The 52,088-nt window shown below is 70.2% G+C and carries 41 protein-coding genes and 1 pseudogene; 35 read left to right on the plus strand and 7 right to left on the minus strand.

The window, feature by feature from the left end; translation table 11 throughout:
• Nucleotides 1-123 precede the first annotated feature (123 nt).
• Nucleotides 124-828: a hypothetical protein gene (locus IH26_RS0148240; RefSeq protein ID WP_030443056.1), complete on the minus strand. Its 705-nt coding sequence runs from the start codon at nt 826-828 to the stop codon at nt 124-126.
• Nucleotides 829-909: 81 nt separating this feature from the next.
• Here IH26_RS0148240 and IH26_RS0148245 point away from each other — a divergent pair, with 81 nt between their 5' ends.
• From IH26_RS0148245 to IH26_RS0148275, 8 genes are all read left to right on the plus strand, one after another.
• Nucleotides 910-3,534 (plus strand): valine--tRNA ligase, encoded by a 2,625-nt coding sequence (locus IH26_RS0148245; RefSeq protein ID WP_030443057.1) that lies wholly within the window; start codon nt 910-912, stop codon nt 3,532-3,534.
• Entirely contained in the window at nt 3,531-3,614 is an 84-nt protein-coding gene (locus tag IH26_RS64840; protein WP_157437785.1) for a hypothetical protein, read from the plus strand. Before IH26_RS0148245 ends, IH26_RS64840 begins: the two co-directional genes overlap by 4 nt.
• Nucleotides 3,611-4,969 carry a bifunctional folylpolyglutamate synthase/dihydrofolate synthase gene (locus IH26_RS0148250; protein ID WP_030443058.1) on the plus strand — a complete coding sequence of 453 codons (1,359 nt, stop codon included), beginning with the start codon at nt 3,611-3,613 and terminating at the stop codon, nt 4,967-4,969. The genes IH26_RS64840 and IH26_RS0148250 overlap by 4 nt, the downstream gene beginning before the upstream one ends.
• Entirely contained in the window at nt 4,966-5,322 is a 357-nt protein-coding gene (locus IH26_RS0148255) for a DUF4233 domain-containing protein (protein WP_030443059.1), read from the plus strand. The genes IH26_RS0148250 and IH26_RS0148255 overlap by 4 nt, the downstream gene beginning before the upstream one ends.
• Before the next feature lie 125 nt (nt 5,323-5,447).
• The gene (locus tag IH26_RS0148260; RefSeq protein WP_030443060.1) at nt 5,448-6,461 is read left to right on the plus strand and encodes an ArsR/SmtB family transcription factor; all 1,014 of its coding nucleotides are present in this window, start codon (nt 5,448-5,450) and stop codon (nt 6,459-6,461) included.
• 29 nt (nt 6,462-6,490) lie between these two features.
• Nucleotides 6,491-7,510: an ABC transporter ATP-binding protein gene (locus IH26_RS0148265; RefSeq protein WP_034217776.1), complete on the plus strand. Its 1,020-nt coding sequence runs from the start codon at nt 6,491-6,493 to the stop codon at nt 7,508-7,510.
• Between the two features lie 11 nt (nt 7,511-7,521).
• Complete coding sequence (locus IH26_RS0148270) at nt 7,522-8,292, plus strand: ABC transporter permease (protein WP_034217779.1); 771 nt, start codon at nt 7,522-7,524, stop codon at nt 8,290-8,292.
• Nucleotides 8,289-9,074 carry an ABC transporter permease gene (locus tag IH26_RS0148275; RefSeq protein ID WP_030443063.1) on the plus strand — a complete coding sequence of 262 codons (786 nt, stop codon included), beginning with the start codon at nt 8,289-8,291 and terminating at the stop codon, nt 9,072-9,074. Before IH26_RS0148270 ends, IH26_RS0148275 begins: the two co-directional genes overlap by 4 nt.
• On the opposite strand, the gene ndk is transcribed toward IH26_RS0148275, so the two are convergent.
• The gene (gene ndk / locus IH26_RS0148280) at nt 9,071-9,487 is read right to left on the minus strand and encodes a nucleoside-diphosphate kinase (RefSeq protein ID WP_030443064.1); all 417 of its coding nucleotides are present in this window, start codon (nt 9,485-9,487) and stop codon (nt 9,071-9,073) included. The genes IH26_RS0148275 and ndk overlap by 4 nt on opposite strands.
• Before the next feature lie 147 nt (nt 9,488-9,634).
• Between ndk and IH26_RS63630 the strand changes: the two genes are divergently transcribed.
• From IH26_RS63630 to IH26_RS0148315, 3 genes are all read left to right on the plus strand, one after another.
• Nucleotides 9,635-12,544, plus strand: a complete 2,910-nt coding sequence (locus IH26_RS63630) for a glyoxalase/bleomycin resistance/dioxygenase family protein (RefSeq protein WP_245666027.1) — start codon at nt 9,635-9,637, stop codon at nt 12,542-12,544.
• Between the two features lie 373 nt (nt 12,545-12,917).
• Nucleotides 12,918-16,043 (plus strand): isoleucine--tRNA ligase, encoded by a 3,126-nt coding sequence (gene ileS, locus IH26_RS0148310; protein ID WP_030443068.1) that lies wholly within the window; start codon nt 12,918-12,920, stop codon nt 16,041-16,043.
• 149 nt (nt 16,044-16,192) lie between these two features.
• Entirely contained in the window at nt 16,193-16,876 is a 684-nt protein-coding gene (locus tag IH26_RS0148315; protein WP_030443069.1) for a lysophospholipid acyltransferase family protein, read from the plus strand.
• Here the strand turns inward: IH26_RS0148315 and IH26_RS59060 are convergent.
• Nucleotides 16,863-17,909 carry a hypothetical protein gene (locus tag IH26_RS59060; RefSeq protein ID WP_051809884.1) on the minus strand — a complete coding sequence of 349 codons (1,047 nt, stop codon included), beginning with the start codon at nt 17,907-17,909 and terminating at the stop codon, nt 16,863-16,865. The two genes, IH26_RS0148315 and IH26_RS59060, sit on opposite strands and share 14 nt — an antisense overlap.
• Before the next feature lie 177 nt (nt 17,910-18,086).
• On the opposite strand from IH26_RS59060, the gene IH26_RS0148325 reads away from it, so the two are divergent.
• The 10 genes from IH26_RS0148325 to IH26_RS0148375 all read left to right on the plus strand — a co-directional run bounded on the left by IH26_RS0148325 (nt 18,087) and on the right by IH26_RS0148375 (nt 30,365).
• Nucleotides 18,087-20,588, plus strand: coding sequence for a SpoIIE family protein phosphatase (locus IH26_RS0148325; RefSeq protein ID WP_030443071.1), 2,502 nt, complete (start codon nt 18,087-18,089; stop codon nt 20,586-20,588).
• A gap of 82 nt (nt 20,589-20,670) precedes the next feature.
• Nucleotides 20,671-21,015 (plus strand): STAS domain-containing protein, encoded by a 345-nt coding sequence (locus tag IH26_RS0148335; RefSeq protein ID WP_030443072.1) that lies wholly within the window; start codon nt 20,671-20,673, stop codon nt 21,013-21,015.
• Nucleotides 21,016-21,035: 20 nt separating this feature from the next.
• Entirely contained in the window at nt 21,036-22,979 is a 1,944-nt protein-coding gene (locus IH26_RS0148340; protein ID WP_030443073.1) for a TIGR03960 family B12-binding radical SAM protein, read from the plus strand.
• Nucleotides 22,980-23,009: 30 nt separating this feature from the next.
• Nucleotides 23,010-23,759, plus strand: coding sequence for a TIGR03936 family radical SAM-associated protein (locus IH26_RS0148345; RefSeq protein ID WP_211268902.1), 750 nt, complete (start codon nt 23,010-23,012; stop codon nt 23,757-23,759).
• A gap of 134 nt (nt 23,760-23,893) precedes the next feature.
• A complete protein-coding gene (locus IH26_RS0148350; RefSeq protein ID WP_030443075.1) occupies nt 23,894-26,935 on the plus strand; it encodes an Rne/Rng family ribonuclease in 3,042 nt (1,013 codons plus the stop codon).
• 111 nt (nt 26,936-27,046) lie between these two features.
• On the plus strand, nt 27,047-27,538 hold the full coding sequence (locus IH26_RS0148355; RefSeq protein WP_030443076.1) for a hypothetical protein: 492 nt from the start codon (nt 27,047-27,049) through the stop codon (nt 27,536-27,538).
• A gap of 154 nt (nt 27,539-27,692) precedes the next feature.
• On the plus strand, nt 27,693-28,007 hold the full coding sequence (rplU, locus tag IH26_RS0148360; protein WP_030443077.1) for a 50S ribosomal protein L21: 315 nt from the start codon (nt 27,693-27,695) through the stop codon (nt 28,005-28,007).
• A gap of 14 nt (nt 28,008-28,021) precedes the next feature.
• Nucleotides 28,022-28,279 carry a 50S ribosomal protein L27 gene (gene rpmA / locus IH26_RS0148365; protein ID WP_030443078.1) on the plus strand — a complete coding sequence of 86 codons (258 nt, stop codon included), beginning with the start codon at nt 28,022-28,024 and terminating at the stop codon, nt 28,277-28,279.
• Between the two features lie 70 nt (nt 28,280-28,349).
• The gene (gene obgE, locus IH26_RS0148370) at nt 28,350-29,855 is read left to right on the plus strand and encodes a GTPase ObgE (protein WP_030443079.1); all 1,506 of its coding nucleotides are present in this window, start codon (nt 28,350-28,352) and stop codon (nt 29,853-29,855) included.
• Nucleotides 29,856-29,912: 57 nt separating this feature from the next.
• A complete protein-coding gene (locus IH26_RS0148375) occupies nt 29,913-30,365 on the plus strand; it encodes a GNAT family N-acetyltransferase (protein ID WP_030443080.1) in 453 nt (150 codons plus the stop codon).
• A 4-nt stretch (nt 30,366-30,369) separates the two neighbouring features.
• Here the strand turns inward: IH26_RS0148375 and trpS are convergent, their stop codons facing one another.
• Complete coding sequence (trpS, locus tag IH26_RS0148380; protein WP_030443081.1) at nt 30,370-31,338, minus strand: tryptophan--tRNA ligase; 969 nt, start codon at nt 31,336-31,338, stop codon at nt 30,370-30,372.
• A gap of 204 nt (nt 31,339-31,542) precedes the next feature.
• On the opposite strand from trpS, the gene pepN reads away from it, so the two are divergent.
• The 7 genes from pepN (at nt 31,543) to IH26_RS0148415 (ending at nt 38,919) form a co-directional block, all read left to right on the plus strand.
• A complete protein-coding gene (gene pepN, locus IH26_RS0148385; protein WP_030443082.1) occupies nt 31,543-34,029 on the plus strand; it encodes an aminopeptidase N in 2,487 nt (828 codons plus the stop codon).
• A gap of 66 nt (nt 34,030-34,095) precedes the next feature.
• Nucleotides 34,096-35,598, plus strand: coding sequence for a hybrid sensor histidine kinase/response regulator (locus IH26_RS0148390; RefSeq protein ID WP_030443083.1), 1,503 nt, complete (start codon nt 34,096-34,098; stop codon nt 35,596-35,598).
• 58 nt (nt 35,599-35,656) lie between these two features.
• Entirely contained in the window at nt 35,657-36,256 is a 600-nt protein-coding gene (gene nadD, locus IH26_RS0148395; RefSeq protein ID WP_030443084.1) for a nicotinate-nucleotide adenylyltransferase, read from the plus strand.
• Nucleotides 36,257-36,295: 39 nt separating this feature from the next.
• Complete coding sequence (rsfS, locus tag IH26_RS0148400) at nt 36,296-36,685, plus strand: ribosome silencing factor (RefSeq protein WP_030443085.1); 390 nt, start codon at nt 36,296-36,298, stop codon at nt 36,683-36,685.
• Nucleotides 36,686-36,872: 187 nt separating this feature from the next.
• On the plus strand, nt 36,873-37,502 hold the full coding sequence (locus tag IH26_RS0148405) for a histidine phosphatase family protein (RefSeq protein WP_030443086.1): 630 nt from the start codon (nt 36,873-36,875) through the stop codon (nt 37,500-37,502).
• A gap of 54 nt (nt 37,503-37,556) precedes the next feature.
• Nucleotides 37,557-37,994 carry a hypothetical protein gene (locus IH26_RS0148410; RefSeq protein WP_051809886.1) on the plus strand — a complete coding sequence of 146 codons (438 nt, stop codon included), beginning with the start codon at nt 37,557-37,559 and terminating at the stop codon, nt 37,992-37,994.
• A 76-nt stretch (nt 37,995-38,070) separates the two neighbouring features.
• A complete protein-coding gene (locus IH26_RS0148415; RefSeq protein ID WP_030443088.1) occupies nt 38,071-38,919 on the plus strand; it encodes a DegV family protein in 849 nt (282 codons plus the stop codon).
• A 204-nt stretch (nt 38,920-39,123) separates the two neighbouring features.
• On the opposite strand, the gene IH26_RS62435 is transcribed toward IH26_RS0148415, so the two are convergent.
• Together IH26_RS62435 and IH26_RS0148425 are read right to left on the minus strand one after the other, a co-directional pair.
• A complete protein-coding gene (locus IH26_RS62435) occupies nt 39,124-40,260 on the minus strand; it encodes a DUF1444 domain-containing protein (protein ID WP_211268903.1) in 1,137 nt (378 codons plus the stop codon).
• Nucleotides 40,261-40,489: 229 nt separating this feature from the next.
• Complete coding sequence (locus IH26_RS0148425) at nt 40,490-41,284, minus strand: putative protein N(5)-glutamine methyltransferase (protein ID WP_245666028.1); 795 nt, start codon at nt 41,282-41,284, stop codon at nt 40,490-40,492.
• Nucleotides 41,285-41,854: 570 nt separating this feature from the next.
• Here IH26_RS0148425 and IH26_RS0148430 point away from each other — a divergent pair.
• The 3 genes and pseudogenes from IH26_RS0148430 to IH26_RS0148440 all read left to right on the plus strand — a co-directional run bounded on the left by IH26_RS0148430 (nt 41,855) and on the right by IH26_RS0148440 (nt 45,865).
• A complete protein-coding gene (locus tag IH26_RS0148430) occupies nt 41,855-42,670 on the plus strand; it encodes a ComEA family DNA-binding protein (protein WP_425394470.1) in 816 nt (271 codons plus the stop codon).
• Nucleotides 42,667-44,376, plus strand: a pseudogene (locus IH26_RS0148435) (ComEC/Rec2 family competence protein); the annotation flags it as partial. The gene IH26_RS0148430 and the pseudogene IH26_RS0148435, both read left to right, overlap by 4 nt.
• Before the next feature lie 502 nt (nt 44,377-44,878).
• On the plus strand, nt 44,879-45,865 hold the full coding sequence (locus IH26_RS0148440; RefSeq protein ID WP_084599798.1) for a DUF4365 domain-containing protein: 987 nt from the start codon (nt 44,879-44,881) through the stop codon (nt 45,863-45,865).
• 111 nt (nt 45,866-45,976) lie between these two features.
• Here the strand turns inward: IH26_RS0148440 and IH26_RS0148445 are convergent, their stop codons facing one another.
• Nucleotides 45,977-49,042, minus strand: a complete 3,066-nt coding sequence (locus tag IH26_RS0148445; RefSeq protein ID WP_211268904.1) for an ATP-dependent DNA helicase — start codon at nt 49,040-49,042, stop codon at nt 45,977-45,979.
• 54 nt (nt 49,043-49,096) lie between these two features.
• Here IH26_RS0148445 and IH26_RS0148450 point away from each other — a divergent pair, with 54 nt between their 5' ends.
• The 4 genes from IH26_RS0148450 to IH26_RS0148465 all read left to right on the plus strand — a co-directional run bounded on the left by IH26_RS0148450 (nt 49,097) and on the right by IH26_RS0148465 (nt 51,578).
• Nucleotides 49,097-49,312 (plus strand): SAV_915 family protein, encoded by a 216-nt coding sequence (locus tag IH26_RS0148450; protein ID WP_245666029.1) that lies wholly within the window; start codon nt 49,097-49,099, stop codon nt 49,310-49,312.
• On the plus strand, nt 49,312-49,590 hold the full coding sequence (locus tag IH26_RS0148455; protein ID WP_030443096.1) for a hypothetical protein: 279 nt from the start codon (nt 49,312-49,314) through the stop codon (nt 49,588-49,590). Before IH26_RS0148450 ends, IH26_RS0148455 begins: the two co-directional genes overlap by 1 nt.
• Nucleotides 49,590-50,753, plus strand: a complete 1,164-nt coding sequence (locus tag IH26_RS0148460) for a WXG100-like domain-containing protein (protein ID WP_030443097.1) — start codon at nt 49,590-49,592, stop codon at nt 50,751-50,753. Before IH26_RS0148455 ends, IH26_RS0148460 begins: the two co-directional genes overlap by 1 nt.
• A gap of 75 nt (nt 50,754-50,828) precedes the next feature.
• Nucleotides 50,829-51,578 (plus strand): hypothetical protein, encoded by a 750-nt coding sequence (locus IH26_RS0148465; protein WP_157437784.1) that lies wholly within the window; start codon nt 50,829-50,831, stop codon nt 51,576-51,578.
• The last annotated feature ends 510 nt before the right edge of the window (nt 51,579-52,088 follow it).

The raw sequence follows: 52,088 nt of genomic DNA on the forward strand, positions 1-52,088 counted from the left end.
CGATGGTACTGCACTCGGGAGGGTGTGGGAGAGTAGGACGCCGCCGGACTCAACGTACGGAAAGCCCATCCTGGGAAACCAGGGTGGGCTTTCTGCATTTCCGGGGCGACGCGAAAAACCCGCTCAGCGGGTTTCCATGGCTTTACGCAGGACGACCATCACCTTGGCGGCCTCGTCCTCGGTGCGGTTGTTGAACATGGCCACGGCCAGGGAGCCGTGGTCGGCCCACCCGCAGACCGTCAGCGGCCCCGAGTCGCTCTTCGTGGTGCCGCACTTCATGGTGCCGCCCAGGGAGCCGGCCGGGACGTCGTGGAGATCTGTCACCGCGCCCTGGCTGTCGTCGATCATGTCGAAGGCGGACTCCAGGTCGTTCTCGGGAGTCCAGAACAGGGTGGTACCGCCGAACACGAGGACGTCCTTGCCCGGGTTCGCGGTGTCGGTGTAGACCGCGCCGATCGTCTTGTCCATGGTGATCTCGGCGGCGATCGCGGTCTGCAGGTAGTCGGCGGTCGACTTGGCGTCGTCCGTGGTGCTCAGGGTCAGGGTGCCCACCTGGGGTGGAGCGGCCAGCTTCGCGTCCTTTTGGGTGAGGATCTGGTACGACTCGTAGGCCAGGACGCCGGCGCCCACCACCGCGACCGACAGCAGCCCGATCAGCAGTATCCGGCGGAGCGGAGGGCGGCCGGCCGACGAAACCTCCGCCTCGTCGGTGGCTTCGTCGGCGGCGAGGCCGATCTCGCCGATCTCGATGGGGCCGATCTCGCCGATCTCGATGGGGCCGATCTCGGTGGAATTGTCGTCGGCGGGCGCGCCGGGGGCGTCAGGCATTGCGCGAGAGTAGCAACTGCCCCCAGAAAGATGAGGAGGTGCGAATTCGGGGTTTGCTGGGCGGCTCCGTAGACTTGTCCGGTGACCGAGACGACCCAGACCCGCACCCCCGACAGCCGGCCCACCGGTGGCCTCTCCGCTCAGTACCAGCCGGGTGAGGTAGAGCAGCGGCGGTACGAGACGTGGGTATCGGCCGGCTACTTCACGGCCGACCCGGCCAGCGACAAACCGGCCTTCTCGATCGTCATCCCGCCGCCGAACGTGACCGGTTCGCTGCACGTCGGCCACGCCCTCGACCACACCATCCAGGACACGCTCGCCCGCCTCAAGCGGATGCAGGGCTTCGAGGTGCTCTGGCTGCCCGGCATGGACCACGCCGGCATCGCCACACAGAACGTGGTGGAGCGCCAGCTGGCCAGCCAGCAGCAGTCCCGGCACGACCTGGGCCGCGAGGCCTTCGTGGCGAAGGTCTGGGAGTGGAAGGCGCAGTCCGGCGGCGCGATCCTCGGCCAGATGCGCCGGCTCGGCGACTCGGTCGACTGGAGCCGCGAGCGGTTCACCATGGACGAGGGCCTGTCCCGGGCCGTGCAGACCATCTTCAAGCGGCTGTACGACGACAAGCTGATCTACCGGGCCAACCGGATCATCAACTGGTGCCCGCGCTGCCTCACCGCGCTCAGCGACATCGAGGTCGAGCACACCGACGACGAGGGCGAGCTGGTCTCGATCCGGTACGGCGACGGCGACAACCCGATCGTGGTCGCCACCACCCGGGCCGAGACGATGCTGGGCGACACCGCGGTGGCCGTGCACCCCGACGACGAGCGGTACCAGCACCTGATCGGCACCGAGGTGGAGCTGCCGCTGACCGGGCGGCGCATCCCGATCGTGGCCGACGAGCACGTCGACCCGTCGTTCGGCACCGGCGCGGTCAAGGTCACCCCGGCGCACGACCCCAACGACTTCGAGATCGGCCAGCGGCACAACCTGCCGAGCATCACCATGATGGACGAGCGCGCGGTGGTCACCGTCCCCGGCCCGTTCGAGGGTCTCGACCGGTACGAAGCGCGGCCCGCCGTCGTCGCCGCGCTGCGCGAGGACGGCCGGATCGTCGCCGAGAAGCGCCCCTATCTGCACTCGGTCGGGCACTGCTCGCGCTGCAAGACGACCGTCGAGCCGCGGCTGTCGCTGCAGTGGTTCGTGAATACGGCCCCGCTCGCGAAGAAGGCCGGCGACGCGGTGCGCGACGGCCGGGTGCGGATCGAGCCGGAGGAGCTGTCGAAACGCTACTTCGCCTGGGTCGACAACATGCACGACTGGTGCATCTCCCGGCAGCTCTGGTGGGGTCACCGCATCCCGGTCTGGTATGGCCCCGATGGCGAGGTCGTCTGCGTCGGGCCGGATGAGCAGCCGCCGAGCGGGGAGGGCTGGCGCCAGGACGAAGACGTACTCGACACCTGGTTTTCTTCCGCTCTTTGGCCTTTCTCGACGATGGGCTGGCCCGAGCAGACCGCCGAGCTCGCGAAGTTCTACCCGACCAGCGTGCTGGTCACCGGCTACGACATCCTGTTCTTCTGGGTCGCCCGGATGATGATGTTCGGCCTGTACGCGATGGGCGACGTGCAGCCGTTCGACGTGGTCAACCTGCACGGCATGGTCCGCGACGGGCACGGTAAGAAGATGTCGAAGTCGTTCGGCAACGTGGTCGACCCGCTCGACTGGATCGATCGGTACGGCGCCGACGCCACCCGCTTCACGCTGGCCCGCGGCGCGAACCCGGGCTCGGACGTGCCGATCAGCGAGGAGTGGTGCCAGGGCTCGCGGAACTTCTGCAACAAGCTGTGGAACGCCACCCGGTTCGCGCTGATGAACGGGGCTGTCTCCGAAAAGCCGGAAAAGTCGGACTTGTCAGCTATCGACAAGTGGATCCTCTCCCGGCTCCAGCACGTGATCGCCGAGGTCGACGAGCAGTTCGCGGCGTACGAATACGCCAAGGTCTGCGACATCCTGTACCACTTCGCCTGGGACGACGTCTGCGACTGGTACCTGGAGCTGAGCAAGCCCGTCCTGGCCCAGGGAAGCACGACGACTCAAAAAGTCCTCGGCCATGTCCTCGACCAGCTGCTGCGCCTGCTGCACCCGGTCATTCCGTTCGTCACCGAGGAGCTGTGGATCGCGCTCACCGGCGGCGAGTCGGTGCTCAAGGCGGCCTGGCCCGCGGCCGACCAGAGCCTGATCGACGACGCCGCCGAGGAGGAGCTCGCCGCCCTGCAGAAGGTGGTGACCGAGGTCCGCCGGTTCCGCTCCGACCAGGGACTCAAGCCCACCCAGCGGGTCACCGCGGCGCTTACCGGGCTCGGCAACGTCGGCATCGACACGCACGAGCCGCTGATCCGCTCGCTGGCCCGGCTCGACCCGCCGGCGGCCGGCTTCACCACCACCGCGACGCTCGCGGTGACCGGCGGCATCACGGTCGACCTGGACACTCGCGGCACGATCGACGTCGCAGCCGAGCGGGCCCGGCTGGAGAAGGACCGCGCCGCCGCCGAGAAGGAGGCGGCTCAGGCCAACGCCAAGCTCGGCAACGAGGCGTTCCTGGCCAAGGCGCCCGAGCCGGTGGTGGCGAAGATCAAGGACCGGCTGGCCACGGCCGAGGCGGACCTCACGCGAATTGCCGCGGCCCTCGCAGCGTTGCCATCGGCATGAACAGCGTTGCCATCGGCATGAACAGCGTTGCCATCGGCATGAACAGCGTTGCCATCGGCATGAACAAGGACCACGCATGAGCGAGTACGACGACGTGACGACCGCGCTCGAGGAGCGCGGTTTCACCCGCATGGTCTTCGATCTCGGCAAGATCCGGGATCTCATGGACGTGCTGGGCAGCCCGCAGCGGGCCTACCCGGCGATCCACCTGACCGGCACCAACGGCAAGACCAGCACGGCCCGGATGATCGACGCGCTGCTGCGGGCGCACGGGCTGCACACGGGCCGGTACACGAGCCCGCACCTGGAGACGGTCCGCGAGCGGATCAGCCTCGACGGCGAGCCGATCTCCGAGGAGCGACTGGTCGCCACGTACCAGGAGGTCGCGCCGCTCGCCGAGCTGATCGACGCGCGCAACAGCGAGCCGCTGACCTACTTCGACATGACCACGGCGATGGCTTATGCGGCCTTTGCCGACGCGCCGGTCGACGTCGCCGTGGTCGAGGTCGGCCTCGGCGGCGAGGACGACGCGACCAACGTGATCGACGCCGGGATCGCCGTGCTGACCCCGATCGGGCTCGACCACACCGAGTGGCTCGGCGACACCATCGAGGACATCGCCTGGGCCAAGGCCGGCATCATCCACAAGGGCGCCACCGTGATCACCGCGCTGCAGACCGAGGAGGCGATGCGGCCGATCCTCGAGCGCACCGCCGAGATGGGGGCGACGCTCGCCCGCGAGGTCAACGAGTCTTCAGTCAGGTCAAGGGCGGCGGCGGGGTGGTTGGATGGGGAGTTCGGCGTCATCGAGCGGGCTCAGGCGGTCGGCGGCCAGGTGCTGCGGCTGCAAGGGCTGCACGCCGTCTACGACGAGATCTTCCTGCCGCTCTTCGGCGCGCACCAGGCGCAGAACGCGGCGCTCGCGCTGGCCGCGGTGGAGGCGTTCCTCGGCGACCAGGTCCGGCCCGAGCTGGTGGTCGAGGGCTTCGCCCAGGTCGATTCGCCTGGCCGGCTCGAACGGGTCCGCAGCGCCCCGACGATCCTGCTCGACGGCGCGCACAACCCGCACGGCATGGCCGCCACGGTCGGCGCGCTGGAGGAGGAGTTCAGCTTCCGGCACCTGGTCGCGGTGGTCGCGGTGCTGGGCGACAAGGACGTCTCCGGCCTGCTCGACCTGCTCGAAGCGGTCGCCGCGCGGATCGTGGTCACCCAGAACAGCTCGCCGCGCACGATGCCGGTGACCGAGCTGGCCCAGCTGGCGACCGACATCTTCGGCGAGGACCGGGTGACGATCACCGAGAACATGCCCGACGCGATCGAGGCCGCCGTGGCCCTGGCCGAGGAGGACACGTCCGGCGAGCTGAGCGGCGTCGGCATCCTGATCACCGGCTCGGTGGTGACGGTCGCCGACGCCCGGAAACTCCTGAAGCGATGACCGGCGAGCAGGGGCCGCGTTCCGGTTTGCGTAATCCGCAGGCGGCGGTGCGCGGTCTCGGCGCCGGCACGCTGGTCCTGGAAGCGATCGTCCTGCTCCTGGCCATCCAGCCGATCCGCATCTTCGCCGGCCACCTCAGCGGTTGGGGCGTGGCCGCGGTGATCGCCCTGGCCGTGCTGGCGATCCTCCTGGCCGGCCTGATGTCGCGCCCGTGGGCCTGGATCGCCGGCGCCGTCCTGCAAGCGTTACTGATCGTGTCCGGCCTCCTGCACTGGTCACTCGCGGTGATCGGCATCATCTTCGCGGCGGTGTGGGCCTATGCCGCCTACGTCCGCAAAACCATCCTCGGGTAGATCAAAACCATCTGGCCGTACGCGAGAGTCCAGTACCCGGTGAGCCGGCGACCTGGGTGGTGGGTTGCGCCTTTGCCGCCCGCTGCGGGCTGAGCTGCCCACTCGCGCTCCGTAGACTCCATCGTGTGATCCGGATCGAGATCGATGAACCGACGTTGGCGCGTACGCGGATCGCGATCAGCCCGCTTGCCGAGGTCGTGTGCAGCCTTCTCCTGCTGCAACGTAACCCGGACGGTGTGCCCTGGCCGTACGACGGATGGGCCGTGCGAGCGCGGGAGATCCTGCGGACCGACCCGGCGACCGCCCCGGCCCGGGCGCACTTCGAGTTCCCGTCGAGCTCGCCGGACTTCTTCTGCCCGGTGCCGCTGACCGCGGCGCCGACCATCGAGGAACAACTGGATCAGTTGCGGGCGACGCCGGCCGAGCTCATCGAGGAGCAGTTCGCCAAGTACTACCCGTCCGGCGACCTGCCCGCGTTCTACCGTCCGTATCGGGACGACCGGGAGCGGGCGCTCGACCGGCTGGCCGGCGGGCTGGCCGCGTACTGGGACGCGGCGATCGCGCCGCACTGGCCGGCCATGCGGGCGGCGCTCGACGAGGAGGTGCTGCTGCGGGCCCGGGCGCTGGCCGCCGACGGGCCGGACGCGCTGCTCAGCCAGTTGCACGAGCGGATCCGCTGGGAGCGGCCGGTGCTGACCCTGGTCAAGCCGCTCAACCAGTCCTTCGAGGCGGTCAACCAGCGGCTGCTGCTGGTGCCGCTGATCTTCTCGCGCGGCGCGCTGATGTGCTCGAGCGACCACCCGGACATCCAGATGGTCACCTACCAGGCGCGCGGCGCGGCGCTGCTCGCCTCAACGGCCGCACCGGCGGTGGCCGACGACCGGCTGGCGATCCTGGTCGGCCGGGGGCGGGCCGCGGTGCTGCGGGCGCTGGCCGTGCCGGCCACCACGACCGGGCTGGCGTCGGCGCTCGGGCTCGCGCCGAGCACCGTCTCCGAGCACCTGGCCGGCCTGCAGGCGGCCGGCGTGGTGCACCGGCGGCGGGCCGGCAGGCGGGTTCTCTACGGCCTGGAACCGGCCGGCGTCGCGCTGGTCAACCTGCTCGGCGACGATTCGGCCCGGACCGAATTCGTTTCCTAGGAGCGGCCGCGGCCCCTAGCGTTCCGGCCATGGGGAGCGACTACGCCATCGAGGCAGAGGGATTGCGTCGGACGTATCGGGGGCGCACCGGGTGGCTGCGGCCGAGACGGACCGAGGTCGAGGCGGTGCGCGGCGTGTCGTTCACGGTCGGGCGCGGGGAGCTGTTCGGCCTGCTCGGGCCGAACGGCGCCGGCAAGACCACGACGATCAAGATGCTGAACACCCTGCTGCTGCCGACCTCCGGCTCGGCGCGGGTGTGCGGCCACGACGTGGTCAGGCAGACCAGGGAGGTACGCCGGCGGATCGGTTACGTGTTCGGCGGCGATCGCGGGCTGTACGACCGGCTGTCGGCGCTCGACAATCTGCGGTACTTCGCCGAGCTGTACGGGGTGGCGCCCCGCGAGCAGAAGCGCCGCATCGCCGAACTGCTCGAGCTGGTCGGGCTGGCCGGCCGGGAACGGGAGCGGGTCGAGGGCTACTCGCGCGGCATGCGGCAGCGGCTGCACATCGCCCGTGGGCTGCTGCACTCGCCGGAGGTTCTGTTCCTCGACGAGCCGTCGATCGGGGTCGACCCGGTGGCCGCCCGCGAGCTGCGCCGGACCGTCGGCGACCTGGCCGCGGCCGGCACGACCGTGCTGCTGACCACGCACTACATGGCCGAGGCCGACGAGTTGTGCGACCGGATCGCGGTGATCGCCGACGGGCGGATCCAGTCCCTGGGCACGCCGGCCGAGCTGCGGCACCACGCGGACGGGCGGCGGGTGGTCGAGGTCGAGGCGTACGGCGTGCCGGAGGCCGCGGTCGGCGCGCTGCGCGGGCTGCCCGGGGTGCGCGAGACGGCGATCGAGGAGCGCGGCGCCCTGCAACTGCTGACCGTGCAGTCCGACGCGCACGTCGACGTGCAGGGGGACATCCTGCGGGAGCTCGCCGGGATCCGGCTCGGCCGGGTCACCAGCCGGGAGCCGACGCTGGAGGACGCGTACGTGGCGATCGTCAACGCCGCTCGCCCGCCGGAGGAGTCGCGCGAGGCGATCGTGAACGCCGCATGAGGACGCTGGGCATGAGAACGTTGCGGATGCTGGCGCTGGGCACGCTCGCCCACGTCAAGCAGATGAGCCGGTCGTCGTTCGAGGTGACGATCGCGCTGGTCGTGCCGATCGTGCAGGCGACGCTGGCGGTGTACCTGTTCCGGGCCGGCCACGAGCGGCACGCGCTGCTGCAGGCGGCGGTCGGCGCCGGGCTGATGGGGGTCTGGTCGTCGGTGCTGTTCGGCTCCGGCGGTGCGATCCAGAACCAGCGCTGGCAGGGCACCCTGGAAATGATCATGCTGGTCCCGCGGCGGCCGGTGCTGGTGATCCTGCCGATCACCGTGGCCACCGGGCTGACCGGCACCTACGCGCTGCTCGCCACGCTGGCCTGGGGTCGCCTCCTGTACGGGATCCGGCTCGACTTCGTGCATCCGGTCGGCTTCGTGGTGGCGGCGGTGGTCTGCATCGTCGCGCTCGGCATGTTCGGGCTGCTGCTGGCCTCGACCTTCGTGCTGATGCGCAACGCGAACGCGCTGACCAACACGCTGGAGTACCCGATCTGGCTGGTCTCCGGGATGCTCGTGCCGATCACCGTGCTGCCGGCCTGGACCGGGCCGATCGCGGCGGTGCTGCCGACCACGTGGGGCGCCCGGGCGCTGCGCGAGGCGACGACCGGCGGGCCGGTCTGGCCGTCGGTCACGGTCTGCCTCGGGATCAGCCTGCTCTGCCTGGCCGTCGGGTCGATCTCGCTCACCTATGTCGAACGCCGCGCCCGCGCGGCCGCAACCTTGGCGCTGGCATGAGGACCTTGCGACTCATGGCGATCGGCGGCGTGCTCGCGTATCGCGCCCTGTTCAACTGGACCCGGCCGGCGATCTTCGTGGGGACGCTGCTGGTCGGGCCGTTGTTCCAGTTGCTGTTCTTCGCGTACCTCGGGCGGCAGTTGCAGGTCGCCGACGACCGGTTCTACGTCGTCGGGAACGCGGTGCTGGCCGCCACGCTGGCCGGCGTCTTCGGCGGGACGCTCGCGGTCGGCAACGAGCGGCGGTATGGGACGCTCGGGCACGTGCTGTTGTCGCCGCGCAGCCGGACCGCGGTGTTTCTGGGGCGGGCGCTGCCGTACGCCGGGAACGGGGTGCTCATCGCGGTCGTCACGATGACCGTGGGCGCGACGCTGCTGGGGCTGCGGTTCCCGGTGGGGGCGATTCCGGGGCTGCTGCTGGCGATGGCGGTCGGGTCGCTGGCCTGCGCGTTCTTCGGGCTGACCCTCGGCGCGCTGGGCTTGCGCTTCCGGGACGTGTGGGTCGTGTCGAATGTGGCGGTGGCGTTGTTGCTGCTGCTCACCGGCGTGAACGTGCCCAGCACGGCGCTGCCCGGGTGGATGGTGAAGATCGGCGAGTTTCTGCCGATCACGCATGCGGCTTCCGCGGCTCGCGATCTGGCCGCCGGGCACGGCCTGGCGGCGGCCGCGCCCGCCCTGGGCCGGGAGGCATTGGTCGGCCTGGGTTACGCGATCCTCGCCGCCGTGCTGCTCAAGGTGTTCGAGACCGAGTCACGCCGGACGGCGAGCCTCGAGACGCTTTAAATCTTGGGGAACCAGAGGGCGAGCTCGCGGGCCGCGCTCTCGGCGGAGTCGGAGGCGTGCACCAGGTTTTCCCTGTTCGACAACGAGTAGTCGCCGCGGATCGTGCCGGCGGCCGCCTTGCGGCCGTCGGTCACCCCGATCATGGCGCGGACCACCTCGATCACGTTGTCGCCGGCCAGCACCAGGGCGGCGAGCGGCCCGCTGGTCATGAACTCCTTCAGCGGCGGGTAGAACGCCTTTTCCACGTGGTCGGCGTAGTGCTGGTCGGCGAGCGAGGCATCCATCGTGCGCAACTCCAGCGCCTCGATGACCAGGCCTTTACGCTCGAACCTGGCGAGGATCTCGCCGAGCAGGCCGCGGCGGACCGCATCGGGCTTGACGAGCACGAGAGAACGCTCGACGGGGCTGGTCACGAAGATCCTCCAACGAACTGGGGCAGACACGCGGGATTCAGCCTATCGGTACCGAGTTTCCGGCGAGCGGCAACGCCGGGACCGCCGCACTTTCCCTCGGGTTGCGCCGGGCAATAACCTGACGTGAGAAAGAGCGGGAGGTCCACATTGGCGAACCAGACCGGCCGTCCGGTCGCAACGCCGCGCAAGCTGGTGGCGGCGGTCATGGGCACGATCGCGGTCTTCGTGATGGCGCTGGGGCTGGGCATGTCCAGCTGGGGGGTCGCCCTGTTCGGGCTGGCCGTCCTGGTGCTGTCGATCGGCCTGGGCGTGGTCAATGTGGTGCGGCGCGGCGCCCGCGCCTGGGTGAGCGGCTCGGCCGAGGTCAAGGCGATCTCGCCGGCGCCCACGTCGTCGGCCGTCTACGGCCGGGCCGAGATCCAGGCGGTGGTCGTGGCGCCCGGGCTGCCCACCTCCGAGGTGACCTTGCGCGAGCCGCGGGTGCCGGTGGTGAAGTGGCCGCGCATCGGCGACACGCTGCCGATCACCGTGGACGTCGACGACATGCGCCGGGTGCGGATCAACTGGGACGAGGCGTCGCCGCGAGACCGGGGGCAGGACCCGCCGCCCCCGCCGATGCCGGACTACGGCGACCTGCCGGACGACCTGCTCGACGAGGAACAGGACGACGACATCCTCGGCGACGTGGAAGACCCGCCGTGGGTCGCCCGGAACCGGAATTGGACGGAGCCCGACGACGAGCCGCCGCCGGGGCCGGGGGAGTCGCCGGTGGTCGTCCGGGACACGCCGGCGGGCCCGGTGGTCGAGGGCGAGTTCGTCGACCACAACGAGGTCACCCAGCCGTTGCCACGTCGAGCGGCGGCCGCGGCGGGAGCAGCAGCAGCGGCGGCCGCCGCCGGTGCGGCTGCGAGCGGAGCGCCTGTGGGTAGCGCCGGCGGAGCGGCTGCGGGCGATGCTGGCGGAGCGGCCCCGGGCGATGCTGGCGGAGCGGCTGCGGGCGGCGCGACTGTAAGCGGCACTGCCCCCGGTGGAGCTGCTGCCAGCGGCGCGACTGCTGGCGGAGCGGCTGCGGGCGGCGCGACTGTGGGCGGCATGGGTGGAGCTGCTGCCGACGGCGCGACTGCTGGCGGAGCGGCTGCCGGCGGCACGACTGTGGGCGGTATGGGCGGAGCGGCTGCTGGCGGCGCGACTGTGGGCGGAGCGGGAGGGGTGGCTGCGGGTGGTGCGGCGCGGGAGCCGAGGAGAAGGCCGAGCCCGCATCCGCGGAACGGTGGTTCGGCGACGGCTACCGCTGAGCCGCTTGTCGAGGAGGCCGTGACCGAGCCGTTCGTGACGGAGTCGGCGGCTACCGCGCCGCCGCAGCGGGCGCCGCATCCGGATGACGAACTGCCGATCGATCTGCCGCTGGACGAGCCGGGATCGGGCGAGCCGGGACCGGCCGGGGCGGGATCGAGCGGGGCGGGATCGGGCGGGGCGAGTCCGTATCGGCGGGCGGAGCCTACGGTGGCCGCGACCACGGCCGTGCCGCCGCCCGCGACGACATTTCCGACGGCGCCGGAGCCGGTCACGCCGCCTCCGCATGCGCCGGAACCGACTCAGGCGCGGCCGACCGCGCCGTCGCCGGTCGGCTTTGACGACATCGACCTGCCGCTGGATGGTGAGCCCGCCGCGCCGCCGGAGGAGACCGAGCCCGAGGCGGCCGCGGCGATTGACGAAGGGCTGATCGCACCGCCGGTCGCCGAGGACGTGTCGAGCGGGCCGGTCGAGGTGCCGCCGGTGGGCGACGTGTCGAGCGGGCCGGCCGGGGTGCCGCCGGTGGGCGACGTGTCGAGCGGGCCGGCCGGGGTGCCGCCGGCGGTCACCGAGCCGCTGCCGACCACGCCGCCGGTTGAGGAAAGGCACGGCTCGGCCGGGGTCATCGCGGGGGCTGCGGCCGCCGCCGGGGCGGTTGCCGCGGCAGCGGCGGCGGCCTTCAAGCGGTTCGGGCATTCCGACAAGGGTGACTCTGGGGACGAATCGGCCACGCTGGAAGCGTCGGCCGCTGCCACGCCTGCGGGTGGTGCCGGGCGTGCGGGTGGTGCCACGCCTGCGGGTGGTGCCGGGCGTGCGGGTGGTGCTGCGCCTGCGGGTGGCGCCGGGCGTGCGGGTGGTGCTGCGCCTGCCGGTGGCGCTGCGCCTGTGGGTGGTGCTGCGCCTGCGGACGGCGCCGGGCCTGTGGGTGGTGCTGCGCCTGTCGGTGGTGCCGCGTCTGCCGGTGGGGCGGGTGGCGGTGCTGGTGTCGCAGGTGCCGCGGTTGCTGGGGCCGCTGTTGGGGCGGCTGCGGCTTCCCGGGCGGCCGCCGCCGGGCGCGAGCCGGCTGCGAGTGGGTCGGCTGAGGGCGCGGTGGCCGAGAGCGGGCCGAATGATGGCGCGGCGGCCGAGAGTGGGCTGTCTGGGGCCGCGGGTGGGAGTGGCCCGGCTGGGAGTGGCCCGGCTGGGAGTGGCCCGGGTGGGAGTGGCCCGGCTGGGAGTGGCCCGGCTGGGAGCGCGACGGCCGGGAGTGGGGCGGCTGGGAGTGGGGTGGCCGGGGGAGACGAGAACCCCTGGGCCGCGCCGCCGGGGAGGGGTGTTGGGCCGGTGGTGGTGGAGCCGGATGCTCGGGTGGATGACGTTATTACCGCTTATCCGAGTGCTCGGCCGGGGCCGGCGGGGGCGATCTACGGGGTTGGGATCACCGTGTTGGTGACTGATCTCGGGCGGTCTGTTGCGTTTTATCGGGACACGTTGGGGTTTTACGAGATCGACAGTGGGGACGGGAGTGCGGTTCTCGCCTCGGGCGACACCCGGGTGGTGCTGCGGACCGTGTCGGGGTTGGGTGGGGCCGGACGGCTGATCTTCCTGAACCTCGAGGTGGGGGACGTCGAGGCGGTTTATCACGAGCTGCTGGCGAAGGGGGTCACGTTCGAGCACCCGCCGCAGCCGGTCAATCGCGGGGACCGGCTGGAGTTGTGGTCGGCCACCTTCCACGATCCGGATGAGCACAACATCGCGATCACCCAGTGGCGGGCCATCCGGTAGGAGGCGCCGGCCGGTCGTAAGCGCAAGTGGGCAGCACGGCCCGCAGCGGGCGGCAAGGGCGCAACCCACCACCCAGGTCGCCGGGCTCACCGGGGGCTTGACCCTCGCGTACGGTCGAATGGTTTTGAAGTTAGTTCTTGGCGCCCGGTATCGTTGACGGGCAGGCTTTGAACCGGCTATCACCGGGGAGCCTCCGGAAGAACGGGCATTCTCCGTCAGGGAGGGCCTCAGTAGAGCCGGGCGGATCGGCACGTGCGAAGAGCCGGCGAATGAGCGGGCAGGGTCTCCTGCCAAGCGAGGTGGTACCGCGGGCGGACAACCGCTCGTCCTCGCAGTCCACGTTGAGTGAGCTGCACGAGGAGAGAACCCACCGATGGGCTATCCCAAGCACACCGCTGCCGATGGCGTGCCGGCCAGTCCGGATCTGCCCGCCGTCGAGCGCGCCGTTCTGGAGCACTGGGCCGCCGACGAGACGTTCGAGGCGTCCGTCGACAAGCGGCCGGCCGGGGAGAACGGCAGCAACGAGTACGTTTTCTACGACGGCCCGCCGTTCGCGAACGGGCTGCCGCACTACGGGCACCTCTTCACCGGGTACGTGAAGGATCTGGTGCCGCGGTATCAGACGATGCGCGGCAGGCGGGTCGAGCGGCGGTTCGGGTGGGACACGCACGGGCTGCCGGCCGAGGTGGAGGCCGAGAAGCAGCTCGGGATCACCACGAAGGCGCAGATCGTCGAGCTCGGGATCGACAAGTTCAACGAGGCCTGTCGATCGTCGGTGCTCGCCTACACCAAGGACTGGGAGCGGTACGTCACCCGGCAGGCCCGCTGGGTGGACTTCGAGAACGACTACAAGACCCTCGACCCGAGCTACATGGAGTCGGTGCTGTGGGCGTTCAAGACGCTGTACGACAAGGGGCTGGTGTACGAGGGGTTCCGGGTCCTCGCCTACTGCTTCCGGTGTGAGACGCCGCTCTCGAACACCGAGACGCGGATGGACGACGTCTACCGGGACCGGACAGATCCGGCCTTGACGGTAAAATTCCGGCTGGAGACCGGCGAGGACATCGCGGTCTGGACGACCACGCCGTGGACGCTGCCGTCGAACCTCGCGCTGGCGGTCGGGCCGACCCTGGAATATGCGGTTTTGTCGGATAAATCCGGGCAGAAGCTCATCATGGGAGCGTCCCGGGTGGCGGCGTACGCCAGGGAGCTCGAGGGCTACGAGCAGGTCGGCACGGTAACCGGCGCGGAGCTGGCCGGGCGTCGCTACGAGCCGCTCTTCGACTTCCTCGTCGAGCGGGCGGGGGAGAACGCGTTCCAGGTGCTCACCGCCGACTACGTGAGCGACGAGGACGGCACCGGGGTCGTGCACCAGGCGCCGGCCTTCGGCGAGGACGACCAGAACGTCTGCAACGCGGCCGGCATCCCGACGATCGTGACGGTCGACGAGCACACCCGGTTCACCGCGCTGGTCCCGCCGTGGCAGGGCGTGCAGGTCTTCGACGCCAACAAGCCGGTGATCGCCGCGCTCAAGGAAAACGGCGTCGTCTTGCGGCATGAGGGCTACACCCACTCGTACCCGCACTGCTGGCGTTGCGACACCCCGCTGGTCTACAAGGCGGTGTCGTCGTGGTTCGTGGCGGTCACCAAGTTCCGCGACCGGATGGTCGAGCTGAACCAGGAGATCACCTGGACGCCGGCGCACATCAAGGACGGCTCATTCGGCAAGTGGCTGGCGAACGCCCGGGACTGGTCGATCTCGCGCAACCGGTTCTGGGGCTCGCCGATCCCGGTCTGGAAGTCGGACGATCCGCAGTACCCGCGGGTGGACGTCTACGGATCCTTCGAAGAAATGGAACGGGACTTCGGGGTCAAGGTCAACGACCTCCATCGGCCGTACGTGGACGAGCTCACCCGGCCGAACCCGGACGACCCGACCGGGCGCTCGACGATGCGCCGGGTGCCGGAGGTGCTCGACTGCTGGTTCGAGTCGGGCTCCATGCCGTTCGCCCAGGTGCACTACCCCTTCGAGAACAAGGAGTGGTTCGAGCACCACTACCCCGGCGACTTCATCGTCGAGTACATCGGGCAGACCCGCGGCTGGTTCTACACGATGCACGTGCTGGCCACGGCGCTGTTCGACCGGCCGGCCTTCCGGAACTGCCTGAGCCACGGCATCCTGCTCGGCGAGGACGGGCGGAAGATGTCCAAGTCCTTGCGGAATTACCCGGATGTGTACCGGGTGTTCGACACGTACGGCTCGGACGCGATGCGCTGGATGCTGATGTCGTCGCCGGTGCTCCGGGGTGGGGACATGCCGGTCACCGAGGTGGCGATCCGCGATTCCGTACGCCAGGTGCTGTTGCCGCTGTGGAACGTCTGGTACTTCTTCAGCCTTTACGCAAATGCTTCATCATATGTCGCGACATTTCGGACGGACTCGCCTCATCTCCTCGATCGATATGTGCTGGCCAAGACGGGCGAACTGGTCGCCGACGTTCAGCGTCTCATGGACGAATACGACATCTCGGGTGCGGCCGGGGCTGTCCGGTCCTATCTCGACGCGCTGACCAACTGGTACGTGCGCCGGTCGCGGGACCGCTTCTGGGCCGGCGACCACGACGCGTTCGACACCCTCGCCACCGTGCTGGAAACCGTCTGCCGGGTGGTGGCGCCGCTCGCGCCGCTGACCACCGAGGAGATCTGGCGCGGCCTCACCGGCGGGCGCTCGGTGCACCTGACCGACTGGCCGTCGGCCGCCGGCTTCCCGGCCGACCACGAGCTGGTCGCCTCGATGGACGCGATCCGGGACGTGGCCTCGGCCGCGCTCTCCCTGCGCAAGGCCCGCGCCCTGCGGGTCCGGCTGCCGCTGGCCCGGCTGACCGTGGCCACGGCCGAGGCGGCCGCCCTGGCGAGCTTCGGCGACCTGCTCGCCGACGAGGTCAACGTCAAGGACGTGGTGTTCACCGGCGACGTGGCCGCGTACTGCGAGCAGGTGCTCACCGTCGTGCCCCGGGCGCTCGGCCCGCGCGTCGGCAAGCAGGTCCAGCAGGTCATCCAGGCGGTCAAGAAGGGCGACTGGCAGCTGGTCGACGGCGTGCCGGTCGCGGCCGGGGTCACCCTGCGGGAGGGCGAGTACGAGCTGAAGCTGGTCGCCGCGGACGTGGCCAACTCGGCGCCGCTGGCCGGCGGCGCGGGCGTGGTCGTGCTGGACACCGTGGTGACGCCCGAACTGCTCGCCGAGGGCCTGGCCCGGGACGTGATCCGGGTGGTGCAACAGGCTCGCCGCGACGCCGGCCTGGACGTCTCGGACCGGATCGCGCTGACCGTCTCGGCCACCGACCCGGTGCAGCTGGCGGTCGGGGCGCACCGGGACTTCGTGGCCGGCGAGACGCTGGCGACCGAGGTCGGCTTCGCCCCGGCGGGCGCGGCCGGCTTCGCCGGTGAGGTGGGCGACGGAGAGCAGATCACGGTGACGGTGTCTCGCGCCATCCTGTGAAACAGTTAACCCGGCCCGGGCATTTGCCGCCTCTGTGGTGAATGTCCGGGCCGCGTTGTCGGCTCGACGGGGACTTCCGGCCTGCGGTCCGATAACCTCAGCGGCAACCCCCACTTCTTGCGCACGACCCGTCCCCGGAGGAACCCGCGTTGCCGCTGCTCTACACGATCGGCAAACTCACCGTCGGCAACATGCTGACACTCGGCTGGCGGCCGCATGTCGAGGGCCTGGAGTACGTGCCCAAGACCGGCGGCGCGATCTTCGCGGGTAACCACCTGTCGGTCGCCGACGAGCTCTTCATCGGCGCGGTCGTGCCCCGGCACCTGGCGTTCTGGGCCAAGTCCGACTACTTCGACGGCACCGGCCTCAGTGGCTGGTTCACCCGTAACCTGCTCAACGGATTGGGGGCCATCCGGGTTCAACGGGCCGGCGGGCGAGACGCGCTGGCCGCGTTCGACAGCGCCATCCCGGTGCTGAAGGCCGGCGACATGGTGGTGGTCTACCCCGAGGGCACCCGCTCGCCCGACGGCCGGCTCTACCGTGGGCGGACGGGGGTGGCGCGGCTCGCCGTCGCCGCCGGGGTCCCGATCATCCCGGTCGGCACCCTGGGCACCGAGAAGATCCAGCCGATCGGCCAGCCGTACCCGATGCTGTTCCGGGGCCGGCCGACCGTCAAGATCGGCAAGCCGATCGACGTCACCGGGCGGGCCGACGACCGCACCTCGCTGCGCGCCCTCACCGACGAGGTGATGGCCGAGATTCAGAAGCTCACGGGCCAGGAGTACGTGCCGAGATACGCCCCGGCGAAGAAGGCACCGCCTACCCCGGAGTGAGCACCGCCGAGCGCAGCCGGCCCACCAGGTCGGCGCTCTCCTTGATGGACCGCCGGTTCAGCAGCACGGTGGCCATGCTGCCGTGGTCGGCCCAGGCGCAGACCACCACGGCCGCGCCGTCCGACCGGCCGACGCCGCAGCTCTCGTGCGCGCCGGGCTCGCCGAGGCTGAACGACTCGACGCCGGACAGGTTGAATTCGTCGGTGAGGCGGTCGAGCTGCGTCGAGACGTCACTCTGCGGGGTGAATCTCCAGCCGGTGACGCCGAAGATCGTGACCCGCTTGCCGTGGCCGTCGCCGTAGACGCCGGCGAACGCCTTGCCGTCCTTGGAGTCGGCGGCCTTCAGCGCCTGGGCGAGCCGGTCGGCGGCGCGCTTGCTGGCGTTGTCGTCGCGCAGGCTCAGGTCGGAGAAGTCGGCCGGGAGGACCGCGGAGACCGGGTACTGGCGGAGCGCCGGGAAGTGGAAGTAGGCGGCGGTGCCGACCGCGATCACGGTGGCGACCAGGAGCAGGCGGCCGCGGCGGCGCCGGCGCCGGGGCGGGGGGAGTGGGCGCTGCGGCGTTCGCTGGGCGGCCCAGGGCGGCGGTGGGGGCGGAGGCGCTGCGGGGCGCGTCTGCACCGGTAGCCGGTTGGCCGGTGGGCGGGCGCTCGCGGCCCGGGCCTGCGCCTTCTTCTCGCGGCGGCTGAGTTTGGGCGCCGTCGTCGGCAAGGGGACGGCGGGTGGCGGCACGGGTGGCGGCGGGGCGGCTGGTGCCGGGGCCACCGGCTGAGGGGCGGCGGGCGGCGCGTCGATCTTGGTTTTCTCGATCGGGACGGCGACCGGCATCGGGTCGATCGGGGTGTCCTGGCCGGCCCACGGGTCGACCGCCGGGACCGCGGTGCGCTCGTCCACCTCCGGGCGGTGCCGCGACCACCAGGACTTCTTCGGCTCGGGCGGCGGCACCGCGGCCGCCCCGCTCCAGCGGGACGGCGCGTCCACCGTCGACGGTTCCTCGCCGCCCTCGACGCGGGTCGGATCGGGATGGTCGACCATCCGAGGATCTCCTTCGCTGCCGGCTCCTCCGCCAGGTTAGAGCCGGTGCGCCAGCATCGGCGACGATGCCGGACAAGGAGGGCGATGTGCGAAGCGCAAGGGAGCCGTATGGTTACCCAGACATGAGAACGACACGCGGAAACGCCGTCACGCCGACCGGGAACACTCTCGGTCGCCGTGAGTGATTCTGGCGGCCGGGACGTGACGCAGGAGTTGCGACCGCCCTGGGACGAGGATCCGGACGACCTGTACGAGCACGCGCCGTGCGGGTATCTGACGATGCTCCCCGACGGCACCATCGTGCGGGTCAACCAGACGTTCCTGACCTGGACCGGTTACCAGCGCGGCGACCTGGTCGGCCACCGCCGCTTCCGGGACCTGCTCTCCGCCGGTGGGCAGCTCTACCACGAGACCCACTACGCGCCGCTGCTGCGCCTGCGGGACGAGGTGCGTGAGCTCGCCTTCGACGTGGTCTGCGCGGACGGCCGGACGCTGCCCACCGTGGTCAACTCGATGCTGGCCCGCGGCCCCGAACGGGAACCGCGGGCCATCCGCGCCATGGTCCTTGACGCGACCGAGCGCCGCCGCAACGAGCAGGAGCTGCTGGATTCCCGCCGGCGCGCCGAGGATTCGGAGCGCCGCATCCGGGTGCTGCAGGAGGTCGTCGCCGACCTGGCCGCGGCGCCCACCGAGGCCGAGGTCGCCGAGGCGGTGGTCCGCGCGCCCGAGTCGGCCTTCGGCGCTGCGAGCAGCAGCATCTACCTGATCGACCCGGAGCGGGAGACGATCGTCGCGGTCGCCTCGACCGACCCGACCACCGGCAACTGGGACGACATGCCGGTCACCTCGTCGCGGGCGGTGGCGCGGGTCGCCGAGCGCGGCGACCTGCACGTGGTCGGCTCGCTCGCCGAGGCCGCGCGGCACTTTCCCGACCTGGTCGACAACATGCGCCGCTCGGGCCGCGACACGGTGGTGCTGCTGCCGCTGACCACCGGCCCGACCGAGGAGCACGCCGGCGCCGAGACCCTCGGCGTGCTGGCGTTCAGCTTCACCGGCGAACGCAAGCTGAGCGACGCCGACCTGAGCGTGGTGCGGCTGCTCGGTCAGCAGGCCGGCCAGGCGCTCGACCGCGCCCGGCTGTACGACGAGGCCCGCCGCCGCGAGGAGCGGGTCACCTTCCTGGCCGAGACCACTCGGGCGCTCGACGAGCTGCCCCGTATGCTGCCTCGCGCCCGGCGCCTGCTCGACCGGCTGGTGCCGGAGATCGCGGACTGGGCGGAGGTGCGGCTCTCGGTCGGCCCGACCGGCGTGCAGGAGGAGAGGGGCGCCCGGCCGCCGGATCCCGACATGCTCGCCCTCGCGCTGGCCCGGGTCACCGCCTCCGGCGAGCCGATCTTCCCGGCGGCGGACGAGAAGCTGGCGTGCGCGGTGCTGCCGCTGACCGCCCGCGGCCGGGTGCTCGGCACGCTCGCGCTGCGCCGGACGCCTGAGCGCGGCAGCGACGACCACGAGCGGGCCTTCCTGCTGGAACTGGCCGACCGGTCCGCGCTGACGCTGGAGAACTCCCGGCTGTACGAGCAGGAACGACAGATCGCCCGGACGCTGCAGCGCAGCCTGCTGGCCGGGGGCCCGCCGGGCGGCGACAAGCGGTTCACGGTGGAGACCCACTACCAGGCGGCCGGGCAGGATCTCGAGGTCGGCGGCGACTGGTTCGACGCGTTCCTGATCACCAAGGACCGGCTGGCGGTGGTGGTCGGTGACGTGGTCGGCCGGGGCATCGACGCGGCCACCACGATGGGGCAGCTGCGCAGCGCGATCCGGGCGCTCTCCGGCGAGGACGTCGGGCCGGCCCGGCTGCTGGAGGGGCTGGACCGGTTCGTCGACCGGGTCGAGTCGGCGCGGATGGCGACCGTGGCGTACGCCGAGATCGACCTGGTGACCGGGGATCTCACGTACGCCTGCGCGGGTCACCTCCCGCCGCTGCTGCAGGAGCCGGGCGGCGCGCCGGAATACCTCATGCAGGCGCGGTCGGCGGGGCTCGGCTCGCGGGCCGGCGACCTGCGCCGCACCCAGGAGACCCGCCGGCTCCCGGCCGGCAGCCGCCTGCTGCTCTACACCGACGGCCTGATCGAGCGGCGCAGCCGGCCGCTGGACAAGGGCTTCGAGCTGCTCGCCCGCGAATTCGCCCGGCGCCAGGACGCGCCGTTGCAGGGATTCACCGCCGGCCTGGCCGACACGCTGGTCGGCCGGGACCACGCCGACGACGTCTGCCTGCTCTGCGTCTCGCTGGGCACCGAGGAACGGATCGAGCGGACGATCGGCGCCGACCGGATGCAGATCACCCTGCTCCGCGCCGACCTGCGCGCCTGGCTGGTCTCCCACGGCGTCGAGCCGGAGACCCGGGACGCGGTGCTGCTGGCCTGCTCGGAGGCGGTGGCCAACTCGATCGAGCACGGCTACCGGGACGACCCGTTCGGCATGATCGACGTGGTCGCCACGGTGACCGCGGACGCGGTCGAGGTCAAGGTCGCCGACCGCGGCACCTGGCGCGGCCCGATGACCGACGTCTCCCGCGGGCGCGGGCTGCAGCTGATCCGCGAGTCGATGGACCAGGTGCTCTTCGACCGCAGCGACGGCACCATCGTCACCATGCGCCGCGCACGGGAGGCAGCAGCATGACCGCCTGCACCGAGCGGCACTTCCGTGAGTTGCCCGCCCAGGCCGCAGGCGAGGGCCAGAAGAGCATGCCTAAGGTGGCGCAGTGACCGAGCAATGGGTCACGTTCTCGAAGATCGGGGACGCCGCGCTGGTCAGCCTGAGCGGCGAGATCGACCTGGCCAACTCGGGCGAGATCGGCAAGGCGATCGTGGGCCGGATCCGGGACTCCGGCAAGGTGCTGATCGATCTCACCACGGTCTCGTTCCTGGACAGCGCCGGGGTGCGGCTGCTCGACGCGCTCGTCGGTGATCTCGCGGCGCAGGGCAAGCGCGCCCGCCTGGTGGTGGGGGAGCGCGGTGCGGCCCGGATGACGCTCCGGCTCTGCGCGTTTCGCGAGGATGTTCTCAGCACCGATCGGGACCGGGCCGCGGCCGAGCTGGGTGGGTAGTCCGCGTACCCTGGAGTCCCATGAGTGCACGTTCCGTCTTCCCGCAGCTCGAGCAGTTGCTGCCCCTGGTCAGCAAGCCCATTCAGTATGTGGGTGGCGAGCTCGGCGCCGTCGTCAAGGACTGGGACGCGACCACGGTGCGCTGGGCGCTGATGTATCCCGACGCGTACGAGGTGGGCCTGCCCAACCAGGGCGTCCAGATCCTGTACGAGGTGCTCAACGAGCAGGAGGACGTGCTCGCCGAGCGGACGTACGCGGTCTGGCCCGACCTCGAGGCGCTGATGCGCGAGCACGGCGTCCCGCAGTTCACGGTCGACGCGCACCGCGCGGTCCGCGACTTCGACGTGCTCGGCCTCTCCTTCTCGACCGAGCTCGGCTACACCAACATGTTCACCGCGCTGGATCTCGCCGCCATCCCGCTGGAGAGCAAGGACCGCGGCGACGAGGACCCGATCGTCCTGGCCGGCGGGCACGCGAGCTTCAACCCGGAGCCGATCGCCGACTTCCTGGATGCCGCCGTGCTCGGCGACGGGGAGGAAGCGGTTCTGGAGATATCCGGGATCATCCGGGAGTGGAAGGCCGAGGGCCGGCCCGGCGGGCGGGACGAGTTGTTGCTGCGGCTCGCCCGTACCGAAAGCATCTATGTTCCTCGCTTCTATGACGTGGACTACCTGCCCGACGGGCGCATCCAGCGGGTCGTGCCCAACCGCCCGGACGTGCCGTTCCGGGTCGCCAAGCGCACGACGATGGATCTCGACGCCTGGCCGTACCCGAAGAAGCCGCTGGTCCCGCTCGCCGAGACGGTCCACGAGCGGTACGCGGTGGAGATCTTCCGGGGCTGCACCCGGGGCTGCCGGTTCTGCCAGGCCGGCATGATCACCCGCCCGGTCCGGGAGCGGTCGATCACCACCGTGGGGCAGATGGTCAAGGAGGGGCTGGAGTTCTCCGGCTTCTCCGAGGTCGGCCTGCTCTCGCTCTCCAGCGCCGACCACTCCGAGATCGGCGACATGTGCTCCGGCCTGGCCGAGCAGTACGCGGGCACCAACGTCTCGCTGTCGCTGCCCTCGACCCGGGTGGACGCCTTCAACATCGACCTGGCCCAGGAGTTGTCGAAGAACGGCCGGCGTACCGGCCTGACCTTCGCCCCCGAGGGCGGCTCGGAGCGGATCCGCAAGGTCATCAACAAGATGGTGACCGAGGAAGACCTGATCCGGACGGTCGTGACCGCGTATTCGAACGGCTGGCGGCAGGTGAAGCTGTACTTCATGTGCGGCCTGCCGACCGAGACCGACGACGACGTGGCCCAGATCGGCCGGATGGCGCACGAGGTGATCAAGGCGGGCCGCGCGGCCGCCGGCACCAAGGACATCCGCTGCACGGTGTCGATCGGCGGGTTCGTGCCCAAGCCGCACACCCCGTTCCAGTGGGCGCCGATGGTGCGGCCCGAGGTGATCGACGCCCGGCTGAAGATGCTCAAGGACGTGATCAACAGCGACCGGTCGCTCGGCCGCGCGATCGGGTACCGGTACCACGACGGCGAGCCGTCGCTGATCGAGGGCCTGCTGTCTCGGGGCGATCGGCGCGTCGGGGCAGTCATCCGGCGCGTCTGGGAAAAAGGCGGACGTTTCGACGGCTGGAGCGAGCATTTCTCGTACGCCCGCTGGATCGATGCGGCCGCCGAGGTGCTGCCCGGCTTCGGCGTCGACCTCGACTGGTTCACCACCCGCGAGCGCGACCAGGCCGAGGTGCTCCCCTGGGACCACCTCGACTCGGGTCTCGACAAGGACTGGCTCTGGCAGGACTGGCAGGACTCGCTCAGCGAGTACGAGCAGGACGACTGCCGCTGGACCCCGTGCTTCGACTGCGGCGTGTGCCCGTCGATGGACACCGAGATCCAGATCGGCCCGACCGGCAAGAAACTGCTGCCCCTCACCCCGGTGAACAACCTGCGGGTCCCCGCTTAGGAGTGCGACATTCCCCCCAAGAACCAGCCGGTGGGCGGCCAGGCCCCGGTCGTCCAGCGGATCCGGATCCGGTACGCGAAGCGCGGCCCACTGCGTTTCACGTCACACCGGGACTTCGCGCGCGCCTTCGAGCGGGCGTTGCGGCGGGCCGCCGTGCCGATCGCCTTCTCGCAGGGCTTCACCCCGCACCCCAAGATTTCGTACGCCAGTGCCGCCCCCACCGGTGTCGGCAGCGAGGCGGAGTATCTGGAGATCGGGCTGCAGGCCGAGGTCGACCCGGCGCAGTTGCTGACGGCCCTGGACGCGGCCCTCTCACCAGGGCTGGACGTGCTGGAAGCGGTGCCGGCCGGGGAGGGCAGCCTCGCCGACCGGATAGACGCCTCCCGATGGCTGCTCGAGCTGCCCTCGGTCGATCCGGCGGTGGCCGCGGCCGCCGTGAAGAGCTTCCTGGGCGCCGCCGAGGTGCCGGTCGAGCGGATGACCAAGCAGGGTCGCCGGACGTTCGACGCCCGGCCCGCGGTGACCCACATCGCAGTGACCGAGCAGTCCGACCTACCTTCCGGGGCGTTCGCGGCACCGTGTGCGATAATCGACCTTGTCGTACGACAGGTAACGCCCGCCGTGCGACCCGATGACGTCCTTTCCGGCCTGCGTGTCGTTGCTGGCCTGGAGCCGCCGGTGCCCCCTCGGGTGACCCGGCTGGCCCAGGGCACGCTGACCCCGCAGGGGGAGATCGTCGATCCGTTGGACGCGGATCGCGCCGCCATCGGTGGGCGCTAGCTGGACCCCAGCCGGCGCCCGATCGGCAGACTTCGGCCGCCCGTCCGCCAACCCGGCCGGGACCGAAACACTTGCGGCAGCCCTGCGTGGCAGCGCTCAAACGCGCCCGGGGCAGCCAGAACTGGAGAGCGCCCATGCTCGATAACGAGCCCACGGGCGGTGAATCGAGCGAGGTGACCGTGTCACCCGCCGAGACCGCCGATAGCACCCCTACCACCCCTGTGCGCAGGACCCGGGCCCGCAAGGCCGCGGCTCCCGCCGCCGGTCCCGAGCCCGTCGAGGGCGAGGAGCCGGTCAAACCGGTCAAGGCCACCCGCAGCCGTAAGAAAGCCGCGGCGCCGGCGGAACCCGCCCCCGTCGAGGGCGAGGCCGCGCCTCCGGTCAAGGCCACCCGTGCCCGGCGGAAGAAGGCCGTCCCGGCCGCCGTCGAGCCGGCGCCGGAGCCGGTCGTCGCGGTCGAGCCGCTGATCGCCGGCGAGGAGCCGGCCGGCGAGGAGCTCGCGGCCGAGGAGCCGTTGGCCGAGGCCCCGGCCCCGGCCGAACCGGTCGAAGAAGTGCCGATCGTCGGCGTGCTTCCGCTCGACGACGACTTCGTCGAGGAGGAGAAGCCCGCTCGGCGGTCCCGCCGTGCCGCGCTGCCGCCCGCCGTGCTGTTCATGCCGCCGGATCCCACTGAGGCCGTTCCCGCGCCTACCACCCGGCGCGCCCGCCGCGGGTCCGCCGCCGTCGCGGCGCCGGGCCCGGCTTCGGTCGCTGAGCAGCCCGAGGCCACCGAAACCGAGGCGGCCGTCGCCGAGCTCCCGGCCGAGGAGCCCGCCGAGGGCGTCCGCCGCAGCCGGCGTCGCCGCCGTGGCGCTCCCGCCGAGGAGCCGGTCGAGTTCACCGAGACCGCCGAGATCGGTGAGCCGGTCGACGAGGCGGACGAGTCAGCCGACGACGTCGAGGAAGGCGTCGAGGACGAGGCGGACGAATCAGACGAATCGGACGACGAGTTCGGCTCCAGCCGCCGTCGCCGCCGTCGGGGCCGCCGCGGCCGGGGCCGAGGCAAGGGCACCGCCGACGACGAGATCGCCGACATCGAGGAGGGCGCCGAGGCGTCCGTCGAGTCGGAGGGCGACGCCGAGGAGGGCGACGACGAGGGCGACGAGGGTGACGGCGTCACCCGCCGCCGGCGTCGCCGCCGCCGCAAGGGCGCCGGCGGGGAGAGCGAGGCAGGTGGCATCGAGGACGGCGTGCACACCGTGGTGCGGGTGCGCGAGCCGCGCCGTACCGACGAGGTGCAGGGCGTCTCCGGCTCGACCCGGCTCGAGGCCAAGCGCCAGCGCCGCCGGGACGGCCGCGAGCAGCGCCGGACCCGCCCGCCGATCCTGAGCGAGTCGGAGTTCCTGGCCCGTCGCGAGGCCGTCGACCGGGTCATGGTCGTCCGGCAGAAGCCCGACCGCATCCAGATCGCGGTGCTCGAGGACGGCGTCCTGGTCGAGCACTACGTGTCCCGGATCAGCTCGGGCACGATGGTCGGCAACGTGTACCTCGGCAAGGTGCAGAACGTGCTGCCCAGCATGGAGGCGGCGTTCGTCGACGTGGGCCGCGGCCGCAACGCCGTGCTCTACGCCGGCGAGGTCAACTGGGACGCCACCGGGCTGGAGGGCCGGGCCCGCTCGATCGAGCAGGCGCTCAAGTCCGGCGACTCGGTGCTGGTGCAGGTCACCAAGGACCCGATCGGGCACAAGGGCGCCCGGCTGTCCAGCCACATCGCGCTCTCCGGCCGGCACCTGGTCTACGTGCCCAACGGCAACGCGTCCGGGATCAGCCGCAAGCTGCCGGACAACGAGCGCAAGCGGCTGCGTGACGTGCTCAAGAAGCTGGTGCCGGACGGCGCCGGGGTGATCGTGCGGACCGCGGCCGAGGGCGCGAGCGAGGACGAGCTGGCCCGCGACGTCAAGCGGCTGCAGGCGCAGTGGGAGGAGATCCAGCGCAAGGCCGCCGAGGGCCACGCGCCGGCCGCCCTCTCCGAGGAGCCCGACCTGGTCATCCGGGTCGTCCGGGATCTCTTCAACGAGGACTTCCGCGAGCTGGTGGTGCAGGGCGACCAGGCGTACGCCGAGGTGGAGAACTACCTCAACTCGGTGTCGCCGGACCTGGTCGAGCGGCTGCACCGGTACACCGGCGCCGGCGACCTGTTCGCCGACAAGCGGATCGACGAGCAGATCCTCAAGGGCCTCGACCGCAAGGTGTTCCTGCCCTCGGGCGGCCACCTGGTGATCGACCGGACCGAGGCGATGACGGTCGTCGATGTGAACACCGGCAAGTACACCGGAGCCGGCGGCAACCTCGAGGAGACGGTCACCCGTAACAACCTGGAGGCGGCCGAGGAGATCGTGCGCCAGCTGCGGCTGCGCGACCTCGGCGGCATCGTGGTGATCGACTTCATCGACATGGTGCTGGAGAGCAACCGCGAGCTGGTGCTGCGGCGGCTCACCGAGTGCCTGGGCCGCGACCGTACGAAGCACCAGGTCACCGAGATCACCTCGCTCGGCCTGGTGCAGATGACCCGCAAGCGGATCGGCTCGGGCCTGCTCGAGGCGTTCAGCGAGACCTGTGACCACTGCAAGGGCCGGGGCGTGCTGATCCACACCGAGCCGGTGCCGGAGAAGCGGACCAACGGCAGCGGCGGCAGCAGCGGCGGCGGCGCGGGCAACCAGGTCAAGGCGGTCGCCGCGGCCACCCGTACCGAGCAGCCGCCGGCCGCGCCGCAGCAGCAGCCGGCCGCCTCGAGCCGGTCCCGCCGGCGCCGGGGTGCAGCGGCGGAGAGCGCTCCGGCGGTCATCGACGAGGCGCCGCCGGCGACCCACGAGGTGGAAGATCCGGTGGCGGTCACCGCCGGCTTGCCTCCCGTGCGCGGGTCGGGGATCGTCTCGGCGGCGCCGTCGGCGCTGACCAAGACCGACCCCGAGGACGACTACGACATCAGCGGGTACGACCTGTCCCGCTACGAGTCGCACGCCGAGCCGGTCGCGCCGCCGGCCGACCCGGCCGAGCCGCTGCGGCTCACCGGGGCGGACGACCCGGACGCGGCCGGCGACGAGGACGACGAGGACGACGACGAGCCGGTGGGCGCGGGCGCGGGCCGGCGTCGCTCCCGGCGCGGCGGCACCCGGCGGCGTACCCGGCCGTAAGGCATCGACGCGGGAGCGGTTTGGTAAAGAAACTTAACTGCCAAGCCGCTCACCGTCGTCGAAGTCCGCTACCCTCCGGGGGATCGATCCTTCCCCCGAGGAGAGCTCCCCGTGCGACGCTTCGTCCCCCTGCTGGTCCTTCCCCTGCTGGCCGCCGGCTGCTCCGCGAGCGGCGGCGGTGCCACCTGGTCCGGCGGGCCAACCCCGAACACCGGCGGGTCGGCGGCCGCGGTGGATCCGTCCGTGGCGGCCGCGGCCGACAAGGCGCTCTCCGGCAACACCAAGGCGATCTGCGCGCAGGCGGCCCGGACCACCGCGAGCTTCGGCCAGGCCTTCATTGCCGACCTGCAGTTGCGGAACGACGCCGCGAGCAAGGACGCGGCGGCCAAGGCGCAGGCCCAGGAGAAGATCGACCGGGACGTGTCCAACTTCTCGTCCGCGCTCGCCGGGATGGCCCACCTGGCCGACAACAAGGCGCTCAAGACCGCGCTCACCCAGATGAGCACACAGGTCAAGACGTTCAAGGGCGACGTCGCGAAGATCAACGCGGACAAGATGTCGGCATTGACGGGTACGCTGGACAAGGCATGCGGACGAGGGTGACGCCCCGGTTTGGGATCGGCGCGCCTCATGAAGTACGCTTGCCGACGGCGCTTTTCCATGCGCCGTGCTCCGCGTCCGTGTAAATACCCGGCCGGGCCGCACCATCCGCCAAGCAGCGGTCCTCGCTGCGTAAGTCTCAGGGAGTCCGCGTCCGATGTACGCGATCGTCAAGACCGGCGGCAAGCAGTACAAGGTTGCCGAGGGCGACGTGATCGAGGTCGAGAAGCTCGCGGGTGCGCCCGGCGATGCGCTGACGCTCGCCGCAGTCCTCCTCGTCGACGGTGACAACCTGGTGACCGACGCGGCCAAGCTTGCCAACGTTACGGTGTCCGGCGAGATCGCCGAGCACACCAAGGGTCCGAAGATCCGGATCCACAAGTTCAAGAACAAGACCGGCTACCACAAGCGCCAGGGTCACCGCCAGCCGCTGACCCGCGTCAAGGTGACCGGCATTTCGAGCGGGAAGTAAGGGGCGGATCACTCATGGCTCACAAAAAGGGTGCGTCCAGCTCGCGCAACGGCCGTGACTCCTCCGCTCAGCGGCTCGGCGTCAAGCGGTTCGGCGGCCAGCTGGTCAACGCGGGCGAGATCCTGATCCGCCAGCGTGGCACGAAGTTCCACCCGGGCGAGCTCGTCGGCCGCGGTGGCGACGACACGCTGTTCGCGCTGGCCACCGGCAACGTGCTGTTCGGCACGAACCGTGGTCGCAAGACCGTGAGCATCGTTCCGGTCGCCGAGTAGTTTCTTCAAGGCGGGCCACGGACCCCTCGGGGGTCTGCGGCCCGCTTTGTTTTTGAGGAGAGTTGGGCAAGTGACCACGTTCGTCGACCGGGTCGTGCTGCACCTGCAGGCGGGTGACGGCGGGCACGGCTGCGTCTCGGTGCGCCGGGAGAAGTTCAAGCCGCTCGGCGGCCCCGACGGCGGCAACGGCGGGCACGGCGGCAGCATCACGCTGGTCGTCGACCCGCAACAGCACACGCTGCTCGACTTCCACTTCCACCCGCACGTCAAGGGCCCCAACGGCGGCGGCGGCGCGGGCGCCAACCGGGACGGCGCCAACGGTAAGGACCTGGTGCTCGAGGTGCCGGACGGCACGGTCGTGCAGACCCTCGACGGCGAGGTGCTGGCCGACCTGATCGGCGCCGGCACCAGCTTCGAGGTGGCCCGCGGCGGGCGCGGCGGCCGGGGCAACGCCTCGCTGGCCAACACCCGGCGCAAGGTGCCCGGCTTCGCCGAGCTGGGCGAGCCCGGCGACCAGATCGACGTGGTGCTCGAGCTGAAGAGCGTGGCCGACGTGGGCCTGGTCGGCTTCCCGTCGGCCGGCAAGTCGTCGCTGATCTCGGTGATGTCCGCGGCCAAGCCGAAGATCGCCGACTATCCGTTCACCACGCTCGTGCCCAACCTGGGCGTGGTGCAGGCCGGCGACCAGACCTTCACCGTGGCCGACGTGCCGGGCCTGATCCCGGGCGCGGCCACCGGCAAGGGCCTGGGCATGCAGTTCCTGCGGCACATCGAGCGCACCTCGGTGCTGGTGCACGTGCTGGACGCGGCAGCGCCGGAGATCGAGCGCGACCCCCTCGCCGATCTGGACGCGATCGAGGCCGAGCTGGACGCGTACGGCGGCCTCGAGGACCGCCCCCGGCTCGTGGTGCTCAACAAGATCGACATCCCGGACGGCCGGGACCTCGCCGAGATGGTCCGCCCCGACCTGGAGGCGCGTGGCTACCGGGTCTTCGAGGTCAGCGCGGTCACCCGCGAGGGCCTCAAGGAGCTGGTGTACGCGTTGGCCACGGTCGTCGAGGAGCACCGGCTGGCCCAGCCGCCCGCCGAGCCGACCCGGGCCGTCATCCGGCCGAAGGCGGTCGACGAGAGCGGCTTCACCGTCGAGCAGGACGAGGACGGCGTCTTCGTGGTGCGCGGCACCAAGGTCGAGCGCTGGATCCGGCAGACCAACTTCGACAACGACGAGGCGATCGGCTACCTGGCCGACCGGCTCGAGCGGCTTGGCGTCGAGGCCGCGCTCGCCAAGAAGGGCGCGCAGCCGGGCGACCCGGTGCGGATCGCCGAGCGCGAGTTCGACTGGCAGCCCAACATCGGCGAGTACGTGGCCGGCCCGCGCGGCACCGACGCCCGCCTCGAGGAGGAGAGCGGCCGGGCCACCGCCGCCCAGCGACTCGCCGCCCGCAAGGCGCGCCGGGTCCGCTCCGACGACGAGCTGCTGCACATGGCCGCCGACGGCACCGTGACCAGCGTCGCGAACGCCCAGCGGCCGGTGCTGGTTACCGACGAGGACGATGAGGACGACACCGGCGAATAGGACGGAGTCCAGCTGCACGCAACCATCCGGAAACTGTGCTCGCTTAGAGTCACCGGTGTGCTGATCGAATCCCGTCCTCCGCTGGATCCGGAACTTGCCGCCCTGGTCACGGCCCAGCAGCGGGAGATACGGGACATCGACAAGGGGATGAACCGGGCCGTCTTCACGCCCCGTGATGACGCTGCGTATCTGGTCGCGGTGGTGAACGGGCGTGCCGTGGGGTGCGGGGCCTGGCAGGCGCTGGCGGGTGAGGTGGCCGAGCTGAAGCGGATGTACGTGCGCCCGGCGTTCCGGGGCCGGGGCATCGCCCGCCAGATGATCGTCGCGATCGAGGAGGAGGCGCTCGCCGCGGGGCGGCCGGTCATCCGGCTGGAGACCGGTGACTATCTGCCCGCGGCGATCGCCCTCTATCAGTCGGCGGGCTATCACGAGATCCCCGCCTACGGCCCTTACGTGGGCAACCCGTTCAGCGTCTGCTTCGAGAAGCGCCTGGCGGCGTTAGTCCAATAGTGCCCTAGTCCAGCAGGCCCAGTGCGGCACGCGCTCGGCGTACGGTCGCACGCGCCGCAGGCCGCACCCGGGTCTTGCCCTCCGCCAGGATCTCGCGGACGTAGCCGGGGTCGTCGGCCAGCTCGGCGTGGCGCTTGCGGATCGGCGCGAGCAGCGTGTCGACCGCATCCGTGACGTCGCGCTTGAGGGTGCCGTAGTTCGGATACGCGCCGGGCCGCTCGCCGGTGCACTCGGCGAGGATGTCCAGCAGGTTGCTGACGCCGGGCTGGCCTTCGGGGTCATACCGGACGACGCCGAGCGTGTCGGTGACCGCGCGGGAGGTCTTCTTGCGGATCACCTCGGGCTCGTCGAGCAGGCCGATCCGCCCGGCCGCCGTCGCGCTGCTCTTGCTCATCTTCCGGGTCGGGTCGGCGAGGTCCATGATCCGCGCGGCCGATTCGGGACGGACGCCCTCGGGCACCACGAACGTCTCGCCGTAGCGGGCGTTGAACCTTTCCGCGATCGTACGGGTGAGCTCCAGGTGTTGATTTTGATCGTCGCCGACCGGCACCTCGTGGGCGTCGTAGAGCAGGATGTCGGCCGCCATCAGCACCGGATAGGTGAGCAGGCTGAGCCGCACCGGCCCACCCGCGGCGGACTTCTCCTTGAACTGGATCATGCGGGCGGCCTCGCCGTAGGCGGTCGTGCACTCCAGCAGGTAGTGCAGTTCGGTGTGCTCGGGCACCTGCGACTGGGCGAAGAGGGCCGTGCGCCGCGGGTCGACGCCGGCGGCCAGCAGCAGCGTGGCCGCCTCCAGCGTGCGGGCCCGGAGTGCCCGTGGATCATGTTCCATGGTCATCGCGTGCAGGTCGACGATCATCGCGATCGTCTCGGTCGCCGACTCCTGGCCGGCGACGAGCGGGCGCATGGCGCCCAGCAGGTTGCCGAGGTGCAGGTTGCCGGTGGGCTGAAAGCCGGTGAGTCGCTTGGTCATGGCCGGTTCCTTCCGGTACGGGTGGACACCCCGCCGGGACTACCGCCGTGACATGCGAGAACGGCCGCCCGGAGGGGCGGCCGCGAATGAGGTCATGCGCGCGTGGGTGAGCCGCCCGGTCAGGGCAGCCACCAGCACAGGTTCGAGGTGCGCACGTGACCATGCTACCGCGGGGCGGGACCGTCCCGGACCAGCCAAACAGGCATGATGGTCGGCATGTCACTCACCCGTGCCGAGGCCGCTGACCGCGCCGCCATCGTCGACGTCCACCAGTACGAGGTGCACCTCGACGTGACCGCCGAGGGGGACACCTTCGGTTCGCGAACCGTGGTGCGGTTCGACGCCCGGCCCGGCTCGTCAACGTTCCTGGAGTTCGAGCCGGTCGCGGTCGAGTCGATGACGCTGAACGGGGTTTCGGTGCCATCGTCCGCCGTCGCCGGCGGACGGCTGCACCTGACCGGCCTGGCCGCCGCCAACGAGCTCGCGGTGACCGCCACGATGCGGTATTCCAACACGGGCGAGGGGCTGCACAAGTACGTCGACCCGGGCGACGGAAATATCTACCTTTATCAGCACTTGTTCATCAACAACGCCGGCCGGGTGCTGCCGGCCTTCGATCAGCCGGACCTGAAGGCGTCGTTCCAGGTGACGGTCACGGCGCCGCCGTCGTGGACGGTGGCCGCCAATGGTGAGCTGATCGACAATACGGGCGGCACCTGGCGGTTTTCTCCGACAAAACGGATTTCTACCTACTTGGCGTCGCTCTTCGCTGGGCCGTTCCATGCGGTGCGGGATGAGCACGACGGGATCCCGCTGGCCCTGTACGTCCGGGCGGCCCTCGGCGAGCACCTCGACGCGCAGGCCGAGGAGCTGTTCACGATCACCAAACAGTGCCTGGACCGGTACCACGAGATGTTCGACATCCGGTTCCCGTTCGGGCACTACCAGCAGGCGTTCGCGCCGGAGTTCAACTTCGGGGCGATGGAGTACCCGGGGCTGGTGATCTTCCGGGACGAGATGATCTATCGCGCGGCGGTGACCGAGGGCCAGCGGGAGGGCCGGGCCAACGTGATCGCGCACGAGATGGCGCACATGTGGTTCGGCGATCTGGTGACCATGACCTGGTGGGACGACCTGTGGCTGAACGAGTCGTTCGCCGAGTACCTGGGTACCCGGGTGGCGGCCGAGGCGACCCGGTTCAAGGGGACGTGGACGACGTTCGCGATGCAGCGCAAGGCGTGGGGGCTGCGCGCCGACCAGCACCCGTCCACGCATCCGGTGGCGCCGGAGTCGGTGGCGGACACGGACGAGGCGCTGATGAACTTCGACGGGATCTCGTACGCGAAGGGGGCGGCGACCCTCAAGCAGCTGGTCGCCTGGGTGGGGGACGACGCGTTCCGGGCCGGGCTCAACGCGTACTTCGCGGCGCACGCGTACGGGAACGCGACGCTGGCCGACCTGCTCGCGCAGCTGGCCAAGGCCAGTGGGCGGGATTTGTCCGCGTGGGCGGAGGTGTGGCTGCGGCGGCCGCAGGTCAACACGCTGCGCACCGCGATCGGGCCGGACGGGTCGGTGTCGGTGCTGCAGACGGCGCCGGCGTCGTATCCGACCCTCCGCCCGCACAAGATCGGGATCGGGCTGTACGACCGGGGTACGGATGGGGTTGTTTCCCGGCGTTCGCTCGTCTCGGCCGAGGTGGCGCCCGCGCCATCTACCGACATTCCGGAAATTTCGGATAAAGCGGACCTGGTGCTGTTGAACGACGGCGACCTCACGTACGCGAAGATCCGGCTGGACGAGGCGTCGAACGCGGCGGTGCCCACCCTGCTGCCGCTGATCGGCGACTCGCTGGCCCGGGCGGTGCTCTGGGCGGCCACCCTCGACGCGGTGGTGGACGGCGAGCGCCCGGTCGCCGAGCTGGTCACCCTCGTGCTCGCGGCACTGCCGGTGGAGTCCGAGGTGGTGATCGTCGAGGACGTGCTGCGGGCCACCCGCAGCCTGGTCGACCGCTACTCGACCCGGGAGACCCGGCCGGCCGCCCTCGAGCTGGTGGCGCAGGCCGCCGACCGGTTGCTCGCCGCCTCCGAGCCGGGCGGGTCCCGGCAGCTCGCGTCGGCGCGCGGCTACGTCGGCGCGACGGTCGACGTGGCGCGGCTGCGCGGTTGGCTGGCCGGGTCCGGCGTACCGGATGGCCTGGTCATTGATGTTGATCTTCGGTGGTTGATCCTCTATCGGCTGGTGGTGCTCGGCGCGGCCGGAGCGGCCGAGATCGACGCCGAGTTCGAGCGGGACCGTAGCGCCACCGGCGAGCAGTGGGCCGCCCGGTGCCGGGCCGCGGTGCCGGAGGCGTCGTCGAAGGCCGCGGCCTGGCACGCGATCATCGAGGACGTCTCGCTGTCGAACCGGCTGATCGAGATGACCGCGTCCGGCTTCTGGCAGCCCGAGCAGCTCGACCTGCTGGCGCCGTACGTTCCGCGGTACTTCGCCGAGATGCCGGCGATGATGCGGATCCGCACCGGGATGAGCGCCGAGCGCACGGCCGGCCTCGCGTACCCGGAGGTGGTGGTCGGCCCGGAGACCCGCCGGCTCGCCGCCGAGCTGCTGGCCCGCGAGGATCTTGATCCGATCCTGCGCCGGATCGTGCGGGACCACGATGACGACATGCGGAAAGCCCTGGCCGCGCGCTTCTAGGCTTTTCCCAACAAACCGGAGCTAAACGCTTCTAGCAGCTACCCTCGCCCCTAGGGGGTGGGGGCGGTGGAGTGGTCGGAGGAGCTGGCCGGCGGGCTGCTGCGGGCCGCTCCCGACGCGATCCTGGTGATGGACGACGGCCGGATCGTGCTGATCAACGACCGGGCCGAGCAGCTCACCGGATTCGACCGGGACGAACTGCTCGGCAAGAGCATCGACACCCTGGTCACCGAGGATGCCCGGACGATGCCCCCGGCCCGGCGGCGCCGACTCGAGGAGGGCCGGCCGGGGCCGATCGGCGCGGTGATCACGACGATCCGGCGGCGGGACGGCGGCGAGGTCCCGGTCGAGTCGTCGGTCGCGATCGTGGACACGCCGCAGGGGCGGCTCGCCGTCTGCGTGATCCGGGACCTCAGCGAGCGGGACCGGGCCGAGCAGGAGAAGGCGCGGCTGCGGGCCGAGGCGCACGTGCACCGCAGCCAGCGGCTGGAGAGCCTCGGGCAGCTGGCCGGCGGGATCGCGCACGACTTCAACAACATGCTCGGCGTGATCGTCAACTACGCGAACTTCGTGATCGAGGAGGCTTCGTCGGCGTCGCCCGACCTTTCGGCGATCGCGGCCGACGCGGCGCAGGTCGTCAAGGCGGGACAGCGCGGGACCGATCTCACCCATCAACTGCTGTCGTTCGCTCGGCGCGAGGTGGTGCGGCCGCAGGTGCTTGATCTCAATGCCGCGATCCACTCGGTGGAGGAGATGCTGCGGCGGTCGCTGGGGGAGCACATCAATTTGCTCGTACGGGCGGAGCCGTCGCTGCCGGCGGTGGTGTGCGATCCGGGGCAGATCGAGCAGATGCTGGTGAACTTGGCGGTGAATGCCCGGGATGCGATGCCCGGCGGCGGTGAACTGGTGATCGATACCGGGCGGCATGGGGATCGGGTGCGTCTTCGGGTCAGTGACTCGGGGGCGGGGATGTCCGCTGAGGTGTTGGAGCGCGCTTTCGAGCCGTTTTTCACTACCAAAGGCAGCGGGGGTACGGGCTTGGGCCTGGCCACCGTTTATGGCATCGTCACTCAGGCTGGTGGGGAAATATCGCTCACCTCCTCGGTGGGCGTCGGCACCACCGTCAACGTCTTGCTGCCCACCGCTCCCGCCAACACTTCGGACATTTCGCTTTCCTCGGATATTTCGCCTGCCGGGGGGCGCGGGGAGACGTTGCTGGTCGTGGAGGACGAGGCGGCGCTGCGCGACGTTGCCGGGCGGATCCTCTCGGGAGCCGGCTACCACGTGCTCACGGCGGAGTGCGGCGCGTCGGCGCTGGAGCTGGCCGCCCGGCACGAGGGCGGGATCGACCTGCTGGTCAGCGACGTGGTGATGCCCGGGATGCTGGGCAAGGAACTGGCCGAGCGGCTCACCGGCGTGCGGCCGGACACCCGGGTGCTCTACATGTCCGGGTACGCCCAGCCGGTGCTGCACTCGCAGGGCACGCTCGACCCGGGGGTGGCCCTGCTCGAGAAGCCTTTTACCGCAGGTGACCTGCTTGCCGCCGTACGCCGGCGCCTAGACAACTGATCTCCATCCAACCGCCCCGCCCGCCGCCCTTGATCGGAAAAACGCATATTCTCTTCTGATGCGCCGGATCGGGATCATGGGTGGCACCTTCGATCCGATCCACCACGGGCACCTGGTGGCGGCCAGCGAGGTCCAGGCCCGCTTCGACCTGGACGAGGTCGTGTTCGTGCCGACCGGTCAGCCGTACGAGAAGGGCAAGGTCTCGCCGGCCGAGGACCGCTACCTGATGACCGTCATCGCGACGGCCTCGAACCCGCGTTTCCACGTGAGCCGGGCGGACATCGACCGGGACGGGCCGACCTACACCGTCGACACGCTGCGGGACATGCGCGCGATCTTCGGGGCCGACGCCCAGCTGTACTTCATCACCGGCGCGGATGCCCTGGCCCGCATCCTGAGCTGGCGGGACGCGCTCGAGATGCTGACCATGGCGCACTTCGTGGGCGTCACCCGGCCCGGCTTCGAGCTCTCCGACGACCACCTGCCGGCCGACACGGTGACGCTGGTCGAGGTGCCGGCCATGGCGATCTCCTCGTCCGCCTGCCGTGATCGGGTGGCGTCCGGCCAGCCGGTCTGGTACCTGGTGCCCGATGGTGTCGTTCAGTACATCAACAAGCGGGGGCTCTATCGGGGCTCGGGAAATGTCACACCGGTGTGAGACGCTTGTAGCTCCAGGACACCGACTGAGGGGACGCTCTTGCCCGTCACCGATCGCGCTCTTGAACTGGCGATGACGGCCGCGCAGGCCGCCGCCGACAAGAAGGCGCAGGACATCGTCGTCATCGACGTCGCCGAGCAGCTCTACATCACCGACGCCTTCGTGATCGCCTCCGCCTCCAACGAGCGGCAGGTCGTCGCGATCGTCGACGCCATCGAGGAAGCCCTGGTCAACCTGCCGGAAAAGGCAAAGCCCGTGCGCCGTGAGGGCGAGCGGCAGGGTCGCTGGGTGCTGCTCGACTATGTCGACATCGTCGTCCACGTGCAGCATGCCGAGGAGCGGGAGTTCTACGCCCTCGACAAGCTGTGGAAAGACTGCCCGACGATTCCGTTCGTCGACCGGGACATGGTCGAAGCCGACGCATCGTGAGCCGGTTTGCGCCTTTTGCCGCTTTTGGGCGTTTCGCGCGCTTCAAACGGTGGTCTCTTGAGCGGGCTTCTTGGGCGTGCCGCGTGAGCGGGCTTCTTGGGCGTGCCGCGTGAGCCGGCTTCTTGGGCGTGCCGCGTGAGCCGGCTTCTTGGGCGTGCCGCGTGAGCCGGCTTCTTGGGCGTGCGTCGTGAGCCGGTTGATCGTTTGGCGGCATGGGAACACCGACTGGAACGCGAGCCACCGCGTCCAGGGCCAGACCGACGTGCCGCTGAACGCGGTCGGCCGGCAGCAGGCCGTCGACGCCGCTGAGCTGCTGATCAAGATGCGGCCCGACGCGATCGTCTCCAGCGACCTGCACCGCGCGTCCGACACCGCGGCGGCGCTGGCCGCGCTCACCGGCTTGACGATTAACTACGACAAGCGGCTGCGCGAGCGGTATTTCGGCAACTGGCAGGGCCTGACCATGACCGAGGTGGCCGAGCTCCACCCCGCCCAGTACGACCGCTGGCAGCACGGCCAGGAGGTCGGCGGCGACGTCGAGACCCTGGCCGACCTGGGCAGACGCGTCTCTGAGGCGCTGCACGCGGCGGCCGCGCTGTCCCCGCCCGGCGGCACGGTCGTGGTGACCACCCACGGCGCGGCGGCCCGGCAGGGGATCGGGCAGATGCTGGGGTGGCCGCTCGAGCAGCTGCGCACGCTGCGCGCCCTGCAGAACTGTCATTGGGTCGAGCTGACCCACGACCGGGAGCGGGGGTGGCAGGTGGCGGCGTACAACGTGGGGCCGTTCACGGACCGGCCGGTCCCGCCGCCGGTCTGAGGTGCCGTTGGCCGCTCTGAGGAACCGGCGACCATCGGGTACCGTCCAAGGATCATGCTGACTCGTCGATTCGCTGTCGCGCTGACGTTCCTGTTCTGCCTGGCCGGGTGCGCCGGCAACAACGCCTCGCCGTCCGCCGGCTCCGCCGAGTCGTCAGCGCAGTCGTCCCTGCCGTCTTCATCCGCGCCCGCCTCCTCGGCTTCCCCCGGGCCTTCGTCCTCGACTTCGACTTCGGCTTCGCCTTCGCTGGAGCCCTCCGCGAACGGCGCGGGCGAGACGCTGACCGGCACGGTCGAGGCCGGCGTCGAGCCCAACTGCAAGGTGATCAAGGACAAGGCCGGCTCCCACACGCTGTACTTCGACGACCCGTCGCTGCGGGCGCAGGCGCCGGTGGGCAAGACGGTGACGGTCACCGGCTACTCGAAGGCGGGCATGATGACCACCTGCCAGCAGGGCACGCCGTTCATCGTGACGTCGGTCGGTCCCGCCTGATCGCGCCGTGTGACGTCGGCCCGCGTGATCGCGCCTTGCCACCGTGCGGGGGCGAGTATCGGTTAACGTGCCTCGCATGCCCGTCGCGGTTGTCACCGACTCCACCGCGTACCTGCCCGCCGAACTGAGCGGCTCGTATGACCTGACCGTCGTACCCCTGACCGTGGTGATCAACGGCACCGAGGGCCCGGAGGGCGAACAGATCCAGCCGGCCGAGGTGGCCCGCGCCCTGAGCGCCCGCCGCTCGATGGTCAGCACGTCCCGCCCCGCGCCGTCCCAGTTCGCCGACGCGTACCGGAAACTGCTGGACGCCGGGGCGGACGGCATCGTGTCGGTGCACCTGTCGGCCAAGCTCTCCGGCACCTACGAGGCCGCCTGCCTGGCCGCGGCCGACCTGGGCGACCGGGTCCGGGTGGTCGACAGCAAGACCACCGGCATGGGCTTGGGTTTCGCCGCCCTGGCCGCGGCCCAGGCCGCCACCGAAGGCAAAGACCTGGCTTCCGTACGCGACGAGGCAGCCGACCACGCCTCCCGGGTGAGCACGCTCTTCTACGTCGACACCCTGGAGTTCCTACGCCGAGGCGGCCGCATAGGTGCAGCCCAGGCCATACTCGGCACGGCCCTGGCGGTAAAACCCATCCTGCACGTGGTGGACGGCGCCATCGTAGTCCGCGACAAGGTCCGCACCGCCGGCCGAGCCCTGGCCAAACTGGTGGACCTGGCAGTCGAGGCAGCCGCCGACAGCGACGTCGACATAGCCGTCCACCACCTCCAGTCCCCCGAACGAGCGGCAGCCCTGGCCGACGCCGTTGCCATGCGCCTGACCACCCGCCTACGCGACTCCTACATCACCGAAATCGGCGCCGTAGTAGCCGCCCACGTCGGCCCCGGCGTCGCCGGCGTAGTAGTCCATCGCCGCCTCTGACGCCCCACGAGCCGCCCACCCGGCACGCGGCAATCGCACGGCGGCGCCGCGGCTACCATCCAGCGGCCGGTCCTGCGCTCGCGCCGCAGTGCGTTCGCCCGACCAGCGGCCGGTCCTGCGCTCGCGCCGCAGTGCGTTCGCCCGACCAGCGGCCGGTCCTGCGCTCGTCTGGTCCCGCCACCACTGTCGTGCGGCCCCTGCGGATCAGATCTGCGGCCAGCCGGTAGCTGCCCAGCGCGCGGGCTCACAGCCCGTAACCACGGTCAGGTGGGGGAGCAGTTCGTTCCACGGCCGGACGTCCTCGCCGACCTGCACCTCGTCGGCCTCAGGGAGCAGCACAGCCTCGTCGCGATCCCAGATCGCCCGCGTGCGCCAACCCTCGTCCGCCGAGCCCACAAGCCTCAACTCCGCCATGGCCGCGGCCACCCCGTGCGCGGTGGCGTCGGTCGCGTGCGCGGCAGTGTCCGTCTGGTGCGCGGTGGCGTTTGTCGCCTGCGCGGCAGCGTCCATCCCGGTCGTGGCGGCACCCATCCCCGATCCGGCGGCGTCTTTCCCTTGCGGGGCGGCGCTCGCCCCACGGCCGGGCGCGTCTGTCCGGTCGTCCGGTGGGGCGGCGGGCTCGGCCGGCTGGGCGGGTGGCTCGTCGGGCGGCTGGGCGGGTGGCTCGTCGGGCGGCTGGGCGGGTGGCTCGTCGGGCGGCTGGGCGGCCTGGCGGCTGTACTCGTGGACGGCCAGCACCCGCTCGGCCCGCCGCACCGTCTGGTGCAGCGGATGGTCGGGCGCCACCGTGTAAGGCACCGTGCAACCGCGCTCGTCGTACACGTACGCCATCGGGGTTATCGGCCGTGCGGAACCCGCGTAGATCTCCTCCGCCTGGGCGAAGAGTCCCCGCAGGTGCTCGCTTCCGTCCGCCGTGACCAGCAACGTGCCGCGCTCCGGCGCGAACGCCACCGGCACCCCGCCCACCTGTCCCGCCAACCGCTCGAGCCAGTGCTCGAGCAGCAAGTGCGACGTCCAGTAGGCGTCCCCGTCGTCGACGAACCGCACCACCACCGGCTCGCTCGCCACCCCCTGCAGCACCGCCCCGGACAGGTTCGCCCGGGCCGCCGCGAAGACCTGCTCCGCGCTCACCCCCCAACCGGCCGGCTGATCCGGCCCGACGTAGGTCATCGTTTCCGGCTGATCGACCACCACGTACTCGTACAGGAATGGCAGGACTGGGCGCCGCAACGGCGACCCCGGTGTGCCTCCCCGCAACACCGGGCGCAGCAGCGGCCGCACCTCGGCCCAGTCCCGCGGCAGCTCCGGCGCCGCTACCAGGCCGGCGACGAACCGATCCACCTGGCCTCTCCGTCGCCGGCCCCGCACCGCCAGTAACGGGGCCAGCTCCAGGATCGTCGGCGTATCGTCGCCGTCCGCGGTGAAACGGACCCGGAAACCGCGTCTTTCGTACCGTGCGTCGGTGAACCCTGCTCGGCGCAACCGGCGGATCACCTGACCGCCGAGTCGCGCTCGGGCAATCCTCTCCAGCAGGCCCACCCGACGCCCCATCTCCCTGAGGCCGCCGACCTTAGCGCACCGGACCGACAGTTTTCTGCCCGCGGACGACACACGCCTCGAGATCGTCGTCGTGGCCCAGGTCGGCGGCGAGCCCGGCGTCCCGTACCGCCGCCAAGGCTGTTTCGGCCTGCGCCTCGGTGATCTCGGAGAGCACGATGCCGCCGGGCGCGAGCCACTCGCCGGCCCCGGAGATCACGGCCCGGAAGACGTCCAGCCCGTCTTCGCCGCCGTCCAGCGCGGTACGTGGCTCGTGGTCGCGGGCCTCGGCCGGTAGCAGCGGGATGTGCCGGGTCGCGACGTAGGGCACATTGGCCAGCAGCACATCGATCCGGCCGCGCAGGCGCGTGGGCAGCGCCTCGAAGAGGTCGCCCTGGTAGACGTTCTCGACCAGGTTGTCCCGGGCGCAGGCCACCGCCACCGGGTCGACGTCGGCCGCGTGCAGCTCGATCGCCGGCCGTCGCCCGCGCACGGCCAGCCCCAGAGCGCCGGACCCGCAGCACAGATCGACCACGATCGACCCCGTGGAGGTGGCCGCGCTGGCCATCCGGACCAGGAGCTCACTGCGTACGCGGGGAACGAAGACACCCGGCAGCAAGAGCACGCGTACCTCGCAGAAGTCGGCGTAGCCGACGACCTGCTCCAGCGGCTCGCCCAGCGCGCGCCGCTCGACCATCGCCCGCAGGGCGATCTCATCGGCCGCCGCGGCGCTCAGCACCTCCGCCTCGTCCTCGGCGAACACGCAGCCCGCGGCACGCAACCGCGTGATCGACTCGGCCAGCGCCGCCGCCGTAATCCCCGTTCTCACCCGCAAGTCCATAGCACAAAAGGGCCGGTCGTGGGAGTTATCCACAATCCACAGGGTCCAAAACACATCGAGCGCCGAGCCGGCGATTTCCCTACCGTGCCTGGCGTGCGTGAGGACGACGTCGTAGCGGCAAGGTTGCGGTCGGTCCTGGCCGCGACGAATCATGACGTACGCGATCAGGCCGTCACCGCCGCCCCGCGCCGCATTCTGTACGGCGGGCCGGTCGCCCCGTCCCGCTACACGACGGCGCTCACCGATCTCGCCGAGGTCGGGGAGCCGCTGGGCTGGTCGGACGTCATCTCCTCCTGGCCGGACGACGTCGACCTGGATCCGTTGCCGGAGGGCGAGACGCCGGTGATCGCCGTGCCGGAGGAGTCCAAATCGGACACGACCGGCGGCTTCCGGCCGGGAACGCCGTGGGCCTCGCCGCCGGCATCCCTCGCGGCGACCGTTCCGACGGCCGCGCCCACGACGGCCGCGCCACCCGCCCCGCCCGCGGAAAGACCGCCCGACCCGCCGCCCGATCTCGGAGATCTCATGCCCGACGCCGAGCCGTTCGGCTCCTCGCGGATGCCGACCCTGCGCCCCGTCGATCCCTCGCATCGTCCACTGCCGCCGCCCGCCTGGGTTCTGCCGGAGGATCCGGACGACGCGCTGCCCTGGCCGGATCCGCCCGATCCCGCCTTCGACGCGCCGGACCCATCGTTGAGCAGCGCCGGAGCCTTCGGCGGCGACCCGCCCGAGGCCGGCCGCCGGTTCGGCCTCGGCGCGTTCGACCCGGGCCGGCGTGGCGTCAAGGCGCTGGCCGCGGTGGCCGCCGCCGTGCTCGCGATCGCCGCCTACCTGGCCTGGCACGCCCGGCCGCGGGTCGACAACGTCACCCCGCCCTCGTTCGGCGCGACCGGCGCGGTGCTGGAGCCGTCCGGCCACGCCGGCGCCAGCCCGGTCGCGACCGAGCTGGTGGTCGCGGTCGGCGGGAAGGTTCGCAAGCCCGGTCTCGTACGGCTGCCGCCCGGCGCCCGCGTGGCCGACGCGCTCGACGCGGCGGGCGGCGCCGAGCCGGGCGTCGACGTGGCGATGCTCAACCTGGCCCGCAAGGTCGTCGACGGCGAGCTCATCATGGTCGGCGTCACCCCGTCCCCGGGCGTGGCGATGCCCGCCGGTCCGGCCGCCACCGGGGCCGCCGCGCCGGGTGGCCTGGTCAACCTGAACACCGCCACCCTCGCCGACCTGGACACCCTGCCCGGGGTCGGCCCGGTCCTCGCCCAGCGCATCCTCGCCGCGCGTGACGCCCAGGGCGGCTTCAAGGCGGTCAGCGATCTGCGCAAGGTCGACGGCATCGGCGACGCCCGCTATGAACAGCTCAAGGACCTGGTGACCATATGACCGATCTTCGGCTGGCCGGGTTCGCGGTGGCGGTCTGGCTCTCCTCGCTCGCGGCGCTGTTCCTTTCCGCCCGTTCCGGCCTCCTGCTCGGCGCCGGTGCCCTCGGCGGGGCGGCCCTGGCCGTCGCGTTCCTGCCGCCGCATCCGGCCCGCTGGATCGCGGTGGCGGCGCTGCTCGGCGCGGGTTGCGGAGCCGGCATGACCGGGGCCCGGGTCACGATCCGGGAGTCCGGGCCGCTGATCGCGCTGATCCGGGCCGGAGATCCGGTACGGGTGGAGGCCGTGGTCCGCGACGACCCGCGTGCCATCCAGGGGTCGCCCGGCCTGCCGCCGACCTACCGGGTCGCGGTCGACCTGCGCGAGGTCGGCGCCGAGGATGCCGCGCCGCTGCGGTTGTCGGCGCGGGCGCTGGTGCTCGGTGGCAATCCCGGCTGGCGCGGCCTGCTGCCCGGGCAGCGGCTGACCACCCGGGGCAAACTCTTGCCGCCGCGTGGCGGTGACCTCCGTGCGGCCGTGGTCTCCAGCAAGGAGGCGCCGGAGCTGATCGGGCAGCCGCCCTGGGCGCAACGAGCGGCCGGAGCGCTGCGGGCCGGTCTGCAGCGCGCCTGCGAGCCGCTGCCCCACGACGTCGGTGGCCTGCTGCCCGGCCTGGTCGTGGGCGACACCAGCCGGCTGGATCCGGCCCTGAGCGACGATTTCCGGACGACCGGGATGACCCATCTGATGGCCGTGTCCGGGGCCAACGTGGCCATCCTGCTGGGCGTCGTGCTCTTCGCGATGCCGTGGACCCGCGCGGGGCCGGTGACGCGAGCCGTGGTCTGCGCGATCGTGCTGGTCGGCTTCGTGATCCTGGCGCGGCCGTCGCCCAGCGTGCTGCGCGCCGCCGGGATGGGCGCGATCGGCCTGATCGGCCTCGCCTCCGGGCGGCCCAGGGCCGCGTTGCCCGCGCTGGGTGCGGCGGTTGCGGGCCTCATCCTGTACGACCCGGAACTCGCGGCCGATCCCGGGTTCGCACTGTCGACGCTGGCCACGGCCGGTCTGCTCCTGCTTGCGCCGCCCTGGCGGGACGCGCTGCGGCGGCGAGGCTGGCCGCCCGGTGCGGCCGAGGCGCTGGCGGTCCCCGCGGCCGCGCAGGTCGCCTGTGGCCCGGTCATCGCCGGCCTGTCCGGCACGATCAGCCTCGTCGCTGTCCCGGCCAACCTCGTGGTCGTCCCCGCGATCGCGCCCGCCACCCTCCTCGGGGTCGCCGCGGCCGTGCTCTCGCCGGTCTGGGCCGGCGGGGCCGGGTTCGCGGCGTGGCTGGCGCACTGGCCGGCGAGGTGGCTCGTGCTGGTGGCGACCTACGGCGCCCGGATTCCGGCCGGGGCGCTGCCCTGGCCCGCCGGGGTGTGGGGTGCGCTCCTGCTCGGGGCGATCACGGTGGCCCTACTGGTGGCGGCTCGCCGGGTGATCGTACGACGGCTGGTGCTGGTGGCGGCCCTGGCCGGCATGCTGGGCGCCCTGCCGGTTCGGATGCTCGCCTCCGGCTGGCCACCGGACAACTGGGTGATCGTGGTGTGCGCGGTCGGGCAGGGCGACGCGATCGTGCTGCCCGCCGGGCCGGCCCGCGCGGTCGTCATCGACGCCGGTCCCGAGCCCGACCCGGTCGACCACTGCCTGCGCCGGCTCGGCGTGCGGCAGGTCGTGCTGTTCGTGGTCAGCCACTTCTTCTTTGTAGAGTTCAGCCGTGTCGCAGCCGGGGATTCATTACCTGAGATCCGGGCAAAATTACCCATTTGGAGGTGCGGCGGCGACTTGTTGTAAGTTTGTTGAGATCTGTGTCACATATGCGTGATCTGCTGTCCTAACTGCGGCTGTTGTGCGCCGGAGGTCGGGCGTGACCAGGGTCGCGGTGCCATGGCGATTCAGCTGTCGGTCATGTCCAGGTCCGCGCAACTGCCTTGTGAGTGAGCCTGGCTTCGCGCCGCAACCGGGCCAGTTGCTCGCCTAGGCCGCCGGGCCGCTTGAGCCTCGTCGTATCGGTCTCCGGACGGGGAGTCTCCCCGATAGCCGCCATGTCTTCGGGTCCATGCTCACTCGAACGTTTACGGCAAGTATATGACAAAACGCCCAGGCATGAGGTGAACGCGGACCTCCTTCGATGTCGCGCTGAAGCCGTTCGCAGAACGTTGGCGAGGTGGTACGGAGTCCACGTTGCTGCGATCCGGTCATGGGATACAAAGCCTTGCGCCATAATGCTTGCATGCAGGTCCCCCCGTCGGAGCCGGCCCAGCGCGCTGGGGTTGCGTTCACCGAACTCGCCATCACCGCGGACTTTGGATGGCTTTTTCGGGATCAACTGGAGAGCGACCTTGGGGTGGACGCACACGTCGAGTGCGTGATCGACGGTCTGGGCACTGGGCGACTCTTGGGCCTCCAGATAAAGACAGGTCCGTCATATTTGACGGAGAAGTCAGATGACGGCTTCGTGTATCGCCCGGACCATAAGCACGTTGACTACTGGCTCACCCATTCACTTCCCATATTGGTCGTTTTGGTCGATCTGAATGAAAGACGGGCGTGGTGGCAGACGGTTAATCGCGAAACGCTGATTTCCACCGGAAAGCATTGGAAGATGATCGTCCCCTTCGCGCAGCAACTGGTTCCGGATTGGCGGGAAGAGCTGGAAAGGCTCGCATACGCGGACCCGTACATTCTTCGACTGAGGCAGTACCAGTTAGCAAAGCAATGGATGCAGCTACTCCACGACGGTGGCCAACTGACCTTGACGGTGGAGGAATGGGTCAACAAGTCGTCAGGCAGGGCGGCATTGAAGCTCATCGCCCAAAATCAGGACGGCGACGATCTTGGAGATCGTAGCTGGCCGTATCTGATCTTCCCCTTTGCTGACTACGCGGAGGAGTTGCCGCGTCTATTCCCTTGGGCGGACCTTCAAGTGGATGAAGACCACTACCATGACTACGACTTCGCCCAGTATGAGCTTGACTGCGGCATATGGGACTCCGAAGACGGTCGGTATTTCTATGGCGAATCGTTCGATGAATGGCGACGTGCACAGACGTGGCACAAGCTTCGCCCGTACGAGGAGGATGGCGAGGTAGCTCACTGGCGACTTCAGTTGACACTGAATGATGTCGGGCGCGCGTTTCTGACATTGGACCAGCAATTAACCGAGGGCCTACTTCCGCTGGCATGAGTCTTGCTCGCCCGGTGGGCTACATCACGCTACGTGGCCCACGCTTGGTCATGGTGACCTGGGCACTAGATCCCGTAGGCCAGCCACGCCAAGCGATACCAATCGCCGTAGTCAGGGCCGCCGGGATCGGTTGAGCGGCATGAGACCGCGACGGCTTGACAGCAGGGCCACGTCCTTCGGGCTCTCAATTCGGTGAAGGCTGCGCAGGACGGCGTGCTGGGTCTCCGGCGTCCAGAAGATCCGTAGGTTCTCGCGCGCACGGGTGACGGCGGTGTAGAAGATGTTGTGCGTGATGTCGTCCTCGTTGGCGTCGGTGATGACGATCTTGACGGAGTCGTACTCGAGGCCTTGCGCCTTGTGGATCGACACGGCGTAGGCGACCTGGAACGGGACGGTGGTGTTGAGGGAGTCGTCGTCGGTGTCGCTGGTGTCGTGGTCGTAGACGCAGAAGCGCACGGTCGAGTCTTCCACCCATTCCAGTTCGCCGACGACGTCGAACTCGCTGAGCGGCCGGTCGAGTTCGACGTCGAACTGGATCTGTCCGGGGGCCAAGGCGATGGCGACGATCCGCCCCTTCAGATTGTTGTAGATGACAGGCCGGAACCGCTCGGCCTCGTTGAACAGGACCGAATCGCCGACCTTGTAGACGGAGTCACGCCAGGTGATCGCAGGGTTCGGGTTGCTGCTCTGCAGGAATCGGTTGATGTTGTTGATGCCGTAGAGGCCGTCATAGTTCAGGCAGAGGATGATCTCGTCGTCGCGTTGGGGCTTGAACAGTGACGTGTCGAGCACGGTCGAGTAGCCGTTGCGGGCGATGACCTCGGCGATGTCGTCGTCGAGGTTGCGGACCTTGCTCCAGAAGCCGAGCAGCGAGGTGTTCGTCGTCCGGAACGGGGTGGTCAGCTCGAACGTCGAGGTGCTGGGGATGAACGAGCGGATGATGCTGAACCAGTTGCCGAACTGGATCGACTCGATCTGGTATACGTCACCGACGAGCACGAGCAACTTGAAGGACGTCTGCTCCAACACCTTCAGCAGGTCGGCGTTGCTGACGGTGCTGCACTCGTCGATGACCAGCACGTCGTACTCCACGGCGGAGACGGCCCGGTGGATGTGGCTGCTGATCGTCCGGAAGTCCGAGCCCTGCGCCGTGACCTTGCGCTTGAGATTGTTCATCGCCGGATTGGTGTGGGCGAGGAACAGCTTCGACTTGTCGTTGAAGTAGTTCGCGATGTGGTCCACCATCGTCGACTTACCTGTACCCGCCGCCCCGTAGATCAGCGCGACCTTCGACTGGCTGAACAACTGCTTCAGCGCGTCGCTCTTGAACTCGTCGTCGATGCCCCGTGGCTTCTCGCCGAGCCAGCGCTCGACCGCCGCGGTGTAGCCGTCGATCCCCGAGGATGCGAGCTTCTGCAGCTGTTCGACGATCGCGAACGTGTCGTCCTCGTAACCCTGGATGAAGACGTGCCCCTTGTCCAGGACGAGCCGCCGCCCCGCGTGCTTGTAGTAGATCTTGCTGTTGTAGGTGGTGACCAGCGCGCCGACGTCCCCGAACCCCTCGAGATCCGCCACAGGCGTATAGAGCAACCCGCGGCGCTCGACATTGCTCTTGACATGCCGCGCGAGCAGCTCGTGCTTACGGGTGGAGACGTCGAGGCTCTCGGCCAGGTCCCAAAACCGTGGGTTGTGTCCCGGCAGCGAGGTGCAGAGGGGCATCTCGTCGAACGGGATGCAGCCGTACTGCAGATTCAAGCCGGACAGGCGGGCGCAGCCGTCCCAGCTGTACTGCCGCCTCAGCACGAGGTTGTTCATCTGCAGCATGAGGTAGCGGATGACGTTATGGCCCGGCAGGCCCGCGCGCACGATACGGCGCGCCTCGTCCAGCGCGGCGAAGATCTGCGGCGACTTGACGAGCGCCGTGCCCTCGGCCCGCGTCGCCTGGTACTTGTCGTCAGGCATGTCGATCAGGTCGAGCAGGCTTCCGGAGCCGGCCGTCAGCCCGCGCATCAAGTAGATGTACTCCGACGAACTGATCCGGGTCTCGGTGGGGATGTCGAACAGACGTGCGAAGTTGTCGAACTCGCACGGGCGGATCGAGACCTCCCACTCACGGATCACCGTGATCGGCATGGTCTGATCGAGCACCTCGATCGCGTCGTGCTGCAGCGTCAGCATGGCCGAGTACTTGTCGGTCATGTCGATGTCGGTGAAGGCGATGATGCGGTCGGTCTTGTTGACCTTGTTGACGGCCCGGTAGAACGTGATCTCGTAGTAGATGCCCCCGTCGACGAAGAACGGGCGGGTCTTGTGGATGTAGTACCGGGCGCGCATGCTCCCGTCGACCGGCGTCAGCCGGAGTATGTCGATCCTCGCGGCGATCTTCTCGTGGTATTCGCGCAGCGAGGGGTCGAGATCGATCGGGAACGACTCCAGGTTGGCCAATACCGAGATTCTGCAGCTGTCCTTCAGCAGGGTGCGGATACGCAGGAGATACTCGTAGTACTTGAGCATCAAGCGCTCCGACGAGTCGCCGTCCAGGGTGTAGTGGGAGGCGCTGATCTGGATGAGCTTGTGGAACTTGGCCAGGAAATTGAGCTTGGCCCTGGTCTTGACGAAGGCGAGTCCGGGATCGACGGCAGCGTAGTTGAACTCGGCGTCGTCCCGCCCCGTGTGCAGCCGCACGGCGACGCCTTCGACCAGGTTGCGCAGCTGGGCGAGAAGGTTCTGCGACAGCAAGGCACGTTGATCCGTGAGCGAGGCGATGTTCTGGCAAATCGCCTCATCCACGCGCTGAATCTGCTCGCCGGCCGTGATCATGGGGCTTTCCGTCTCCGTCGCTAGCGGTGATCCTGAGGTACCGCTGAAGGTAGGCGTTGAGCCTAGCGAGCGCGTCTGTTTTTCGGCCACGCTCATGATCGAGCGCTGGGCGCATGGAATACGCGCCGCTTCACGGCTCACGATGTACTGCCGCAGGTTTGCGGCGGTCTCCGCGTTACCCGCCAACGAACCACGACGCCTTGCTGAAGGCCTCCGGTCTCGTGCGCAATGACGGAACGCTCGCGTGGGTTCGCTCGGTGGGTTCAGGTTTGTAGACTGCGGCCCATGGGTGACTTCCCCGAGAGTGACGCGCTGGATACCGAGCGGCTTCTCGGCGGCAAGACTGATCCGGCCCACACGTTCCCGCCGGTCGTCTACGTGCCCTGCGCGCCGGCGCAAACGGACCAGGAGTTGACGATCGACCTGCGGGTGACCCGGGACGGCCGGCTGGCGCTGCTGGTCTACTCGGCGATGGATCGGCTGATCAAGCACTGTGGTCCGGCGCAGCCGTGGACGGTCATGCTGACCAAAGATCTGGAGCAGGCGCGGCTGGCCACCGGCTTCGAGCTGATCCTGCTTGACCTCGACATCCCGGAGGAGCTGCGGCGCACCGGAGAGGAGATCTGATGGCCGGGGGAACCGATGCGGATCTGCCCGCCCTCGACTCGATGGCCAGTCGCCTGAATCAGGCCGCGGATGCCTTGGACGGGGTCGGGAAGGCCTCACCCGGGATACCGAAGGCGGGTGACGTCTCCGGGATCATGGGCGCGGCCATCGCTCACCTCACCGGCAGCGCCGGCAATATCGTGCTCGGGATGAAGGGGGCGAGCGAGGAAGTCACCAACGCTCGCAAGGACTACGCCGCCAAGGACCAGTCGGCCGCGAACTCCTTCCGGGGGTACTGATGCCGATCGACACCCACATCGAGGGCGACCCGTCCAGCATCCGCGGCTCAGCCGACTGGCTCGGCAAATCACTGGCCACCGCGGTCGACCAGAGCGTCACGGACCTGTTCGCGGTTCGCGACCAGGCCGAGACAGGCTGGCGGGGCGACGCCGGCCCGGCCTTCCACAGCAAGATGGACACTGGTGGCCGCGACGCCGACAAGCTGCGCGCCGACGTCGACAAGGTCTCCGGCGCGTTTCACTCGTACGCCGACGACCTGACCACCGCGCAGACCGGCATGGAACGCGCCCGCGACATCGCGCGGCAGGGCGGCCTCACCCTGCAAGGCGACACGATCGTCGACCCGGGCGCGGGCCCCTCGTTGCCGACCCAGCCGGCCGCGGCAGCAACGGCCGACCAGGTGAATGCGTACAACGCGCAGGTCACCGCCTACAACGACCATCAAGCGAAGCTGACCGCGTTCGCGGAGGCCGAAGCCCAGGCGAATGCCTCCCGCAGCGTCATCAACTTCGCCAAGGACACCTTGTCGAACGTGCTCGGCGATCTGACCAGCAAGCCGTTGATCGTGGCCGCCGACTTCGCTAACGACGGGATCGTCGGCGCCCTGGCCGAGAAGCACGTCAGCATCCTGAAAGCGCAGGCGGAAGCGCTCAGGGGCGAGTCGGAGTCGCTGGTCGCGCACTATCTCAAGACGGCCGGTGGCACCGCCGAGTCGAAGGCGTTGAACCTGGCTTCGTGGGACAAGTTCCTCGAAGCCGACCAGGTGGAACGCAGCGCTCTGCGGATCGGCAGCAAGTTCGAGGCCCGGCTGCCGGTCATCGGGCTGGCGTTGACCGCGGTGGACATCGGCTATGACATCCACACGGGCAAACCGGTCGGCAAGGCGGTCATCAGCGGGGTCGGGGGCGCCCTGGCGGCGGCCGGGACCGGCATGGTGATCGGCACGATGGTCGCCGGCCCGGTCGGCACGGTCGCCGGCGCGGTCATCGGCGCGGGCGTCGGCATGCTGACCAGCGGCGCCCTCGACGCCGCCTACGACAGGCTGGCGCCAGGTACCAAGGCGGCGATCGAGGGCGGTTTCAACGCCATCGGTCATGGTGTGGAAGACGCGGGCGAGGCCGTCGGACACACCGCCAGCAAGGTCTGGCACTCAATCTTCTGACCACGACAAAGGCGTACGCGAATGTTCCCGACCCACGAGGATCCACCAGCCGGGTGGCCGAAGGCTCATCGCACCGTGGTGCGTGTGCTGGCCGCGGCCGGCTTCGTCGTGTTGACCCTGGTCACTGCGGCGGTCGCCGCCGCCGCCATCGCCACCGGCGAGGTTGCTGACGCGATCATCTTCGGCGTAGGCACTCTCTTGCTGGCACACCTCGCCGGCATGTCGATCAACATCATGCAGCGGCCCCGCCCCGCCGATCACCCACCGGTCACCGACGTCAACGATCAGGGGGAGACGGGTCTGAGCTTCCGGTACGCGTTCTGGCCGTACTACTGGCTGTCCGTCGTGTTCGGCCTTTTTGCGCTAGGTGCAGTCGCTTTCGCGGCTGTGATCGCCCGGCAGGCGACGCCGGCCGGATGGGTGCTCGCGATCCTTGGTCTCGCTTCCGGGGTTCTCATCGGCTGGTACCTCGTCGTGCTCCTGCGCCTGGCGCCGGGAAAGATCGTGCTGACGCCCACTGGGGTCTACCACCGTTCCCTTTTCTTGGAGCACTTCATGCCCTGGGAGGCGGTCGTTGACGTCCTGGCACGGGAGGGACCCAGCCCTTGGATCACCGTCAAAGCCCTGCCGACCAACCGGACTCGGGAACGCCGGTACACCGGCCGGATCGGCGGCTTCGAGGGCCAGGCCCTACCGTTCATGATCGCCCGCACCCAGTGGCTCGGGGCCAACGCGCTGCCTGCATATAAGGCAATCAAGTACTACTTCGAGCACCCTGACGAACGACGGAAGCTCGCTGAGAGTGCTCTTCACAGCAGCAGCTGACTCGGCCCGCATGCCGCCCGGCAACGCATATCAGCGGCCAGTTGCAAATTTCGTGGACGGCCGATCTTGTGACTACGGAGCTCACCGGCCGTTCATCGGCCGGCGTCGGCGAAGGCGACGATCTCGTCGAGGGTATGCCGGTATCCGCCGCTGGTGTCTACCACCAACTCCGGAGCGTTGAGCTGGGCTCGGGGAAGAGAAGCCGTGGCGTACCGACTGGACTGCGCTGTCGCTGAGGCAGGAGTCAGCGTGCGTCGCGTCGTGCCGGGTTCTCGTCCTGTCGCCGCTGGATTCGTGCCGGGGCTGTATCGGCCGATACGCGACACTGCATGAAACGGATATTCGCGACCTCACCGAGCAGCTGGAGACGCGAACGCCACACCAGAGATCTTGGAAAGCAGCCCTAGCTGTGGGGTGCGTTTTTCGCTGAGTGACCTTCGTGATGCATGTCGATGTCTGCCCGTTGCGGTAGCCGCTGACCGGTTGGTATGGGTTGGTGACCTGTTTCGG

This window comes from Actinoplanes subtropicus (assembly GCF_000721705.1).
GTDB classification, from domain to species: Bacteria; Actinomycetota; Actinomycetes; order Mycobacteriales; family Micromonosporaceae; genus Actinoplanes; species Actinoplanes subtropicus.

Coding starts and splice junctions, on each gene's coding strand:
- nadD (WP_030443084.1), top strand. CDS start 35,657: ATGCGCCGGATCGGGATCATGGGTGGCACCTTCGATCCGATCCACCAC.
- IH26_RS0148415 (WP_030443088.1), top strand. CDS start 38,071: ATGCCCGTCGCGGTTGTCACCGACTCCACCGCGTACCTGCCCGCCGAA.
- IH26_RS0148460 (WP_030443097.1), top strand. CDS start 49,590: ATGCCGATCGACACCCACATCGAGGGCGACCCGTCCAGCATCCGCGGC.
- rplU (WP_030443077.1), top strand. CDS start 27,693: ATGTACGCGATCGTCAAGACCGGCGGCAAGCAGTACAAGGTTGCCGAG.
- IH26_RS64840 (WP_157437785.1), top strand. CDS start 3,531: ATGAACAGCGTTGCCATCGGCATGAACAGCGTTGCCATCGGCATGAAC.
- ileS (WP_030443068.1), top strand. CDS start 12,918: ATGGGCTATCCCAAGCACACCGCTGCCGATGGCGTGCCGGCCAGTCCG.
- IH26_RS0148265 (WP_034217776.1), top strand. CDS start 6,491: ATGGGGAGCGACTACGCCATCGAGGCAGAGGGATTGCGTCGGACGTAT.
- IH26_RS0148430 (WP_425394470.1), top strand. CDS start 41,855: ATGCCGACCCTGCGCCCCGTCGATCCCTCGCATCGTCCACTGCCGCCG.
- IH26_RS0148440 (WP_084599798.1), top strand. CDS start 44,879: ATGGGATACAAAGCCTTGCGCCATAATGCTTGCATGCAGGTCCCCCCG.
- IH26_RS0148410 (WP_051809886.1), top strand. CDS start 37,557: ATGCTGACTCGTCGATTCGCTGTCGCGCTGACGTTCCTGTTCTGCCTG.
- IH26_RS0148250 (WP_030443058.1), top strand. CDS start 3,611: ATGAGCGAGTACGACGACGTGACGACCGCGCTCGAGGAGCGCGGTTTC.
- IH26_RS0148240 (WP_030443056.1), bottom strand. CDS start 828: ATGCCTGACGCCCCCGGCGCGCCCGCCGACGACAATTCCACCGAGATC.
- IH26_RS0148270 (WP_034217779.1), top strand. CDS start 7,522: ATGAGAACGTTGCGGATGCTGGCGCTGGGCACGCTCGCCCACGTCAAG.
- IH26_RS0148340 (WP_030443073.1), top strand. CDS start 21,036: ATGAGTGCACGTTCCGTCTTCCCGCAGCTCGAGCAGTTGCTGCCCCTG.
- rpmA (WP_030443078.1), top strand. CDS start 28,022: ATGGCTCACAAAAAGGGTGCGTCCAGCTCGCGCAACGGCCGTGACTCC.
- IH26_RS0148350 (WP_030443075.1), top strand. CDS start 23,894: ATGCTCGATAACGAGCCCACGGGCGGTGAATCGAGCGAGGTGACCGTG.
- pepN (WP_030443082.1), top strand. CDS start 31,543: ATGATGGTCGGCATGTCACTCACCCGTGCCGAGGCCGCTGACCGCGCC.
- IH26_RS0148255 (WP_030443059.1), top strand. CDS start 4,966: ATGACCGGCGAGCAGGGGCCGCGTTCCGGTTTGCGTAATCCGCAGGCG.
- trpS (WP_030443081.1), bottom strand. CDS start 31,338: ATGACCAAGCGACTCACCGGCTTTCAGCCCACCGGCAACCTGCACCTC.
- IH26_RS59060 (WP_051809884.1), bottom strand. CDS start 17,909: ATGGTCGACCATCCCGATCCGACCCGCGTCGAGGGCGGCGAGGAACCG.
- IH26_RS0148455 (WP_030443096.1), top strand. CDS start 49,312: ATGGCCGGGGGAACCGATGCGGATCTGCCCGCCCTCGACTCGATGGCC.
- IH26_RS0148275 (WP_030443063.1), top strand. CDS start 8,289: ATGAGGACCTTGCGACTCATGGCGATCGGCGGCGTGCTCGCGTATCGC.